At 65.6% G+C, this 56,764-nt stretch carries 56 protein-coding genes and 1 pseudogene (1 of these 57 only partly in view); 25 read left to right on the plus strand and 32 right to left on the minus strand.

Annotation, left to right across the window (positions count from 1 at the left end; translation table 11 throughout):
* Positions 1-230 precede the first annotated feature (230 nt).
* The 4 genes from BR47_RS0105870 (at position 231) to BR47_RS31930 (ending at position 6,351) form a co-directional block, all read left to right on the plus strand.
* Positions 231-1,412: a Rossmann-fold NAD(P)-binding domain-containing protein gene (locus tag BR47_RS0105870; protein ID WP_141772173.1), complete on the plus strand. Its 1,182-nt coding sequence runs from the start codon at positions 231-233 to the stop codon at positions 1,410-1,412.
* 39 nt (positions 1,413-1,451) lie between these two features.
* The gene (locus BR47_RS0105875; protein ID WP_029118891.1) at positions 1,452-2,837 is read left to right on the plus strand and encodes an O-antigen polymerase; all 1,386 of its coding nucleotides are present in this window, start codon (positions 1,452-1,454) and stop codon (positions 2,835-2,837) included.
* A 27-nt stretch (positions 2,838-2,864) separates the two neighbouring features.
* Complete coding sequence (locus BR47_RS29835) at positions 2,865-3,980, plus strand: right-handed parallel beta-helix repeat-containing protein (RefSeq protein WP_141772172.1); 1,116 nt, start codon at positions 2,865-2,867, stop codon at positions 3,978-3,980.
* A gap of 349 nt (positions 3,981-4,329) precedes the next feature.
* On the plus strand, positions 4,330-6,351 hold the full coding sequence (locus BR47_RS31930) for a right-handed parallel beta-helix repeat-containing protein (protein ID WP_051634629.1): 2,022 nt from the start codon (positions 4,330-4,332) through the stop codon (positions 6,349-6,351).
* Here BR47_RS31930 and BR47_RS0105890 read toward each other — a convergent pair.
* From BR47_RS0105890 to BR47_RS0105900, 3 genes are read right to left on the minus strand one after another with little or no spacing between them, the layout of a single operon-like run.
* The gene (locus tag BR47_RS0105890) at positions 6,341-7,435 is read right to left on the minus strand and encodes a glycosyltransferase family 4 protein (protein ID WP_036426734.1); all 1,095 of its coding nucleotides are present in this window, start codon (positions 7,433-7,435) and stop codon (positions 6,341-6,343) included. The two genes, BR47_RS31930 and BR47_RS0105890, sit on opposite strands and share 11 nt — an antisense overlap.
* 2 nt (positions 7,436-7,437) lie before the next feature.
* Positions 7,438-8,946, minus strand: coding sequence for a flippase (locus BR47_RS0105895; protein ID WP_231506665.1), 1,509 nt, complete (start codon positions 8,944-8,946; stop codon positions 7,438-7,440).
* Between the two features lie 59 nt (positions 8,947-9,005).
* Positions 9,006-10,778 carry a serine aminopeptidase domain-containing protein gene (locus tag BR47_RS0105900; protein WP_231506666.1) on the minus strand — a complete coding sequence of 591 codons (1,773 nt, stop codon included), beginning with the start codon at positions 10,776-10,778 and terminating at the stop codon, positions 9,006-9,008.
* 313 nt (positions 10,779-11,091) lie between these two features.
* Here BR47_RS0105900 and BR47_RS0105905 point away from each other — a divergent pair, with 313 nt between their 5' ends.
* Together BR47_RS0105905 and BR47_RS0105910 are read left to right on the plus strand one after the other, a co-directional pair.
* Positions 11,092-12,183 carry a glycosyltransferase family 4 protein gene (locus tag BR47_RS0105905; RefSeq protein ID WP_081831207.1) on the plus strand — a complete coding sequence of 364 codons (1,092 nt, stop codon included), beginning with the start codon at positions 11,092-11,094 and terminating at the stop codon, positions 12,181-12,183.
* Entirely contained in the window at positions 12,183-13,247 is a 1,065-nt protein-coding gene (locus BR47_RS0105910; RefSeq protein WP_177127330.1) for a glycosyltransferase family 4 protein, read from the plus strand. Before BR47_RS0105905 ends, BR47_RS0105910 begins: the two co-directional genes overlap by 1 nt.
* A gap of 4 nt (positions 13,248-13,251) precedes the next feature.
* Here BR47_RS0105910 and BR47_RS29845 read toward each other — a convergent pair whose 3' ends face one another.
* Positions 13,252-15,555: a putative bifunctional diguanylate cyclase/phosphodiesterase gene (locus tag BR47_RS29845; protein WP_177127329.1), complete on the minus strand. Its 2,304-nt coding sequence runs from the start codon at positions 15,553-15,555 to the stop codon at positions 13,252-13,254.
* Positions 15,556-15,825: 270 nt separating this feature from the next.
* Entirely contained in the window at positions 15,826-17,037 is a 1,212-nt protein-coding gene (locus BR47_RS29850) for a GGDEF domain-containing protein (protein WP_051634631.1), read from the minus strand.
* A 659-nt stretch (positions 17,038-17,696) separates the two neighbouring features.
* Here BR47_RS29850 and BR47_RS0105925 point away from each other — a divergent pair.
* The 4 genes from BR47_RS0105925 (at position 17,697) to BR47_RS0105940 (ending at position 21,333) form a co-directional block, all read left to right on the plus strand.
* Positions 17,697-19,064, plus strand: a complete 1,368-nt coding sequence (locus BR47_RS0105925) for a sugar transferase (protein WP_029118897.1) — start codon at positions 17,697-17,699, stop codon at positions 19,062-19,064.
* 203 nt (positions 19,065-19,267) lie between these two features.
* Positions 19,268-19,744: a Chromate resistance protein ChrB gene (locus BR47_RS0105930; RefSeq protein ID WP_020100413.1), complete on the plus strand. Its 477-nt coding sequence runs from the start codon at positions 19,268-19,270 to the stop codon at positions 19,742-19,744.
* Between the two features lie 42 nt (positions 19,745-19,786).
* On the plus strand, positions 19,787-20,965 hold the full coding sequence (locus BR47_RS0105935; protein ID WP_029118898.1) for an MFS transporter: 1,179 nt from the start codon (positions 19,787-19,789) through the stop codon (positions 20,963-20,965).
* 89 nt (positions 20,966-21,054) lie between these two features.
* The gene (locus BR47_RS0105940; RefSeq protein WP_029118899.1) at positions 21,055-21,333 is read left to right on the plus strand and encodes a hypothetical protein; all 279 of its coding nucleotides are present in this window, start codon (positions 21,055-21,057) and stop codon (positions 21,331-21,333) included.
* Between the two features lie 138 nt (positions 21,334-21,471).
* Here BR47_RS0105940 and BR47_RS0105945 read toward each other — a convergent pair whose 3' ends face one another.
* The 3 genes and pseudogenes from BR47_RS0105945 to BR47_RS0105955 form a co-directional block, all read right to left on the minus strand.
* Positions 21,472-22,692 (minus strand): MCE family protein, encoded by a 1,221-nt coding sequence (locus BR47_RS0105945; protein WP_029118900.1) that lies wholly within the window; start codon positions 22,690-22,692, stop codon positions 21,472-21,474.
* Between the two features lie 33 nt (positions 22,693-22,725).
* Positions 22,726-23,072, minus strand: a pseudogene (locus tag BR47_RS33685) (aminopeptidase).
* Positions 23,073-23,095: 23 nt separating this feature from the next.
* The gene (locus tag BR47_RS0105955) at positions 23,096-23,326 is read right to left on the minus strand and encodes a hypothetical protein (RefSeq protein WP_020100418.1); all 231 of its coding nucleotides are present in this window, start codon (positions 23,324-23,326) and stop codon (positions 23,096-23,098) included.
* 151 nt (positions 23,327-23,477) lie between these two features.
* On the opposite strand from BR47_RS0105955, the gene BR47_RS0105960 reads away from it, so the two are divergent.
* Positions 23,478-24,398 (plus strand): MBL fold metallo-hydrolase, encoded by a 921-nt coding sequence (locus BR47_RS0105960; RefSeq protein ID WP_029118901.1) that lies wholly within the window; start codon positions 23,478-23,480, stop codon positions 24,396-24,398.
* A gap of 37 nt (positions 24,399-24,435) precedes the next feature.
* On the opposite strand, the gene BR47_RS0105965 is transcribed toward BR47_RS0105960, so the two are convergent.
* The 6 genes from BR47_RS0105965 to BR47_RS0105990 form a co-directional block, all read right to left on the minus strand.
* Positions 24,436-25,002, minus strand: coding sequence for a hypothetical protein (locus tag BR47_RS0105965; protein ID WP_020100420.1), 567 nt, complete (start codon positions 25,000-25,002; stop codon positions 24,436-24,438).
* Entirely contained in the window at positions 24,999-25,559 is a 561-nt protein-coding gene (locus BR47_RS29860) for a DUF6286 domain-containing protein (RefSeq protein WP_020100421.1), read from the minus strand. Before BR47_RS29860 ends, BR47_RS0105965 begins: the two co-directional genes overlap by 4 nt.
* The gene (locus BR47_RS0105975; protein WP_020100422.1) at positions 25,559-25,957 is read right to left on the minus strand and encodes an Asp23/Gls24 family envelope stress response protein; all 399 of its coding nucleotides are present in this window, start codon (positions 25,955-25,957) and stop codon (positions 25,559-25,561) included. The genes BR47_RS29860 and BR47_RS0105975 overlap by 1 nt, the downstream gene beginning before the upstream one ends.
* Positions 25,950-26,129 carry a hypothetical protein gene (locus BR47_RS0105980; RefSeq protein WP_020100423.1) on the minus strand — a complete coding sequence of 60 codons (180 nt, stop codon included), beginning with the start codon at positions 26,127-26,129 and terminating at the stop codon, positions 25,950-25,952. The genes BR47_RS0105975 and BR47_RS0105980 overlap by 8 nt, the downstream gene beginning before the upstream one ends.
* 100 nt (positions 26,130-26,229) lie before the next feature.
* Positions 26,230-26,559, minus strand: coding sequence for a hypothetical protein (locus BR47_RS0105985; protein WP_020100424.1), 330 nt, complete (start codon positions 26,557-26,559; stop codon positions 26,230-26,232).
* Positions 26,549-27,013 carry an Asp23/Gls24 family envelope stress response protein gene (locus BR47_RS0105990; RefSeq protein ID WP_020100425.1) on the minus strand — a complete coding sequence of 155 codons (465 nt, stop codon included), beginning with the start codon at positions 27,011-27,013 and terminating at the stop codon, positions 26,549-26,551. The genes BR47_RS0105985 and BR47_RS0105990 overlap by 11 nt, the downstream gene beginning before the upstream one ends.
* Positions 27,014-27,206: 193 nt before the next feature.
* Here BR47_RS0105990 and BR47_RS0105995 point away from each other — a divergent pair, with 193 nt between their 5' ends.
* Positions 27,207-27,779 carry an RNA polymerase sigma factor gene (locus BR47_RS0105995; protein WP_020100426.1) on the plus strand — a complete coding sequence of 191 codons (573 nt, stop codon included), beginning with the start codon at positions 27,207-27,209 and terminating at the stop codon, positions 27,777-27,779.
* Entirely contained in the window at positions 27,776-28,234 is a 459-nt protein-coding gene (locus BR47_RS0106000; RefSeq protein ID WP_138158398.1) for a hypothetical protein, read from the plus strand. Before BR47_RS0105995 ends, BR47_RS0106000 begins: the two co-directional genes overlap by 4 nt.
* Positions 28,235-28,251: 17 nt before the next feature.
* On the opposite strand, the gene whiA is transcribed toward BR47_RS0106000, so the two are convergent.
* Positions 28,252-29,199 (minus strand): DNA-binding protein WhiA, encoded by a 948-nt coding sequence (gene whiA, locus BR47_RS0106005; RefSeq protein ID WP_029104986.1) that lies wholly within the window; start codon positions 29,197-29,199, stop codon positions 28,252-28,254.
* A 53-nt stretch (positions 29,200-29,252) separates the two neighbouring features.
* Complete coding sequence (locus BR47_RS31935) at positions 29,253-29,720, minus strand: hypothetical protein (RefSeq protein ID WP_020100429.1); 468 nt, start codon at positions 29,718-29,720, stop codon at positions 29,253-29,255.
* 550 nt (positions 29,721-30,270) lie between these two features.
* Between BR47_RS31935 and BR47_RS29870 the strand changes: the two genes are divergently transcribed.
* Positions 30,271-30,762, plus strand: a complete 492-nt coding sequence (locus BR47_RS29870; protein WP_020100430.1) for a helix-turn-helix domain-containing protein — start codon at positions 30,271-30,273, stop codon at positions 30,760-30,762.
* Here BR47_RS29870 and BR47_RS0106020 read toward each other — a convergent pair.
* The gene (locus tag BR47_RS0106020) at positions 30,710-31,165 is read right to left on the minus strand and encodes a winged helix-turn-helix transcriptional regulator (protein ID WP_029118902.1); all 456 of its coding nucleotides are present in this window, start codon (positions 31,163-31,165) and stop codon (positions 30,710-30,712) included. The two genes, BR47_RS29870 and BR47_RS0106020, sit on opposite strands and share 53 nt — an antisense overlap.
* A 105-nt stretch (positions 31,166-31,270) precedes the next feature.
* Here BR47_RS0106020 and BR47_RS0106025 point away from each other — a divergent pair, with 105 nt between their 5' ends.
* Positions 31,271-32,464, plus strand: a complete 1,194-nt coding sequence (locus BR47_RS0106025; RefSeq protein WP_029118903.1) for an MFS transporter — start codon at positions 31,271-31,273, stop codon at positions 32,462-32,464.
* Here BR47_RS0106025 and BR47_RS0106030 read toward each other — a convergent pair.
* Complete coding sequence (locus BR47_RS0106030) at positions 32,457-33,788, minus strand: aminotransferase-like domain-containing protein (RefSeq protein ID WP_029118904.1); 1,332 nt, start codon at positions 33,786-33,788, stop codon at positions 32,457-32,459. The two genes, BR47_RS0106025 and BR47_RS0106030, sit on opposite strands and share 8 nt — an antisense overlap.
* A 189-nt stretch (positions 33,789-33,977) precedes the next feature.
* On the opposite strand from BR47_RS0106030, the gene BR47_RS0106035 reads away from it, so the two are divergent.
* Positions 33,978-34,379: a PaaI family thioesterase gene (locus BR47_RS0106035; RefSeq protein WP_029104988.1), complete on the plus strand. Its 402-nt coding sequence runs from the start codon at positions 33,978-33,980 to the stop codon at positions 34,377-34,379.
* A gap of 18 nt (positions 34,380-34,397) precedes the next feature.
* Here BR47_RS0106035 and BR47_RS0106040 read toward each other — a convergent pair whose 3' ends face one another.
* A complete protein-coding gene (locus tag BR47_RS0106040; protein ID WP_029104989.1) occupies positions 34,398-34,994 on the minus strand; it encodes a TetR/AcrR family transcriptional regulator in 597 nt (198 codons plus the stop codon).
* A gap of 221 nt (positions 34,995-35,215) precedes the next feature.
* On the opposite strand from BR47_RS0106040, the gene BR47_RS0106045 reads away from it, so the two are divergent.
* Together BR47_RS0106045 and BR47_RS29875 are read left to right on the plus strand one after the other, a co-directional pair.
* Entirely contained in the window at positions 35,216-35,647 is a 432-nt protein-coding gene (locus BR47_RS0106045; protein ID WP_225433674.1) for an MmpS family transport accessory protein, read from the plus strand.
* On the plus strand, positions 35,644-38,523 hold the full coding sequence (locus tag BR47_RS29875) for an MMPL/RND family transporter (RefSeq protein WP_020100437.1): 2,880 nt from the start codon (positions 35,644-35,646) through the stop codon (positions 38,521-38,523). The genes BR47_RS0106045 and BR47_RS29875 overlap by 4 nt, the downstream gene beginning before the upstream one ends.
* On the opposite strand, the gene BR47_RS0106055 is transcribed toward BR47_RS29875, so the two are convergent.
* Complete coding sequence (locus BR47_RS0106055) at positions 38,510-40,111, minus strand: FAD-binding protein (protein WP_029118905.1); 1,602 nt, start codon at positions 40,109-40,111, stop codon at positions 38,510-38,512. The two genes, BR47_RS29875 and BR47_RS0106055, sit on opposite strands and share 14 nt — an antisense overlap.
* 123 nt (positions 40,112-40,234) lie before the next feature.
* Between BR47_RS0106055 and BR47_RS0106060 the strand changes: the two genes are divergently transcribed.
* Together BR47_RS0106060 and BR47_RS29880 are read left to right on the plus strand one after the other, a co-directional pair.
* On the plus strand, positions 40,235-40,834 hold the full coding sequence (locus BR47_RS0106060) for a TetR/AcrR family transcriptional regulator (protein WP_036426736.1): 600 nt from the start codon (positions 40,235-40,237) through the stop codon (positions 40,832-40,834).
* Positions 40,835-41,068: 234 nt separating this feature from the next.
* Positions 41,069-41,509, plus strand: coding sequence for a hypothetical protein (locus BR47_RS29880; protein ID WP_231506667.1), 441 nt, complete (start codon positions 41,069-41,071; stop codon positions 41,507-41,509).
* Here the strand turns inward: BR47_RS29880 and BR47_RS0106070 are convergent, their stop codons facing one another.
* Positions 41,510-42,544, minus strand: coding sequence for a zinc-dependent alcohol dehydrogenase (locus tag BR47_RS0106070; RefSeq protein ID WP_036426855.1), 1,035 nt, complete (start codon positions 42,542-42,544; stop codon positions 41,510-41,512).
* A 59-nt stretch (positions 42,545-42,603) separates the two neighbouring features.
* On the opposite strand from BR47_RS0106070, the gene BR47_RS0106075 reads away from it, so the two are divergent.
* Entirely contained in the window at positions 42,604-43,194 is a 591-nt protein-coding gene (locus BR47_RS0106075; protein ID WP_029118908.1) for a TetR/AcrR family transcriptional regulator, read from the plus strand.
* 10 nt (positions 43,195-43,204) lie between these two features.
* On the opposite strand, the gene BR47_RS0106080 is transcribed toward BR47_RS0106075, so the two are convergent.
* The 3 genes from BR47_RS0106080 to BR47_RS0106090 are packed head-to-tail and all read right to left on the minus strand — an operon-like array spanning position 43,205 to position 44,593.
* Positions 43,205-43,501, minus strand: coding sequence for a DUF1330 domain-containing protein (locus tag BR47_RS0106080; RefSeq protein ID WP_029118909.1), 297 nt, complete (start codon positions 43,499-43,501; stop codon positions 43,205-43,207).
* 26 nt (positions 43,502-43,527) lie between these two features.
* The gene (locus BR47_RS0106085) at positions 43,528-44,091 is read right to left on the minus strand and encodes a hypothetical protein (protein ID WP_020100444.1); all 564 of its coding nucleotides are present in this window, start codon (positions 44,089-44,091) and stop codon (positions 43,528-43,530) included.
* A 10-nt stretch (positions 44,092-44,101) separates the two neighbouring features.
* A complete protein-coding gene (locus BR47_RS0106090) occupies positions 44,102-44,593 on the minus strand; it encodes a universal stress protein (protein ID WP_029118910.1) in 492 nt (163 codons plus the stop codon).
* A gap of 233 nt (positions 44,594-44,826) precedes the next feature.
* Between BR47_RS0106090 and BR47_RS29885 the strand changes: the two genes are divergently transcribed.
* Complete coding sequence (locus BR47_RS29885; protein WP_051634633.1) at positions 44,827-45,480, plus strand: VC0807 family protein; 654 nt, start codon at positions 44,827-44,829, stop codon at positions 45,478-45,480.
* Here BR47_RS29885 and BR47_RS0106105 read toward each other — a convergent pair.
* From BR47_RS0106105 to BR47_RS0106130, 6 genes are all read right to left on the minus strand, one after another.
* Positions 45,458-46,306 carry a sugar phosphate isomerase/epimerase family protein gene (locus BR47_RS0106105; RefSeq protein ID WP_029118911.1) on the minus strand — a complete coding sequence of 283 codons (849 nt, stop codon included), beginning with the start codon at positions 46,304-46,306 and terminating at the stop codon, positions 45,458-45,460. The genes BR47_RS29885 and BR47_RS0106105 overlap by 23 nt on opposite strands.
* Positions 46,303-47,301, minus strand: coding sequence for a Gfo/Idh/MocA family protein (locus tag BR47_RS0106110; RefSeq protein ID WP_020100449.1), 999 nt, complete (start codon positions 47,299-47,301; stop codon positions 46,303-46,305). The genes BR47_RS0106105 and BR47_RS0106110 overlap by 4 nt, the downstream gene beginning before the upstream one ends.
* On the minus strand, positions 47,298-48,800 hold the full coding sequence (locus BR47_RS0106115) for a PucR family transcriptional regulator (RefSeq protein ID WP_020100450.1): 1,503 nt from the start codon (positions 48,798-48,800) through the stop codon (positions 47,298-47,300). The genes BR47_RS0106110 and BR47_RS0106115 overlap by 4 nt, the downstream gene beginning before the upstream one ends.
* A gap of 53 nt (positions 48,801-48,853) precedes the next feature.
* Entirely contained in the window at positions 48,854-50,218 is a 1,365-nt protein-coding gene (locus tag BR47_RS0106120) for a purine-cytosine permease family protein (RefSeq protein WP_231506668.1), read from the minus strand.
* Positions 50,219-50,329: 111 nt separating this feature from the next.
* Positions 50,330-50,722, minus strand: coding sequence for a hypothetical protein (locus BR47_RS0106125; RefSeq protein ID WP_020100452.1), 393 nt, complete (start codon positions 50,720-50,722; stop codon positions 50,330-50,332).
* 9 nt (positions 50,723-50,731) lie between these two features.
* On the minus strand, positions 50,732-52,357 hold the full coding sequence (locus tag BR47_RS0106130) for a GMC family oxidoreductase (protein WP_029118913.1): 1,626 nt from the start codon (positions 52,355-52,357) through the stop codon (positions 50,732-50,734).
* A gap of 201 nt (positions 52,358-52,558) precedes the next feature.
* On the opposite strand from BR47_RS0106130, the gene BR47_RS0106135 reads away from it, so the two are divergent.
* The 3 genes from BR47_RS0106135 to BR47_RS0106145 are packed head-to-tail and all read left to right on the plus strand — an operon-like array spanning position 52,559 to position 55,105.
* On the plus strand, positions 52,559-53,476 hold the full coding sequence (locus BR47_RS0106135; RefSeq protein ID WP_029118914.1) for an NAD-dependent epimerase/dehydratase family protein: 918 nt from the start codon (positions 52,559-52,561) through the stop codon (positions 53,474-53,476).
* Between the two features lie 31 nt (positions 53,477-53,507).
* The gene (locus BR47_RS0106140; RefSeq protein ID WP_036426737.1) at positions 53,508-54,299 is read left to right on the plus strand and encodes an SDR family NAD(P)-dependent oxidoreductase; all 792 of its coding nucleotides are present in this window, start codon (positions 53,508-53,510) and stop codon (positions 54,297-54,299) included.
* A 17-nt stretch (positions 54,300-54,316) separates the two neighbouring features.
* A complete protein-coding gene (locus BR47_RS0106145; protein WP_029118916.1) occupies positions 54,317-55,105 on the plus strand; it encodes a creatininase in 789 nt (262 codons plus the stop codon).
* 54 nt (positions 55,106-55,159) lie between these two features.
* On the opposite strand, the gene lpdA is transcribed toward BR47_RS0106145, so the two are convergent.
* Together lpdA and lipA are read right to left on the minus strand one after the other, a co-directional pair.
* Entirely contained in the window at positions 55,160-56,527 is a 1,368-nt protein-coding gene (gene lpdA, locus BR47_RS0106150; protein ID WP_029118917.1) for a dihydrolipoyl dehydrogenase, read from the minus strand.
* A protein-coding gene (lipA, locus tag BR47_RS0106155; RefSeq protein ID WP_029118918.1) for a lipoyl synthase crosses the window boundary here: on the minus strand, positions 56,524-56,764 show its end. The gene runs 701 nt beyond the window's last position; only the last 241 of its 942 coding nucleotides appear in the window; the start codon falls outside the window, past its right edge; the stop codon is at positions 56,524-56,526. Before lipA ends, lpdA begins: the two co-directional genes overlap by 4 nt.

Raw genomic sequence — 56,764 nt, forward strand, 5'->3', positions numbered from 1 at the left:
TCTAGCAACGCCATGTGATGGAGTCGTCGACTATCAATTCCGTCGGAGCAATTGACGTTAAATGCCATGTAGAAGGCTATTTATGGCGATCATTGGATCATCTCGCCGACCAGCTAGACCAAGGCATCACTCGCGCCTCAGCGATGATTGCTAACATCTCTGTAAATTTGCCATCTGGCCCAGCCTTCATTACTGTCTAGGCCACACGAACAGGTTTGGAGGGAGCCGACGTGGGACAGCGACGTAGGTCTGCGATTTCGAAGTGGGTTACGCCGCTGTGGCCGATCACACTGGTGGGCATCGCGCTCGGCGCACTGATCGGTGCACTCGCCTTGGCCCCGAGCAAAGATGTGACCGCCAGCACCACGATTCGGGTCGACGAGCCGATCGAGGCGAACCAGATCATGCTCGGCACGCAGCCGCTGCTGAACACGATGCCCGACTACATGTCGGGTGAGTTGGCGTACCTGTCATCTCCCAGCTATCTCGACTCCGTCGCCAAGAAACTCGGGGAAAGCAAGAAGCCCACGCTCTCTGCATCGCAGGCGGGCAAGTCGAACCTCGTCACGCTCTCGGCCACCGCCGCCAATTCGGACGAAGCTCGGCGGACGGTCGATGCCGCCGTCACCGTCTTCACCGGTCACGTGTTCGATCAGAACCAGCAGCGGTACCAGTCCAGCCTCGACGCCGTCAACGCTGTCATCCCCAAACTCGAGGAGGCGCAGCGGATCAGTGAACCGGCAGCGACTCGCCCGACCGACGAGCTCGTCCAGCTGTATTTCCGGCGCACGTCACTTCAGGTCGAGCTGCTTCGCACGCCGGGTGTGCAGACAGTAGAGCCGACCCGCATCGCCGAAGCGACCGGACTGCTCAGCTCGCCGGCGTTGGGACCCATCGGGGGCGGGCTCCTCGGTGGCATCGTGGCAATGGCCGGGGCCATGGTGTGGCGCACGCATACGGGCATCGTCACGTCGGTCACCCAGTTGGACGGCGAGGACCAGCTCGCGCTCAGGCCGGTACTTCGGCTCGCGCGCCGGCAGGTCGACGAGCCGGCAGCGCGAACGATCTATGCGCAACTCCCCCGCCCATGCACCGGCACCATCCTCGTGGTCGGGGCGTCCGCTGATTCGGGCTCCGCGACAGTGGCGAGGCACATCGCCTTCGCCGCAGCCGAGCACGGCGAGGCCGTCAGTGAGGATCTCGCCGATGGCGACAGCACCCGCCGCGCCGAGACGACAATCCTCGACGCGGGCACCTGGAGTTCACCCGTCGCGGTCGAGGCAGCCGACACGGCCGACCAGATCGTCGTCGCCGTTCGGATCGGGTTCGACACCGCTCACGACGTCGATGTCGCCGCCCGTTCCGTAGCGCACCGCGACATTCCCGTCTCTGTCGTGGCGACGCGCGCGTGACAGCCCGGGTCAGCCGGCAAGCACGGCGGTGATCGCCGCATGCTGATGGCAACGAAACCCCGCGCCGCAACCGGGTCGACCACAGGTGGCGAACTCCGGCTGGGATGGCTGTCGCCGGCTGTGGTGTCTCTCGCCGTCGGCTCGAGCGCGATCCTGCTCACCGCATCGGTCGACGATCAGCAGTTCCGAACGTATTGGCAGGAACCAAAAGTCGTGACGGACAGCATGCTATGGCTGTTCGAGTGCGGCGTGCTCGCCTTCGCTTTCGGCGCGATGATCGCCATCGCAGCCATGCCCGCCCGAGACAATCTGGCCGCGGTATGGCCGGCGCTGTCCGAGCGGCGCCGCGCCGCCCTCGAACGCGCGAGCACGGTACTGACGACCCTCACCATCGTCGGATACGTCGGGTTCGCGGTTCTGATCGTCAAGAGTGGACTCGGGCCCGCCGAGCTGTTCGGCGGCTCCGACCACCCGTGGGATGCTCCGGCAAAAACGGCCATCGGCAACATTCCCGGTGTAACCGCCCTCACCCAGATCGGCATCGCCGCAGTCGTCGTTTCCGCAATCCTGCTGGCGCACAAGTACACCCGCGCGGAGCTCATCAAGCTGCTCGTCGTTCTCGCGCTGTCCGTGCCGCGCTCGTACATCTACTCGGAGCGCCTTGCGATCCTCGAGCTCGTCGTCCCCGTGGTGGTCGTCGGCGCGGGCTGGCTGTCCACCCGGGACCGGAAGCGGCGCACCATCGCTCGTGCCATCCCCGTCGCCGGTATCGCTCTGGTGATCGTCACGTTCGCGTTCTTCGAGTACTTCCGGTCGTGGATGTTCTACCGGATGCACGGAGAAGATTCGTTCCCCACGTTTGTGCTGAATCGGCTGGCGGGCTATTACGCGACAGCCATCAACAACGGCGCGGTCATCGTCGATCACATGAGTTGGCCGGGCCGGATCCCCTACGACACGCTCGAGTCGTTCTGGTCGGTGCAAGGCATCTATCAACTGCGGCTCTACGAGCGCCTCGGTGGTCATGATCGGCCCTACCCCAAGACATTTGATCCGGATTCGCCCTACTACCGGGTGCTCGAGCAGTACGCAAACCCTGAGTTCAACAACCCCAGCGGGTACGAAGCTCCATTCGTCGATTACGGCCAGATCGGCGGCCTCGTGTTCTTCTTCGGTCTCGGCGTGGTCGCCGGACTGCTGTATCGCCACTTCTGCCGGGGAAGCCTGGGCGGCCTCCTGGTGTATCCGATGTTCTTCACCGGGCTCGTCGAGTGGCCGCGGTACATGTACTGGGTCCAGGGTCGCGTCACCTACGCCTGGGTCGGTCTCGCCGCGGTGATCATCGGAGTGCTCATCACCGAACGCAGGGCTCGCCGGCGCGCGACGATCTGGCCGAAGCAGCCCACGCCACTGAATCAGCAGTAGTCGCAGTCGTCTGAGAGGGGACGCTCCGTGCGAGGTCGGACAACGTTTGCGGTACTGGCAGCCGTGGTGATGATGGTCGCCGCCTGCAATCCGCTGTCGGCCGCGGACGGCGGTGACGTCCGGGACGACACCGCCGCACTGCAGGCGCAATTCGACGCGCTCCAACCCGGCGCGACGCTGACCCTGGAACCTCGGGCCTATCATCACCGGGGCATCCTCACCGTTCGGACACCCAACGTCACGATCAACGGCAACGGCGCCACGCTGACTGCGACCAATGATGAGACGTCCGCTGTCGACATCCTCGGCGACGGCATCACCATCACCGACGTGACGCTTGCCGCCCCGTCCGACGGTAAGCGCTGGATGGGCGAACAACAGCACAAACTCGTCGTCAAAGGGCAGCGCGCGACCGTCAGCAACGTCAGGGTGCAGGGTTCGGCCGGTGCCGGCATCTACTTCAGCGGTGCAACGCATTTCGTTGCCCGGGACATCACGATCACCGGTACGCGCGCCGACGGCTTGCACATGACGGGCGGCTCGGCCTTCGGTCAGGTCGAGAACATCAAGACCGATCAAACCGGCGATGACGGTGTCGCAGTCGTGTCGTATGACCACGACCCGGCGCCGTGCCACGACATCACCGAAAGGAACATCACCGTCGGGAGTACCCGCTGGGGACGCGGCATCACCGTGGTCGGCGGAAACAACGTTGACATCAGCCATTTTTCAGTCGCACACACCAGTTCCGCCGGCATATACGTCGCCAACGAGGGCAATCCATTCTTCACGCGATCCGTCGAGCGGGTTGCGATTTCCGACGGCACTGTGACCGCTGCCAATTGGGACAAGGACATCGAGCAGGGCGCCATTCTCGTGTATTCGGGCAATCAGGGACGATTCGTGCACGACGTCACCATGTCGAATGTGACGGTCACCGCCACGAGTACCACCGTGAACCGCAACGTGGCAATTGTCGATGAGACGAACGGCGGCGACCGCGCGATGCACGGCATCAACCTGTCGAACATCAATCTGACTGCGACGACCGTCGCGCCGTTCTATACCAATGTGCCGGTGGGCAGCTACACCGTGGCCAACTGGACCAACGACGGCAAGCGCATCGACGTCACTTCGATCTAGAACCTGCCGCCTGGTCGCCGGAGCCATGTGCAGCAAACGTCATTTGCAATGCGCTACAGGCGGGGCGACGGTAACATCTGTTACTCTGCCGCGCGTCGAAATTGAACACAAAACTGACGTTGTGGCAAAATGATTCAAAAGGTATTGAACATCAATATGCTGCAGATATGATGCATTCTGCGTCAATAAACTCAAATTGTGGCGAAGTTTGAATGCTTTTTGCTTCCCGTCGACATCTGGGATGAATTTCCGAAATGCCACACATTGCGCCCAATGCTCGTCATCATCGTTGCGACAAATGACGGCCGCGTAGCTCCGCGGCCCGATAAAGCGTCGAGAGGTCGGGCAAATGGACATCACCATGTGCGTTGGGCGGGTCGGCGCATTGGCGGTCGCGTTGGGCATCGGTACCGCCATCGCCGGCATGGGCACCGCGGCAGCAGCACCCGAGGTCACGTCGACCGCGCCACACCAGAGCGACCAGAAAACCGGAAGCGACCAACCTCATCGAGCCAAAACGTCTCGCGCCCAAGGGAAGACGGACGAGCCGCGGAAAGCGCGCTCCGCGCAGGCGGTCGCCGCGGTCGCGGCCCCCAAGGTGCCACCGCAGAATCCTGCCGCGGTACAGCCGAACCCCGGTACCCCGCGCGCGGTGGTGACACCACCCAAGAAGGTGCCATCGCAACTCTCCTCGGCTGCACCGAACGTAGGGGCCGCCAACGCGAAATCAGTACAGGTGGAAGTGATTTCGACAGGCGTCAGCACTCCGGCAGCACAGTTGCCCACGACGGCAAGCGTCACCACGCCAGCCGGTCCGTCGTCCAACGGCGCGGCACCTTCGGCACCCATCGGTGCGCCGATCGCCTGGACCATCGCCGCGTGGACGCGACGCGCGCCCAGTCCGGCGCAGGCCACCGCACCCGCCGCCCAAACCACCACGAGTGCCCCAACCCAGACGACCGACATCGCGGCTCAGCCCACGCCGGCCACCGCAACCACCACGAGCACAACGTCGCTGACCACCCTCCTCAAACCGGTGACCGCGATCAGAACGAGTCGCAGTTCACTCGCTGCGGGCACGCCGACCGTCGGTACGCCAGATGCCACCACGGGCGCCGTGTCTGGATCGCTCAACGTGAAGAACCAGGGCACAGGCACGGTCACGTACACCGTGTCAGCACAACCGAACTACGGCACCGTCACGGTGAATACGGACGGCACCTTCACCTACACGCCGACCAAGTTGGCCCGGGACCTCTCCGCGGTCTCGGCCAACGCAAACACCTCGAGCTTCACCGTCCTCGCCAGTAGCGGTTCGTCCAAAGTATCCGAGACGGTGACGGTGCCGGTTCTGGCGACGCCGATCACGGGCGACAGCACCGCGGTACTGCAGAACGTATTCAGCAATCTCAAGCCGGGCTCGACGCTCACCCTGGCCCCAAAGACGTTCTACCACTCCGGAATTCTGCAGATCACCGTGTCCGGCCTGACCATCAACGGCAATGGCGCGACGCTCCAGGCCACGAACGACGCAACGTCGGCGGTCGAAATTCTCGCCGACCACGTCACCATGAGCAATCTGACTCTCGGCGCCAACTTGACCGGCCCTCGCTACTACGCCGATGAACAGCACAAGCTGCTGATCAAAGGCAACTACGCCACGGTCAGCAACGTCACCATCAACGGTGCTGCCGGAGCCGGGATATACGTCCTGGGTGCCGGCTGGTTCAACCTGACCGGCATCACGGTGAACAACTCACGCGCGGACGGGATTTCGATGACCGGTGGCGCTCACGACGGCGTCGTCAACAACCCGGTGACGAACAGCACCGGTGACGACGGGGTGTCTGTAGTGTCCTACATCGCCGACGGAACCATCTGCTCCAACATCACGATCAACAACCCGATCGTCAACGGCACGACCTGGGGCCGCGGTGTGACCGTGGTGGGCGGACAGAACATCACGTACAACAACATCAAGGTCTCCAACACCAACGGCGCCGGCGTGTACATCGCCTCCGAGCCCAGCTACAACACGATGGGTGTGTCCAACATAATCGTCAACGGCGGCACCGTGACTGGCGCCAACTACAACTCGGGCGTCGTGCACGGGGCCATCCTCGTCTACGCCGGCAACACGGGCCAGCCTGCCACCGGCGTGACCATCGAGAACCTCTCGGTGACCGGAACACCACTCACGGCGCAGCGTGAGATCGGCCTGATCCAGGAGACCGGATCGAGCATGAGCGGCATCGTCTTCAAGAACATCAGCTTCGACAAGACCACCCTGCCGATCTTCTACACCAACACGCCAAGCGGAAGCTACAGCGCAAGCGGCATCACGATGGGTGGTACGACGATCATCGCGTGAGTTCGCGCCGCGAGTCCGGCAACAGCGCATCCAGCATCGCCGGAAACGCCCGCCGCGCATCGTGGACGGCACACACCCGTTCGTATGCCAGCTCGACCATTTCGGCTACGCCGGAAGGATTTTCGAGCACCTGGGTGATCGCCGCGCTCAGCGCATCGGCATCCCCGACGGGAACCAGTACGCCGGCGCCGTCGCGCAGCAGCCAACTGCTGCCGCCGTGATCGGTCGCGATCACGGGTACGCCGACACTCATCGCCTCGAGCGCCACGATCGGGCCGGCTTCGGGTGAGGTGCTGGCGTTGACCAAGATGTCCCAGTTCAGCACGGTCGGCACCGGATCGACGTGGCCGAGGAAGCGCACCCGGCCTTCCAGTTCGGCGTCCGAAAACCGTTGCAGCTCAGCGAGATAGTCTGCGTCGGCATGGAACGCGCTGCCCGCCACCTCACACCGCACTTCGGGTACGTGGGTGAGCGCCTGGAGCAGCACCTGATGGCCCTTCCACGGCGTGATCACTCCCATGATGCCGATCACCGGGTGCGAACGCGTCCCCCGCTGTGCGCGCACACCCGGTATGTCGACACCCAACGGGGACACTGATACGTCAAGCCCGAGCTGTTGCACGGGCGCGGCCGTCGGCGGTGACACCGCCACTGCGCGGCGAATGGCCGGCCTGCCGATCTTCACCATGGCCCGCTGCTTGGCTTCGTCGATGGTGTCGTGGACGAGCCACGACACCCCTTGCCGAAGCCGCGCGAAGCGGGCGGCCGGCAGCGCCAGCAGGGAGTTCACAATGACCACATCGTGTGCGTCGACGTTGCGGCGGATCACCGCTGCGGCACGGATCCACCGGCGCGCCAAGGTCCCCAGTGCCAACACCCGTGCGACCCCCGAGGCGCCGCCCAGGTCGAGTTCGTCGATCTCGACGTGCGCGACGTCCTCGGGCAGCCGGTCTGCCAGGACGCCCACCGGGCTGACCACGCGAACCTGATCGCCGCGCTCGCGGGCGGCTTCAATCAGCCGCAGCAGAACGACTTCCGCACCCGACACCCGCCCAGCACGATTGACGAAGACGATCGACGCCATGGTCACGCCGCTCGCGCCGGCCGCAGTCGCGCGAGCAACTGGCGGTCGAGGAGCCGCAGCGCGAACGCGCCACCGACGAACAGAATGACCGAGCACGCGGCCACGACGACCCACGGCACATAGCCCTGCATGACCTCGGTGACCGCGCATACGCCGACCGTCAGCGCGACGACCAGAAGCAACTTGGAGACCGGCAACAGCCGGTCGATCGGAATGGTCCGGGCCGCGAGCGCCCACATAGCGATGAACATGACGATCTCGGTGATGACCGTGGCGCCGGCCGAACCGTTGTACGAAAACCGCGGAATCAGATAGACGTTCAGCACGACGTTGAGCACCAACGCACCGCACGCCACCCACGGATAGGCCCGTTGTCGCGACGCCGACACCAAAGCAACGAGGATGAGGTGCGACAGCGCCGCGAACACGGCCCCGATCAACAGCATGCGGACGGCGTCTGCGCAGACGCCGAACCGCTGGCCGTACAGCAGCGACACGATCTCGTCGCCCGATGCCCACATGCCGGCGACCGCAAGACAGGTCATCAGTCCGATCAGCACCGCGGAAGAACGCACCCGGCTGCGGAATTCGTCGGTCATCAGCGGCCACGCCGCAACCAACAGAGTTGCTACCGGCGTCACGATGGCCAGGACCGCATACGACAGCACATCGGCGAACTTGTAGGCCACGCTGTACAGGCCGACCGAGTCGAACTGATCCAGCTTGCCGAGCATCAGGATGTCGACCTTGGACAGCAACGTCATCATGGCCAACCCGATGCTCAGTGGAATGGCTTCCACCAGCATCTCGCGCCACAGCTTGAGGCGCGGCTGTTTGGTGATCCGCGGTCCGACGCCGCCGCGGCGGACGCCGATCAATTTCCATGTGCCCGAGAAGATTTCATTTGCGATGGCCGGCAGGATGAAGATCATCAAGCCGGGGTGGGTCGTCGCGATGAGGACGGTCAGGATCAATTGGAACAGCTGGGCGAACGCTTCCGCCGCGGCGACGGTCACCATCTTCAGCCGGCTCTGGTAGAGGACGGACAGCGCATGGCTGGGTGTGGCGATGACGACGACGAGGCCGGCCAGGGCGGTCGCCCGGATGACCTCGCCCGAATAACCCATGGCGACGACGTAACCGACCGCGATCCCATATCCGAGGAGCCCCAACGCCGCTCGCAGACCGACAAACGAGCTCGCGAAGACGTCGGCGTCTTCGTCATCTGCTTCGAGCAGTCTGCCGAGCACCACCCGGCCCACGCCGAGATCGGTGACGATCGACATCATCCCGAGAAGTCCGAACACGAACGAGAACACGCCCCAGTCCGTCGGCGACAGCAACCGGGCGATCAGGACCGTCCCCGACCATCCCATGAGGGCGATCGCAAGGCGGCTCAACAGCAACGCGATGGTGTTTCTCCCGGCGGCCGCATCCTGTTCGTCCCGCCGACGCTTGTCCGCGTCAGCGTTGACGGACGCGTCAGGTCCGCTACTGCCCGTGGCAGTCACTTGGCCGCCAGATTCCACACGCTCAACCGCGTCACGCCGCCTACTTCTCATTCCGATGGTCACCCTCGCTCACAGCAAGGCGCGGGAGGATCTGCGTTGTGAGGCAACGCGGTACGTCGGGCGTCGCCATCAACAGATTCTGGCAGCAGTTCAGCAAACTCGCGCTGCGCGACAGCCAGAATCCGTGCACTCGCGACATTCTGGATGTCGCGCTGCAGCAGGGGGTGATCGCCGGTCGGTGCACGCGTGATGGTCGGTGCCCAGCCACGACGCTCAAGCCGTGCCATGCCGTGCTGCCCACGTTGTTTGTCGAACCACGCCTGGTCCTCCGGCGACATCACCATGTCGACGACGATGCCGTGACGTCCCAAGGCGGTCAGCAGGACTTCGGGCACTTCAGTCAAGCCGACCCGGCCCATCAGCAGCCACAGCCGGTACGGCAGCCAGCGCCTGACCAGTCTCTTGAGACGGGCTTCGAGCGTGCGGGGCTCGGGTGCAGGTTCGACGCCGGGATTCGGCGGCGTCATGCCGATCAACTTCTCGGGTCCGATGGCCTTGTGACGGATGCTGAAGAGGATGGCGTTGACCAGCACCACCGCGCGGGCGCCGTACCTGATGGCCCCGATCGCCGAATTCCACGCGCCGGAGCAGATCCCCGTCATCATGAGGCGTTCGGCAGGGATCCCGGTCGCCACCATCGCGTCATGCACATCGGTGTTGGATTCCGGCGAATAGATTGTTGCGAATTCTGCTGTGGCCCAACCGGTGTCACCAGTACCACGACGGTCGTAGCGCACCGCAGCGAGGCCGTGCGCGGCAAGCTCGCGTGCGGTGTCGGTCCACACCCGCCCTGAGCCGACGCGATGTTCACACGCCGTGTTGTGGATGAGCAATGTCGGGGTGTCCGGTGCCGTATCCGCCAGGGCGGTCCTGATGGCGAACAACCGGTTGGGCCCCAACTCGTCCAACGTCTCGACGACCGCGCGGCCGTCGGGCAGCTGGGCCACCTGTGCGCGGCGCGCGATGGCCGGCGCCACCGGTTCTCGGCCGGTGTCCATCGCCTGATGAAGCCACTCCGCGATGAGCGTCAGCGTTGCCACCGGGATCTGCACCACGAATGTCACCGGCTCGACGTACTCAGGCTGGCCGGCGACAGTCGCCAGCTCGCAGTTGCCGTTCGCCAGCAGCGCCTTGATCTTCGGCTCGTCCGCCCGCTCGGGCCTGGCGACGATGAGCGTCGGGACGGTTGCGCTGAGCGATTCCGGCATCTGGATGCCTTTGAGTTGTCGTGCGCACTCGGGCGAGAAGGTCGTGCCAAGGATGGACTCACGGTCGACGTCGACCAGGTCCGCACCGACCGTCATCTTGTACAGCGTCCGTTGCTCGCGGAGATACCGTCGCCCGTCGAGAACGGGGTCCCACAGGACAAGCGCGGCAAGCCCGTCGAGATCGGATGCGACGGTAGCCGCGAGCATGGCACCCATCCGTAGCCCGATCACGCCGATCCGCGTCACCCCGGCAGTTCGCAGATACCGCACCGCGGTGCCGATACTGTCCTGATAGTCGCTCAGAGCTGAGTCGGCCCCGAGCTCCCCGGCGGAGTCGCCCGTCGCGTGATAGTCGAACCGCAGCACCATGAAGCCGCGCTCACACAACTCTTGAGCCAGCAGTTTGAGTCCTCGGTAGGTGTCGACGTGCTCCTTGCCCAATGGCGGGCAGATCACGATGCCGCCGCGCGCGCGTCGCCCTGCCGGAACGTGGACGACTCCGTACAGGGGTGCCGTTTCGGGGCCGAACCATGTCGGCTGCGTATGGGCAGCTTCCTCGTCCACGAACCAGAGCCCCCTCTGTGATCCAAGTGCCATATGGTCGCGCTCCACGATACACAGTCACGGAGCCTTCCGATATTCGCTAGAAGTGCACTATCAAACATTTAAGCCGACCAAAATGAACTCCGCTGGACATGCGACAGGCCCTTCGAATTGTCGAGACCGGCCGGTATAGCCGCTGCAATATGGGATTTCTCACCGCAAACGATCGCGCCATGCCCCGATTCCGGCTAGACCGTCACACAGAGAACGGTTACGGTATGCGAGATAGAGCAACGGCATTTGCGTTTGCTAAATTCACGTCCGGAGGCACGAAGTGGCAGACCCCAACTCCTCGTTGGGCATCGTGGCCAGCCGACGTCCGTCGATCATTCACGTCGCGGAATCATTCGCCAGCGGTACCGCGTCAGCGATTGGGGACTTTGTCCGCAACTACCCCGAGGCCCAGCATCACCTCGTCTACTCGTTTCGCGACGAGGCGCGGCTGGACATCGACGAGTTGACGTACTTCGCAACGAAGACGCAGCTGCCCCCCGGCACCATCGCGCGGGTCAGGTTCCTTCGCCGGTTGCTTCGCGCTACACCAGGCCACGTGATCGTGCACGCGCACTCGAGCATGGCCGGCGCGTACGTGCGCTCCGCGGTGCGCCGGACGAGCAAGCGCCCGCTGGTATACACGCCGCACTGCTACTCGTTCGAACGGCTGGACGTGTCCTGGGCGGTGCGGCAGGGATTTCGCATACTCGAATGGTTGTTGTCGTTCAACACTTCCGCCTACGCGGCGTGCTCTCCGCGCGAGGCCGAGCTGTCAAGATGGCCGCTGAGCTCGCCGCGCGTGGTGACGGTACCGAACGTACAACCCCCCGGGTTGCCCCGAGCCGACCGTCCCGCAAGCGAGCCGACATTGCGGATCGTCGGCAACGGACGCCTAGGGCCACAAAAAGATCCGCGGTTCTTCGCCGAGGCGTTCCGTGCCGCAGCCGAGGTGCACGGCGGGCTGGAGGCCGTGTGGATCGGTGGTGGCACCGACGAGGACATCGACCTTCTCCGCGCGCACGGAGTCGAAGTCACCGGCTGGCTACCGCGTAGTGCGGCCCTCGATGTGATGGCCGGGTGCGATCTGTACCTGCACACGGCGTCGTGGGAGGGATTTCCGATCTCCATCATGGAGGCCGCGGGCATGGGGTTGCCGGTGGTCGCACGTCGGCGTGCGTACTTGCACGGTGTCGACCTACCGGTAATGCTCGACCGTCCCGAGGATCTGATCACCGCCATCACGGCGCTGCGCCGGGTCGGAGGGCTGGCGGCGCTGCGGCAGCAGACCGCGATGGCATTGGCCGGTAATTGCGAGACCGAACAGCGGACTGCACTTCGCGCCCTGTATGAGCCGCTGAGGGGAGATCATTGATGCGGAAAGTGCACGTGAACGGAAAGTGGCTGGCGCAGAATCTGACCGGCACGCAGCGCTACGCCACTGAAATCGTCCGCGCAGTCATCGACAATGACGTCACCGACCTGGTCGTCCATGTGCCGGCCAACGCCGAGATCCCCGACTGGCTGCGCAGCCCGCGGGTCGAGATTCGGCAGTCGCGCAGCACCGGCGTGGTTTTCGAGCAGATATACCTACCCGCCGCAACGTTCGGGAACCTGCTGCTCAATTTCGCCGGGCCGGCGCCGGTGGTGAAGCGCCGACAAGTTGTCACCATGCACGACGCCACGCCCTTCCGGTTCCCGCAGACGTTCCGCCGGGCTTTCGTGGCCTTCTACCGCATCTCGTACTCGTTCCTCGGGCGCTGGGCACGCCATCTGATCACCGTGTCCCACTTCAGCGCCAGGGAACTCGACGACGTGCTCGGCATCCGCGCGCAGAAGTTCGTGGTCGCCGGTTGTGCCGCAGATGCCTTGACGACGGTGGAACCCCAGCGACCCGACTTGGCCCCGGACGAACCGTTCTATCTCATGGTTGGCACGCTTGCGGTCCACAAGAACCTGCCGGCACCGGTGCGTGCCGTCTCTGATTCCGGACGCACCGTCGTCGTGGTCGGCGCGTCCGGTAACGACCAGGTGTTCAGTCAAGCGGCAGCACTTTCCCCGAAAGCCATTGTCGCCGGGCGTCTTTCCGATGCCGAGCTCGCATGGTTGTACCGCAACGCGCGTGGTCTGATCTTCCCGTCACGGTATGAGGGTTTCGGCCTGCCGCCGCTGGAAGCCCAGACTCTCGGTTGTCCGGTGATCACGTCGAACGCGGCATCGCTGCCCGAGATCGCGGGTGACGCCGCCCTCTACTTCGACCCCGATGACATGCCCGGCCTGCTCGCCCAACTGGATCGGCTGGAGTCCGAGGTGGAACTGGCGAACACTTTGCGCGAGCGCGGCGTTCGCAACGCGCGCCGCTACTCGTGGGAAGTCTCCGCCCAGCAGATACTCGACACCGTGGGCATCGTGCCGCCGGCCGGCAGGGACCAGAACTGACGCGCTAGGTACTCGCGCCGACCGGTCGCGGAATACTCGGCGGGAAGTCCGGCCGCTCACGAAGCCACGCGGGCACGCGGTCGGCGGCGATGGGCGTGCTGTAGAGATAGCCCTGCACCACGTCGCACTTGAATTGCTTGAGCCGAGCCGCAGTTTCGCCGTCCTCTACGCCCTCGGCGACCACGCGAGCCCCCAGATGATGAGCCAGAGAAATGATGGAGCGGACGATTTCGGCGGCACGATCATCCTTGAGGACAGACGCGACGAACTGCCGGTCGAGCTTGACCTCGTCAACCGGAAGGTCGCGCAGGTAACTCAGGGTTGAATAGCCGCTGCCGAAATCATCGATTGCGACCCGTACTCCGGTGTGGCGCAATCCGTTCAGGACGTATTGAACTCGTCCCAGCTTGCTCAGCATGAAGTCCTCGGTGATCTCCAGCGTCAAGTCGGCCGCGGAGATCCGGCGTTCTTCCAGCGCCCTGGCAATCCGCCGGGGCAGGGCGATGTCGGTGAGGCAATTGGCGAATACATTGACTGCCACGGGCACAGCCAATCCCTCACCGCGCCACCGGGCGACGTCATCGAGTGCCCGCTCGATCACCAGATCGTTCACCAACGTGGTGAGGCCGTGCGAACGAACCAGAGGCAAGAAGCGGTCGGGGGCCAGCAAGCCGAGTTCGGCGTGGGGCCAGCGCAATAGGGCTTCCACGCCCATCATGTCGCCCGAGATCAGGTCGAACTTCGGTTGGTAGTAAAGGCAGAGAGCCTCACTGTCGATCGCCTGGCGTAGCTGGCCCAGCAGCCGGACCGTCTCGGTCGGCCGCGCACCCAACGCCGCGATACGCGACGTCGTCACAGTGTCGTCGACGTCGCTGTCTATGCCGTGGATGTACGCACTGCGCAGGTGCGAGTTCTTGGCGATCTGGACGGCCGCCGCCGCGCGCGCGAGGAGTTCGTCGGCTGTGAGGTCGGCTTCTCCGTCGGTCGCCACCGCGAGTCCGACGCTCGGCCGGATCAGCAGATCGTGCCCGTCGATGATGAACGGGTCTGCGAATGCCTGGACCAGGCGGTCTGCCACGGCCCGGCCGTGCTCGACGCCGCCGTCCATGAGCACCGCGAACTGCCCGCTGTCCATCCTCGCGACGGCATCATCGCGGCCGACGCTCGATCGGATGCGGCCGGCGGCCAGGTTCAGCAGCTCGTCTCCCGCGCCACGGCCATAGGCCGCAGTCACCAACGCCAACTCGTCCAAATCGAGACGCACCACCGAAACGCCTTCGGTGTCGCGGTCAGCGCGGGACAGCGTGCAAGACAGCCGGTCGCGCAACGAGATCGCATTGTCGAGGCCGGTCACCCGGTCTTGCTCCAAGAGCTCTCTCGCGGCGGCCCGTAGCCGCTGGTTCTCGTTGAACGTGACGACCTGTCGGACCACGGTCGTCACGACGAGCACGAGGGCGGTGATCGCCATCGGGATGCAGCAGGCCGCCGCCACGTGCAGCAATTCGATGCAGCAAGTCGCGGTCGCGATGACCAGTGGCACCACCGGAATGGCTGCGGACCAACGCGGCGCGACCGCCGTGTCGACATCAGTGGCGGACAGCACTTTTCGCTGTTGGCGACTTGTCAACGCGGCAAACGCCAGGCAGATCAGCGCCGCACTCCAGCCGAGATCGATCAGGCGGTGCGCCGTACCACTGCCCCACATGTCGACGAACAGTATGGCGATGTTGGAAACCGCACCCAGAATGTTGCCGATCGTCAGCAGCAGAAGCACCGGGCGATGCCGGCGATCAACGGCGCTCAACACCGCAATCGCGACCGCGACCAAAACCAGGTCCGCGATCGGGAAGGCCATGGCAAACCACGAATGCCAGCGGTGCTCAGCGCCCATGGCGAAGCCGTCTTCGAGCGCCACGACCCAAGCCAAGGCAAATGCCGCAAGGCCGATGATCGCGCCGTCGAGAAGCAACCGGGCTCTGGTCCACGGCGAGGCGCCGGATGCCAGCAGGACGAGACTGACGCATGCCCCGACCGGATAGAGCAACCCGACCATGTCGACCGCGGCCGGCACCACCTCCGGGGTGGCACCCAGCCGAAGTTCGGACGGCGTCCATATCGTCTGGGCGACTACCCAACCGCACAAGCCGACAGTCAGGCTGGTCCACGCCGCACGGTGTCGACCGTGCGATCCCACCGCAGCAGAGATCGCGCACACCACGGCAAACAGCGCAAGCGCGACCATCACGGCGTCGACGACGACCGCGCCGGCGACGCCGCTGTTCGCGCTCGCAATCAGAACCTGCCGCACCACAGGTGCCTCCAGTCCGGTGTGTTCGTGCAATCGTAGCGACAAAGACATGGTTAGCGTGAACAACCCGCCGAACCTTGTCGAGTCGGAACCGACTGACGTTTCCGCCGGGAGAAACCGGCCGCTATCACGCTGTTTCTCTGCATACCGGCAAACCTGCGCTCGCTCTACAGCCCTGGTATGCCACGTATCGGGATATCCTACCCCAGATTCAGCAAAGTTTCGGAAACGACAATTTATCGTGGAACCGCGCGAATAAATGGCCTCCGGTCAGCGCCGCCGCAACGGAGAGGGATCATCGCACGGCGTCGAATTGCCGTCGCAACGGCAGACGATGTCGTTGCCGACAGCGAACGTCATGCGCACTGCCGCATTGCCTCCGCCGCGCTTGGCCGAGAACATCGCATGGTCAGCGCACTCGATGGTGGCGTCCAATACGGACTGGGCATCCTCGTCCCCCTTGGAGAAGTCCGGCAAGGCAACGGAGGCGACACCGATGCTGGCAGTGACCGGCGCCATGTCGGCGGGTGCGGCGATGGCCGCGCGTATGCGCTCACTGATGCCCAGTACCTGCTGCGGTGACGTGACATCGACGACCACAAACTCTTCTCCGCCCACCCTGGCGACGAGTGCAGTGCTGCGTACGACGCCGCGTATCCGTTCCGCACTGCGCATCAGGACGGCATCGCCGACGGCGTGCCCGTACGTGTCGTTGACGTTCTTGAACCTGTCCAGATCGATGACCAGCACGATTACGCAGGCGCCGGCAATCGATCGGTGCGCCCGGTCGGCGAGGAAGCTCTCGATACGCAGATTCAAACCCCGGCGGTTGAGTAGCCCGGTCAGCTGATCGGTCACCGAGTCGTGCGCGTCGTTCCGCAGCACCCAGATCCCGAATTGCACGACAGCGGGCAGCACCACGAAAGATGCGATGGCCGCTAACGTTTTCGCGAGCGCCAGATAAGGGTCTCCATCTGGCCCCCACGCGATATCGGCCGCGAACAGCGCCGTCACCATGAGCACCCACACCGTGTGGAGCGCCAGGACCTTGGGACCTTCGAAGAACTTCGTATAGACGGAGATGAGAAGGAGCGCGTTCAAGCCGAAGAACCCGGCCAACCGGTTGGAGTCGAGCAGTGCGACGACGCTGATACCGATGTCCGCATAGACGATGAAGGCAATCGACATCGCGCGCGACGGCCAGGGCCCGAACCACCACAACAACGCCCAGACCAGCGCGGACACCGCAAACACCGACGAGACGCCACGAGACAAGGCGGTGGACGGCCCCGCGGGCGAGAACTGAATGACGATCGAGATTGCGGCGAGCAGGGCCGCGCATCCTCCGACAAGCAGTTGTATGCCACCGAGTAGGCCGCGCTGAGCGAAGTACCCGATTTGCGCGTCGTAGTCGACCGGTTCGGACCACCACGCACGGGCCAGCCGCGCAACAGCCAATAGCTCGCGCAGCCGTGTCAGCACATCGAACCCCGTTTCAGGTGCACCTGATGAATGCGATCTCCCCAAATCGCGACAGCAAAGCGAACGCTAGCAGCCCGATTTGGCAATGTCCATGGTGATTCATTTCCGCTAGTCAAACCGGCTCGATCGCCAATATGGCAAATTTTCATAGCTCATCCACAGCCGCCTGGTCACGTCAAGCGGCCATCGCGGCCCGCCGGCAAGTGTCGCGACCTCACCGCCTCACGCATTGAAGTGTGATGGCCGTAACAGGTGTTCGTTAGGTGTCCTACTTGCCCGCTCCAATCCTTCGGTATAAATTTGCTGAAAATCGCATTCGTTAACAAGTAGTGCATCGCGCAAGACCACCGTCGGTCCGCGTGTCGATCCCGAACTGGCAGGTGAATCCTGCAAGCACCACGGGGTCGAATCCACCGAGTGAGTCCCGCCCAGCAGAGAGCGCCCCGGTAGCCATGTCGACACCCGCCGTAGATATATCCCAGCTCACGAACGATATCGGCCCTGCTCGCGTGCGTTCCGGCGCCGCAGCAGGGGCCCCGCTTCAGCTACCGCCAGCTACCGCAACCAACCACCGAGGACGCTCCATCCGTGAGCAGCGTCACCAGAAACTTGCGCGAATACTCATTTTCAGCGACGCCCTAGTTATTTGCTCTTCCGTCATGTTTGGGCAAATTTTCCGGTTCGCCACCACCACTGGCCACCCCGTGTACGTGTCCCTCGACGGCGGTCCGCACGTGCGGTATCTGGCGGTGTCGGCTGTCATCGCGGTGGCGTGGATGGGCTTCTTGTCACTGGGCAGCCGGTCGGCCAAGGTCGTCGGCCGGGGTTTCGATGAGTACGTCACCCTCGCCGCGGCCACGTTGCAGCTGTTCGGCCTCATCGCCATCGCCTCGACGCTGTTCCACTTCGACATCTCGCGCGGCTACCTCGCCATCGCCCTGCCCACGGGCCTGGTCGGCCTGATCACCACCCGCTGGATCTGGCGCCGCGTCGTCGCCCGGAAGCGTCTTTCGGGCGACGACCAGAGCCGTCTCCTGGTTGTCGGTGCCACCAGTGCTGCGACGGACATCGCCACCGAGTTCGCCAAAGACCCGTGGGCGGGGTACCACGTCGCCGGGTTCTGCACCCCGATGGGACCGACGCACGCCAAGGAAGTCATCACCATCGCCGGCCGCGACATCCCGATCGTCGGCACCGACGAGGCCATCCTCGCCGCCGTTCAGCGCACGGGGGTGGATACCGTCGCACTGGCTGCGACCCATCACCTGAGTCCCACCGACATCCGACGGCTCATGTGGGAACTGGAAGAACACGGAGTCGATCTGATGGTCGCCCCTGGCCTCATCGACATCGCCGACCAACGCCTCACCAGCCGCCCCGTCGCCGGCATGGCGGTCTTCGAGATCGCCAAACCCCAATACAGCCGCTCGAATTCACTGATCAAACGAACTTTTGATGTCTTCTTTGCCGCGGCAGCGCTGGCGGCCATTGCGCCCGTGATGATCGTGACGGCACTGGCGGTCAAGCTCACCAGCGCCGGGCCGATCTTCTACCAGTCCGAACGCATCGGCCTGGACGGAAAACCGTTCCGCATGACCAAGTTTCGCAGCATGTACCGCGACGCCGACACCCGCCAAGCCGACATGATCGCCGCCAACGGTGGCAACGCCCTGTTCTTCAAGATGAAGGACGACCCACGCGTCACCCCCATCGGCAAGATCATCCGCAAGTACTCCATCGACGAACTCCCCCAGTTCTTCAACGTCCTCACCGGACACATGAGCGTCGTCGGACCCCGCCCACAAGTCCGCCGCGAAGTCGACACCTACGACGACCTCGTCAGCCGCCGCCTGGCCGTCAAACCCGGCCTCACCGGCCTCTGGCAGATCAGCGGACGCTCCGACCTCAAACCTGACGACGCCATCCGCCTCGACCTGACCTACGTCGAGAACTGGTCGCTGCTCCAGGACCTCCTCATCGTCGGCAAGACCGTCCGTACCGTCCTCGCCGGTGACGGCGCCTACTGAGACCGAGGTGCGGCCGGACATGAACATGGGTCCGCCATGATCCGGCGCGCGGCACGCTTTGCGCAGGTGAACGACCGAAATCGCCTGTTGGGCACCGCCAAAAGAAACATCCGTTACATTCTTGTTTGTGATTGCGAGCGTGACGCTTCGTGCGGTGGCTGATTTTGGTGGTGCGGATACCTGCAGTGCCCTCTCGGCATCGGGTGGCGACGTGGCGCGAGCTGCGGCGGGGTGGCGCATTACAGATCGGGCAGGGTGTGTGGGCGATGCCCGACGTTCCGGTCTTCGCCGACGGTGTCGCACGAGTGGTCCAGTTGGCGCATCGCGGCGGCGGCGAAGTGTTGACGCTCAGCGCGGCCGGTCGTGACAGATCGGAATCGGCGCGACTGCAAGACATGTTCACCGCTGAACGAGCCAACGAATGGACTGGCTTCCTTTCTGGATGCGCAGAGTTCGACGCCCAGATCGACACGGCAATCGCCAACGGTGAACTCACCATCACAGCGCTGGTCGACCAGCAAGAGCGGCTGGAGCGGCTGCGTCGGTCGCACCGAGACATCAAGGCGCGCGACGTCTTTGGCGCGCCAGTCGCCGCAGAGGCCCACCTACGGCTTGAACGGTGCGCGGGCCACTTGGCCGACTACGCCGCACGGGTGTATCGAGCACTGCACCAGATGTAATTACTCCGCAGCGCAGGCGATCAAGTCACCGCGGAAGCCGCGATGAGTACATCGCCCGGAGAACCGGATGGTGTACCCCGCTCGGGCCTGCTGGCGGTCTATGGCGCCGGATTCGCAATTGCGTTGAGCGCCACCAGCATCGCGGCAAATTTGGCGAGCTATCTGCGGATCAGCCATGGGACATTGCTCACGTTGGGGCTCCTGCTCGCGCTCTATCCTGCGGCCGAACTGCTGCTCAAACCGATCATCCGTGCACTCTCCGCCATTATGGGGCCACGGGGAGTGCTGCTGACCGGGTTGGTCACCTCGGTAGTGGCATCGGGGGCGTTCGTCATTGCGGAGGACGCGTTCGGCGTGGGACTGGCGCGACTCGGCCAAGGGGCAGCCGCCGCGGCTGTCGGACTTGGTGCCGATGCGGTGCTGACCCGGTTGTCCCCCGCCGGCACGAGCCACTCCTTCGGTGGGTACCGCACCTGGAAAGCGGCGGGTTACGCGCTGGGCCCCCTGCTCGGCGGCATTTTGGTTGGCGCTGGCGGGCATTCGGCACTGTTCCTGCTGCTCGCCGTCCTTGCCGCCGTGCTGACGGCATGGGCAGCGATGGCCGTGCCGACGATTGATGCCGCGGCCCCGACGAGTGAGTCGACGACGGATCTCGTCCGGGCTCTGTTCAAGACAGCAGGTGTGTGGCCGGCTCTGGCCCTCGCTGCGGGCGCGGCGGCGGTGTCCGTCAGCCTCGGGTTCTTGCCTGTCCTGGCCACCCAACAGGGCCTCGGGCCGTTGGCCTCCGGTGCACTCGTCTCCAGTCTGGTTGCGGTCGCCGCATTGGTACAGCGACCCGTGCGCCGTATCCGCGATGCCGGACGATTGACCGACCACACCGGGATCGGCATCGGACTGCTGTTGGTGGCACTAGGTTTCGCCTCGGCGTCACTGGCCCCGACTGTCGCCGGCCTGGTGGGTGCCGGCGTGCTGGTCGGTGCCGGCGCGGGCGTGATTGCACCACTCGGGTTCACCTACCTGGCCCGGACAAATCCTCCCGAGCGGCTCGGCCAGGTGGTCGGCATCGCCGAGATCAGCCGCCTGCTGGGCGCTTTCGCGGCACCACTTCTCGTCGGCGCCATCTCTGCTGCATCGACTCTGACGGTGGCGCTCCTGGCCGTGACGGTCTGCCTCGCCGCCGCAGCCAACTTCCTCGTACTTGCCGGCCGCGGGTCCAGCTGATCAGGCTCAGCCGGATCTGATGTCAGGGCATCGGGATCGGGGGCGGTGACGGAATAGGCGGCGGCGACGGTATCGCCGGTGGCGCAGGAATGGCCGGTGGCGCCGGGACCATCGGCGGTGCGGGCATGGCCGGTGGCGCCGGGACCATCGGCCGACCGGTCTCCGTCGCAGGCATCTGCGGCGCGGGCGTTTCTGTGACCGGCCCCGACGAACTCACGGTCGGCGCAACCGACGTCGGAAATATTGTGGTCGTGGATGTTTCGGTGGTCGACGTCGTCGTGGTGACCGATGTCGTCGACTTGTCGTTCGAGGCTTTGTCGCCACACGCGGCAAGGCCGGTCACCGCCAGCGCCACTGCGCCGACGTAGACGGTCAGGCGAGCTCGGGACAGCGGTTTCGGGTTGGTAGGCATGGCGCAATCCCTTTCGTCCGGCAGCATCGTGGCAGCAGATACCCCTGATTCTGCACACCAAACTCTGCTCCACGGTTGTTTACCTGATGTGCCGTCACGGGTTGATCGTGCGCTCCCCCAGCTGACGCCCCCACACGTAGTCGACCACCAGTGGTGAGTTCAGGCCGATGTGGTTGTAGGGCGCGATGGAGGCGCCGACATCCATGACCAGATACGGCATCGGAAGGATGTCTTTGGTCACCTGCCAGCATCCAGGCCGGCCCATCGGGCCGCCCGACGCATTGATGCGCGGCAGATTGTCCGGATACACGTATGGATTCCCGCCGCCGACCAGGGTGCCGGGTCCTTCCAGCGAGTAGCCGTTGCCGCCGATGGCCTTGGCCAAAGCCGGTGCTGCTCGCACCACGCCCCTGAACGTGCAGTCGAATTCGGGGCTGTACTCGGCCAACAGCCGAGCCGTCGGCATGAGGTCCTGGGCACCGCGCACGAGGTACGGACCACCGCGCTCGAAGCTGTCCGCGGCGGTATCGCCGTACCCGACCGCGGCCATCAGGGCACGGTCCAGGTCCGCACTCTGGTCGTGGATGGTCCGCGCGGATGTGACGGCGCTGTTCAGTCCGTCCCACAGGTCCGGGGACGCGTGCGTGTAGGCATCGGCGAGATCGGCGACGGCCATCATGTCGTGTCGGAGTGCCGGCATGCGCGCGACCAAGTCGGCCAGGATGTCGTTGCCCTCGGCCAGGGACTGCCCGAATTTGTCACCGAGCCCGTCGAGCGCCTGTGCGGCCGCCGTCAGCGTCATGTTCACCTTGACGGGGTCGATCCGCTCGGAGATCGCCATGATGGTCTCGAACAAGGTGTTGAATTCGGTGGTGACGGCGATGGCGTCGATCTGATCGCCCGCCCGAAGCCGTTGCGGTGACGGAACATTCGGGGAGGCAAAGGCGACGTACTTGTTGCCGAACGCCGTGGTGGCCGATAGCCTCACCTCGGCATTGCGCGGCAACGCGTTCAAGTACCGCGGCTCCACATCGAGCACCAACCGGGCTTGGGCTCTCCTGTCGTCGCCCGGCACCACGTCCACGGCCCGCAGGCGGCCGATCGGCACCCCGTTGTAGGTGACTTTCGAGCCCGGATCCAGTGCGAGTCCCGCTCGGCTCGCGAGCACATACAGTTCGGTCGAGGTGCGGAAGTAGCCGCGGAACTGGAACCAGATCAGCGTCGAGAACACTGCGGCGACGAAGGCGAAGACCATGCCGGCGGTCTTGTAGGGCGGCGTCCGGTTCTTGTTGAGCGGCGCACGGGTGTCACCCATGGGCCCGATGTTAGGGCGGCGAGGCCCCCTGGATCAGGAGAACGGCGCGCTTGCGTCAGTTCGGCGCCGGACCACGGCGGCCGACGCCGCGACGACGATCCCGACGATCGCGACTGGGATGGCCCAGGTCCGGCGACCGGACAGCGCAGATTCACACAGCGCCACGTAATCGGTATGCGGGACAATCTCATTGAGGATCGGTACGCCCGCGATGCTCGACGCCTCGCCGCGCGGGCTTGGTCGAGATCCTGGAACAGTGCGCTGCCGCAACCGATTTCCTTGCCGTCACTGGACGAGGCAGAAACCGGCACCAAGAGCCCTATCGCGCCGGCCAACAGCAAGATGGCACCCGCGAGCAAAAGCATTCGTCGAACAGACATCGTTGCTCCTAATCTCAGTTGGCTCAAGACTTCTTGGAGGGGATGACGATCACGACGATGAGCGTCAGGATCGAGAAGAACAACCCCAGAATCCCCCAACCGAGGGCGCTGCGGCCCTTCGTGCCGGCGATCACCGCGCAGATGATCGCGGCAATGACGCTGCCGATGGCGACGAAGATTCCCTTGATACCCCGCAGGATGAATCCGGCTGCTTCGGGCTGGCTCTGTACGGCCAATACCAGTTCGTGGACCATCTCGATTCCTCACACTGAGTGACGCGCCGACGGCATCAGCTGATTTCCCCTATTCCCGCTGATCGGTTGTTCCAAACGTCACCATCGGCCTGACGTCCCGCGTTTGGATGTAGCCGGAATAGATACGGGGTCAACAGCGTTGGCCACCCCCGTGCACACATTTTGCGTCGGGAACGCGACCGTCACGCAGCTCACGGAGTTGGATGTCTGGCCAATCGCGCCCCGGCTCTGGTACCCCGCGATCAGCGACGCACAGCTCGATACCGCGCAGCAACTGTTCGCACCGTCGGCCCTCACCGACGACGCCGGCACGATGCTGTTCGCGATCCACAACTACGTCATCGAGATCGACGGCAGCGTGATCGTCATCGACACCTGCTCCGGCAACCACAAGAACCGACCGTACTTCGCGGATCTTCATATGCTCGACACCGACTATCTGAACCGCCTTGCGCGGGCAGGGTTCGAACCGGCCGATGTCGACATCGTCATCAATACCCACCTGCACCTGGACCACTGCGGATGGAACACCCGTCTGATCGACGGCGTATGGGCGCCGACCTTCCCGAATGCCACCTACTGGTTTCACGATGCCGAGCTCGAATACCTTCGAGCACAGTGGAAGTCGGCGCCGGTGGGGCAATGGCGAAGCGACGCGGGCTGGGTCTACCAGGACAGCGTGCTGCCCATACTGGAGAGCGGCGCACACCGCGGCGTCAGCCCGGGTGACGTCATCCATTCGAGCGGGGCCACACAGATCCGCGCGGTCGACGCGGCAGGGCACACGCCCGGACATCTAGCGGTCGAGATCGCCAGTCCCGGAGGCGGTCTACTCATCGTGGGCGACGCACTGCACCACCCCGTGCAGGCGCTGTATCCCGAGCTCGTGTTCTTCGCCGACCACGACCCACAGCAGGCGATCGGCACGCGCCGCGCCATCCTCGAGCGCAGCGCGAACGAAGGGCTGGGCCTGGTTACGGCCCACTTCCCCGCGCACGGCCCCCTGTTTGTCGGCCGGGACGGTGATGGCTTCCGTTGGCAAAACTATGTCGACGCTGTCCAAGTTTGCTGAGACGGACAGACACGGGTGAGTTCGCCGGCCGGCGGACTCACCCGGGGCGTTTGGTTTTGGCGATCTGTAGGACCGCGCGTGCCGCCACGGTATCGCCGGTGCCTCCGGTGACGCGGGCGATGTCGGCAAGCGTGGTGTCGATAGCGGACACGACATCGGCCAGGCCGGCCGGGTGCGCCGTGGTGACGGTCAATTCGACGGTCGCGGTGCCGCGGTCGGCAATCGTCTTGCCCTTGGCGGACTGCACATTCGATTCCTGCGCCAACGCGGCGGCGGCCGCCGTGGCGACGCCATCGAGGTTCACGGTGATGAATCCCGGGTCACTCGTGCCGGGAACGCGCAGGACCTGCGCCTTGCGGACCGGCACATGGGCGATGAGCCAGACCAGCCCCAGTATCACCAGCAGCGCGCCCGCTCCCGCCAGTTCCCACGGCCACCACGTCGAAGAGGTCGCCCGCGCGACCGGCCCCGTACTGATCTGTTCCGGAGCCGCATGCACCACGTGCGTCGGCCACAGTGCCGCCGCGGCACCCAGGGATGCCACGACGATCCCGGCGACCAGTGTCGCCGCGCGATCCACGAGGTCGGTCGGCAGCAGGCTCATGCAGCCCCGCTCGTGCCGATGCGCACGACGATTTTCGGTGTGGGGATGAGAATTTCGGTCGCGCTGCCCACGGCGGCGGCGACCGCACCCTTCGCCGCGGTGTCGGACTCGATGCCGGTGATTCCGACATACATGGTGACCTTGCGGCGAGTGGCCGCGGAGTTCAGCACCTCCACGCCGGGTACACACGACGCCGCGTGGGTTGCCAGCCGGGCCACGTCGCGCGGGCGCATCCACACCGACCCCGCCGCGTCGACGGCGACGACGGTCTTGCGTCGGGGCCGCAGCGCGACGAACACCAGCCAGAGGCCGAGCAGCAGTGCGCCGACACCGGCGGGCACCATCCACCACTGACTCCGCAGGCCGTTGAGTGCTGCGATGGCCGTGCCGATCCACGGCGTCCCGCCGACCCAGCCCAACACGACACCTGCCTCACGCAGGGACACGACGCCGGCGAACATGACGACCAGTGCCAGCGCCACCGCAACATATCGGGCGGTGGCCGCGGCGGCCGGGGACCGGCCGGGTGCGGGAAGTGCGACGTTGTCGGCAGTCATCAACGGGTCCTCTTCGTGTCCTTGGTGACGGTGCTCAGCTGCTCTACGGTGACGTCGACGCGGTCCACCTGCAGTCCGCCCATGCTCGACAAGGTCTGCGCGACATTGCGCTGTACCGCACGCCCGACGTCCACCGCCGGCGCCGGCCACGCCACGGTCACTTTGAGATGGGCCGTGACGCGGTCGCCGGTGACCGTCAGCTGCGCTTGCGGCAGAGACCGGCCCGGGATCTTGGCGCGTCCTTCCGGGAACGGCAGCACGTCGGGAGTGTCGAGTGCGGCGCGGACGGCAAGCCGCTGCGCGACCTTCTCGCGGACGGTCAGGCTGCCGCGGGTGGCCCCGTCGTCCTCGGAGTCAGCCTGCGCCGCAACGTTTTCGACGACCTCTGGCTCAGTCACGGTCGCGCCTCTGCAACAGGGAGGCGAGATCGAGTTCGCCGTCGCGGTGTGCGCCGATCAGATAGCCCGCCACGCCGAGAAGCAACGCGATGAGAAATCCACCGAGCCCGCCGGCGGCCGCAGCGATGCCGAGTAGCAGACCGGCGACCAGACCCAGCGTCGATGAGGTCATGATGTGAACCTTCCGCGTTACGAAGTAGTACTGGCACTTAGGAATTCGTGGCCCGTGGTGAGGCGGCGCGCCCCTCGTCGCGCCGCCGCACCACGGCGGTCTACAGCAACCCCCGACCAGGCGTTGGTGTCACCGGCACGAGATCTTCGATCGTGACGTCGACAGGTAGTTCGATCAACTCGGCGACGGCCCGCTGGATCGCGGTTGCGGTCGGCCGCACCGGCACGCCGAGGACCAGACTGACGTGGACGTCGACCCGGTCGGCCCCAATCCGGACGCCGGATACCCGACGTCCCGGCAGGTAGGTCGCCACCTCGCCGAACATGCCCGCGTGCAAACCGGCCACGCCCGCCACGGCGATCACCGCCGCAGCGATGCGTTCGGCCGGGTCCTCGACAACCGCATCCCCCGTCGGGGCATCACTGGACACGGGCGGGCGCGGCGTCGGCGTCGTCGCCGCTGTCACCGTCCAGGTGCACGTCGTGGACGGTGATGTTGACCTCGGTCACCTCGAGGCCCGTCATGCGTTCGACCGCGGCGATGACGTTGCGGCGGATACCTGCAGCGAGGTCGGCGATCGCCACGCCGTACTCGGCGACGATGTCGATGTCGACCGCCGCCTGCTTCTCGCCGATCTCGACCGATACGCCCTGGCTCTGGTTGACGCTCGCGCCGGGGATCCGTTCGCGGATCGCGCCGACCACCCGCGACGCCCCGCCGCCCAGGTCGTACACGCCGCTGACCTCGCGGGTCGCGATCCCGGCGATCTTGGAGACCACCACGTCCGCAATGGTCGTCTTGCCCTGCGTGCTCACCAACGGTGAACCCTGGTACGGGCTGACTTCTTTGCCGGACGGCTCCGTGTCGGCCTGTGCGCTGGTCATCACCGCTCCCCTTTCGACGTCGTTATTGGGTAGTCGTTACTCAGAACTCGAACCGAACGTCCCATTTGAGTGATTCAGGACACATCGCAAATCTACTCAGCCGAACTTGTCTCACACAGCCCGTTGGGCATTCAATTCTGGTACGAATGCCTATATTTCACGAGCGGTGAAGCGTAGTTGAGAGCGGAGTGTGGTGACAGCGCCAACCGGTGGCGACCTACGCGACGCTGACGACGAGGCCTTGCGCGCCTCGGCGGTGGTCGGCGATCGCGAAGCGTTCGACACCATCGTCAACCGCTACGGACCAGTGCTCTACCGCTACGCGCGGCGAATGCTCGCTTCCGAGGCCGACGTCCCGGATGTCGTGCAGGACACCTTCGTTGCCGCGTGGCAGCAGATCGGCTCGTTCCGCGGAAGCTCGTCACTGCGGACGTGGCTGTTCGCGATCTGCTACCGAAAGATCGCCGACACGCACCGGCTCAAACGTGCACGACCGGTTGAGGATTGGGTACTGGAACCGCTGGCAGGACCCGACACGTCCGCGGACCCTTTCACCGCGGCATCCAATGCCGCCTTCCTGGATGCCCTCGAGCTGGCACTCGGCGAACTGCCGGTCCGCCAGCGTGCGGTCTGGATGATGCGGGAGGTCGAGCAAATGACGTTCCCTGAGATCGGCGAGGTGCTACAGCTCAGTCCCGACGCCGTGCGCGGTCACCACCTGCGGGCTGTGAAGACTTTGCGAGTTCTGTTGAGGAGGTGGCAGTGACTGAGCCTGATCCCTTCCTGCACAGCGCGGCTTCATACCTGAGAACTGTGCCCGAACCCGGCTGGGACGCCATCAGCGACAGAGTGCGCGCGGCGGTGCATGCTGCGCCGCGCGTCGGTTGGCCCGTCCGCGCGTCACGCGATACCGGTGACGGCGTCGTGTACATCACCGATCACGCGCTGCGCAGCCTGCTGGCCCGCGAGTTGCGTCGCAGCTTCGTGTGCCAGCCGACCCGAATCGCCTTCACCCTGGACGGTGCCGTGCTGCGCGCCATCGACATCGACGTCACCGGCAGCTACGGAACCCAACTTCGCGACCTCGGCGACGACATCCGGCGCTTGGTGCTGGACACCATCCGAACGATCCTCGACGACCTCGACCAGGACGGCAGCGGTCCGTCCGGACCTATCGACGTGACCATCACCGACGTCGTCGAGGGTGACCCGCTGGGGTGACCGCGGCGCCGTTCAGGTCAGCCCGCGGCGAGGTCCGTACTGGTGTCGGCGATGCCGGCGCGCTGGGCTTCGCGGTCAGCCATTCCCAACACCCGCCGTAGCCGGCCGGCGGCTGCATGCTTCGTCAACGGAGGCTCAGCGAGGCGACCGAGATCCTCCAACGACAGGTCAGGATGCTGGATTCGCAACCGAGCGATCTCGACGAAATGGTCAGGTGCCTTGTCGCCGAGGATTTCCAGCGCTCGTTGCGCCCGCACGGCCGTCGTCATCGCCGACTGCTGCGCACGGCGCTGGTTGGAGTCCACCAGTGCCGCACCTGCGGTGGCGGTGCCGGTACGGTCGCGGTACGACTGCCAGACGACATGAGTCTGTTGGGCGCCAATGAGATTCAGCAATGCGGAGATGGTGTCCGCGTCGCGCACCGTGACCCGATCAGCGCCCCGCAGCTGTCGTGCCTTCACCTGCACGCCGAGCCGTCGGGCAGCCCCTGTCAGCGCCAGGGCAGCCTCCATCCCCGGGCATTCCACCTCCAGCCCACGGGCGCGGCCGGCCAGCGCCAACGATCCGCGGGCGAGAAAGGCGCCGCGCCACACGGCTTCGGCTTCGGCCCGGCTACCGCCGACGATCTGCGCGGGCATCCCCCGGACCGGCCGTCCCCAGCGGTCGATGAGCCCGGTCCATCGGGCCACGTCTTCCGCCTGGTGGGCGATATGCACCAGGTAGCGACGCCGCGAAGCGACGCTCGGCAGCACGCGTACTTCCGCCGAAGACCCACACAGGTCTTTGAGGTCCCGGCACACGCGGTTGGCAACGGATTCGCGGTCCACGTCAGCGTCGATCACGACGCGCCCGTTGGCCACGCGGAGTCCGCCCGCGAACTGGAGCAGTGCGGTCACCTCGGCTTTGCGCGCACTCGGCAGGTGCACGACGGTGCTGGCCAACTCGTCTTTCACTCTCGGTGTCAACACCGCAAATCCCCCACAACACATTCGTTCCGTATTCGCCACCGCACCGGAAATCACGAAGGTGCCGACGATCCATTCGGTCGCCGGGACACTTCTACGCCGGGCGCACAGGCGACAAGCCGGCGCAGGTAGTTCCGCTGATCAAAGGTCAGTCGCTGCAGGTAGTTTGCCAACGCCGACGCTTCGGTGCCGTCGTCGGGCATGTTCCGGGGGAACACCACCCACACCGAGTCCTCGCCGGTCAGACCGATCTCGGCGAGGAACCCGCCACCGGCGAGCGGTTCCCCCAGCGCGCGCAGGCGCCAGCCTTGCGCCTGGAGTGCATTGGCCCACCAATACGCCACCCGCACGGGACGCGGTGGCTGACAGATCATGCCCGGGATGTGCGCGGAGTTGCGCGCCACCGGGCGCGGCTGGTTCGCCAGCGGTGAACCGCGCAGCAGCGCCAGAACCTCTGCGGTCTCTCCGGTCCATTCTGTGCAGTCGTGCTGTGGGCACCCCTGCTTTCCAACAGAATTCATTCAAGTCTCCATATCGTGCACGGCGTCTCCGTGACGTCGTGAAGCAGCAGGGTGTGCGGCTCATGGCACGGCCCCGGCCAACGCGGTCAATCCCGCGGCGGCACCAGACCAGCAACCACCGAACGTGACACCCTCACAATCGCCACTACGGCGATGTGAGCAGCGCCAAGGTCGACACGACACTCCGCGACACCCGCGGCAGAACACGAAACACTGCATCCCCCTTGAGAAGACCGGCCCCAAGCCCCCCGGCTTTACTGGCACTCAACTGATGTCACGAGAATTCCACGAACCTACCGGCGCGTCAACTCTTCGCAAACATTAGCTGACATTGCATTCACAGAAATGTGAGCTAATGTTCGTGCGACGGGCTCGCGCCCGAACAACGCCCTGTGGCATCTGGCCCAGGAACCGCACCCCCGGGCGGTCAGCATCAGGTCACGCCGGCACCACGACCAGGCCGGCATCAACTGAGTCACCGTAAGTCACTGCACTGCAGCTTGATTCGAGGGGGAACTCGATGGCCAGCAAGAATCGTCGCCAATATTCAGTGGACACAGCAACTTTCGCGGCACGTCTCAATCGATTGTTCGACACCATCTGGGCTCCCGGCCGGGGGCCGTATCGCAACTTCGAGGTCACCGAAGCGCTCGACCGACGCGGGCACCGGCTGTCGGCCCCCTACCTGTCGCAACTGCGCTCGGGTATCCGGAGGTACCCGTCCCCGCGCACCGCGGTGATGTTGGCAGAGTTCTTCGGCGTCGAGGTCGAGTACTTCGACCCCGATACCAGTTATGCGCGTGCGCTCGACGCCGAACTGGACTGGCTCGATGTTGTCCACGACAAGAGTGTCCGCGAACTCACCACGGCACTCCTGACGCTGACGCCCAGCCAGCGTGACGACCTGCTCGAGCAGGCCGGCGCATATCAATTCGACTGTATGGCAACCATTGCCGAGCAGATGGAGGTGCTGCCGCCGACCGTCGTCGTCACGGGGCGACCCAACCGTCGGGCCGCACGGGCCGGGTGTGCTCGGGCTTGATCTCGTCGCCCCCGGGCGATTGATACCGCAATCTCGGCAATGCCGCACCGGTACGCGAGTCGACGTACGCCGTGCGCGGCTCATCGTCGGTGAACGCGTTGTCCGCACCCCATTCCCGCAGCGCGACCATGAGGTGAAAGAGCTTCTCCCCCTTGGGCGTGAGTACATATTCTCGATAGGACGAGCCACCCGCGTCGGGACGCGACTCCATCACCCCGGCTTCGACCAGGTGCTGCAGACGTCCCGACAGGATGTTCTTCGCGACGCCGAGGCTGCGCTGGAACTGCGAGAACCGCGATAACCCTTCGAAGGCATCGCGAAGGATCATCAACGTCCACTTGTCGCCGACGATGTCGACGGTGCGCGATACCGGACAGGTCGATCGAGCCAGTCGACTGCTCATGACACCCCTCAGATTCATGTGGTTGCAATTTGCAACCACATTGCCTATGGTCTGGTTGCAATCTAGTACCACTTTCTCGGATGCTCCAGAGGGACGGCCCATCGAATGTCGTGCACGACCGAAACCGATACCCGGCAGATCCAGACCATCGGCACCGGGATGGCCCTGCTACTGGCCTTCGTCAGTGGCGCCGCGGTGGCCAATGTCTATTACGCTCAACCGCTTCTGGACGACCTCGGCTTGCAGCTGCACATGTCCGCGGCTCAGTTGGGCTGGGTCACAACGGCGACGCAGGGTGGCTACCTGCTCGGGCTGATCCTGGTGGTGCCGCTGGGCGATCGCTTCGACCGGCGCCGCATCATCCTCGTGCAACTCGCGGTGACCGCGCTGGGACTTCTCGGGGCTGCTGTCGCGCCGTCGGCGTGGACGTTCCTCGCGTTCTGCGCTCTCTTCGGCGCGGCCTCGACGGTTGTCCAGGTGATCACCGCGTTCGCCGCGGCGACCAGCCCGCCCGACCGGCGCGGGCGCACCGTCGGCATCGTCACGACGGGTGTGGTACTCGGAATCCTGTTGGCCCGCACCGTTTCCGGAGCCATCGCCGGCTTGTGGGGCTGGCGCGCGGTGTTCGTCGTGGCGGCACTTGTCATGGTGGCGGTCAGCGGTTGGCTGGCCGCGACGCTCCCTCGCGACACCGTTGAGAAAGTCGCAGCGCCCTACCGTCGGGCGATCACCTCCGTCGTCGCCCTCACCCGGAGCGACAGAGCATTTCGGGTGCGAAGTCTCATCGGCGGACTGATGTTCGCCAGCTTCGGCGCCGCATGGGGATCGATGGCACTTCCGCTCGCCGCGCAGCCGTGGCACCTGACCGCGACACAGATCGGACTGTTCGGCATCGTCGGCGCCGCCGGGGCACTCGGTGCATCGGGTGCGGGCCGGTGGGCCGACGCGGGTCACGCCCAGCTCGCCACCGGCGGCATGCTCGTCGTGTTCCTCGCCTCGTGGCTTGCCATCGCCCAGACCCCGAGCTCGCTGCTCCTACTCGGAATCGGTTTGATTGCACTCGATTTCGCGGGCGAGGCACTGCACGTCATCAACCAGCACATCATCGTGGAGTCCGATCCGACAGCGACCACCAGCCTCATCGGCGGCTACATGGTCTATTACTCGATCGGTACGGGTCTCGGCGCCATCGCCGCCACCGTCGCGTACGCACACACCGGATGGAGCGGCACGAGCGTGGTGGGTGCCGTCTTCGCACTGGCCGCCCTTGGCGTGTGGATCGGCGACCGGCTCAGGTGATGGCCAGCGCGCTGCGGCAGCGGTCGAGCAGGCCGGCGAGCTCCTGGATTTTCGGGTTCGCAAGCGCGACCCGGATGGCGTTGGGTGCGGTACCTCCTCCGATCGCGAACGCGTCGCCGGTCGAGACGAGGATGCCGGTCTGAGCCAGGCGGTGTGCGGCCTGATCGCTGCGGATCTCCGCGGGCAGCTGAAGCCAGCCCGAGTACGACGCCGGATGAGCCTGATAGTCGAAGCCTTCGAAGGCGCGTCGCGCGATGGCCTGCCGTTCCCGCGCGTCTTCACGCCGGGCCTTCTCGAGCCGCGACACGGTACCGTCGCGAATCCAGCGGGTGACGAGAGCCGTTGCGAGAGAACTGGTTCCCCAGCTCGTGGCTCGCAGCGCCCGGACCAGCCGGCTGCGGTCCGCGGCCGGTGCCACCAGATACCCGGCGCGCAGGCCCGTAGCGAGATTCTTCGAGAAGCTCCCCACGTAGAAGGTCCGCTCCGGCGCCAGCGTCTGGATGGGTGCGGGCGCGGCAGGCGCCAGGAACGCATAGGTGGCATCCTCGATGATGGCGAAGTCGTACCGGCGGGCCAATGCGGCGATGTGTTGTCGCGCAGCCGAATCCAGGACGAATCCGAGTGGGTTGTGCACGGTCGGCAACACGTACAGAACGGCGATCTTGCGCCGCCGAGCGAGCCGGTCGAGCGACTCGAGGTCCGTGCCGTCCGGCCCGCACCGCACTGCCGCCAGATCCAGACGGCGGCTGTCGGCGAGCAGCTTGAGCCCCGGGTAGGTGACCGCATCGGCGGCCAGCGTCGAACCCGGGTCTGCCACCGCGGTGACGACGACGTCGAGTGCGTGTTGCGCACCGGCGGTCAAGAGCACATTGCCCGGCGGGACATCGAGTCCGCGATCGAGCAGATGGGTGGCCACGGCGGCAGCATCGACAGTACGGCCACCCGGCGGCTGCTGGAGCAGCAGCGCCCCCAGGTCACCTTCGGCCGCCAGGTCGCGGAGCGCATGACGGAGCTGCTCCGACTGCTCGGTCGCGAGAGGCTGGTTGAAGGACAGGTCTGCGACGCGCGCGCCGGCCGGCAACCGCAGCGGCTCCAGGCCCGCGAAGCCACTGAGATCCCTTACGTACGTACCTCTTCCGGGCTCCCCCACCACAAGGCCCGCCGCCGTGAGTTCGCGGTACACCTTGGTGGCGGTGGGCAGCGCGATCCCGCGCTCCAGTGCCAACTCACGATGGGTCGGCAGTCGCGTTCCCGCCGGCAGGTCACGGGCACGGATGGCGGCAGCGATCTCATCGGCGACGATCTTGTAGCGCTCCGTCCGCACCGCGGTCCCTATCCCTATGACAATCCGTTGATTGCATCAGTTTAAGGATCGTAGGTTCGGGTGTCAGCCACTCCCGGCTGCCACCCCGAGGAGAAACCGATGCCCGATACCGAAGCCGACCAGCTGCCCGTGCTGGAGTTCCTGCAGCGGCGCCTGGCGGGCACCTCACAGCCGGACGACCGTACTCATATGAGATATCCAACGGCGATCTCACAGCTGCTCGACTTCGAGATCACCGAAATCGGTTCCGGCACTGCGTCTGTGACCGTCAAGGTCGACGCGGACCGGCACGGCAATCAACAGGGGACGGTGCACGGTGGGTTCCTCGTCGAGCTCGCCGACGCGGCGATCGGGACGGCGCACTCCACGCTCATGCGACCGGCTGAGTCGTTCACGAGCATCGACCTACGCGCGGTGTTTTTGCGTCCGGTGTGGAGTGACACGCTGACCGCCCGCGCCGTCCCAACGCACTCGGGCAAGACGATCACGCACTACCACTGCGATATCGTGCGCCAGAGTGACGGCAAGACCGTCGCCACCGCCACGAGCACCGTCATGACGCTGGTCGGCGACCGGGCGTCCGGACGCTGACCACGACGGCCTGCCGGCCTACTTCGGCCGGTGGCGGGTGAGGCTGGGCAGCAGCACGTCGTCGACCATGATGCGCACCGTCTCTTCGGTGGGTGGCCGATCGGAGACGAGCGCCCGGAACACCAGGTATCCGGGCAACACGTCGAAGATCTCCTCGTCGATGGCTGCGGCGTCGATCTCGCCGCGTTCGACGGCGTCGGCCAGGACACCGTCGATCACCAACTTGCGCTGTAGGACAAACTTCTCCTGCATGACCGACTGGAGGCCGGGGCTGTGTGACATCTCGTTGAGCACAGCCCGCATGGTCCGGGTATGTACCTGAGCCTGCTCGCAGACGGACCGGCCGATCTCGAGGAGATCTCCACGGAGCGAGCCGGTGTGGGGCGGCACCGCCGAGTTCCGGGTGCCTTCGATGAAGGCGGCCAACACCAGGTCGGCCTTCGACGGCCAGCGTCGGTACATCGTCGCCTTGCTGGCCTTGGCCCTGGTCGCCACCGCTTCGACGCTCAGCCGGTCATACCCGTGCTCCTGCAACAACTCCAGCGTGATCGCCAGCAGTTCGGCTTCGCGCTCACTCCACGGGCAGCTCGAGGCATCGCACATGTCGCCCGACATCGCCACACCTCTTCCAGATCGCACACAGATGGAATACCAGAGTTACACCACGGTGTTGCACCTCGTTAAGGCATTGAGCGCAGGGTTTTGCTCATATGTCAACCCGGTTGCGATCGCGCGTACGGTACCGTACCGTTCTCCGTTACGGGACGATTTGACGAGATCGCTGCGGCTCTTCGTCATCGGGGGCGTCGAAAGGCTGTGGCTTGAGCAAGTTTTCGGTGAGCAAGTTGGCACGCCGGCAGTGGATCGCCATCGTGGCGATTGTCGTAGTCGCCTTGGTCGCATTCAGTGTCGACCGATTGCGGGGCATCTTCGGCTCCGACAACGAGATATCGCGACCCGGATCAGAAGCCCTGGAGAACACGGGCTACAACCCGAAAAAGGTGCTGTTCGAGGTATTCGGCACGCCCGGATCCGTGGCCACCATCAACTTTCTGGACATCAATGCGCAGCCGCAGCGCGTCGAGAACGTCACCCTGCCGTGGTCGCAGGAGCTGACGACCGACGACCCGACCATGTACGCCGACCTGCGCGCCCAGGGTGACGGCAGCACCATCGGGTGCCGCATCACCGTCAACGGCATCGTCAAGGACGAAAGGTCCACGAACCACGTGAACGGATACATCTCGTGCCTGGACAAGACCGCATGAGCGAGCACCGGACCGATCCCGCCGTCGAGGGCTCCCTGCCCGCCCGCCTCATCCGCAAGCTGTCCCTACCGATCCTGCTGATCTGGATCGTCATCGCCGCCGGCTCCAACACCATCGCGCCGCAGCTCGAGGTTGTCGGCTGGGAACGCTCGGTCGGGCAGAACGCAGCCGATGCGCCGGGCATTCTCGCGATGCGACACATTGGCGAGGTCTTCCACGAATTCGATTCCGACAGTGCGGCAATGCTCGTCATCGAGGGCGACCAGCCGCTCGGGCCCGAGGCACACAACTACTACGACGGCTTGGTGAAGCGGCTCCAGGCCGACAAAGAGCACGTCGAGCACGTGCAGGACTTCTGGGGTGACCCGCTCACCGCCGGCGGCTCCCAGAGCAAGGACGGCAAGGCCGCCCTGACCCAGCTGTATCTGCGCGGCAATCAGGGCGAGGCGATGTCGAACATCTCCGTGGACGCCGTGCGCAAGATCGTCGCCGATGATCCGCCGCCGCCCGGTATCCGGGCCTACATCACCGGCGCTTCGCCATTGGTGACCGACAACTTCGAGGTCGGCAGCGCGGGCACCAACGAGGTCACCGGTGTCACGTTCCTGGTCATCGGCATCATGTTGCTCTTTGTCTACCGATCACTGGTGACGATGCTGATCGTCCTGCTGACGGTCGCCGTCGAGCTCATGGCGGCCCGCGGTGTCGTGGCCGTTCTCGCCCATGCCGGCGTCATCGGTCTGTCCACTTACGCGACGAACCTGTTGACCCTGCTGGCCATCGCGGCGGGCACCGACTACGCCATCTTCGTCGTCGGCCGCTACCAGGAGGCGCGCGGCAAGGGCATGGACCGAATATCGGCCTACCACGACATGTGGCACGGCACGGTCCACGTCATGGTGGGCTCCGGCCTGACGATCGCCGGCGCCGTCGCGTGCATGAGCTTCGCCCGGCTCCCCTACTTCCAGACCCTCGGAATCCCCGCGGCCATCGGGGTTCTCGTGACATTGGCGGCCGCGCTGACGCTGGGCCCCGCGGTCTTGTTGATCGCCACCCGCTTCGGACTGATGGAGCCCAAGGTCGCCCAGCGGGCGCGCGGCTGGCGCAAGATCGGTACCGCCATCGTGCGCTGGCCCGGACCGATCCTCGTGGTCACCGGCGCGATCGCGCTCATCGGGGTGTTCGCCCTGCCCGGCTTCGAAGTCAGCTACGACAACCGCCCGTACATCCCCGCCAGCGCACCCGGCGTCGTCGGTATGGAAGCCGCCGAAAGGCATTTCACCGAGGCCCGCATCAACCCCGAGCTCGTGATGATCGAAGCCGACCACGACATGCGGAATCCGGCGGACATGCTGATCCTCGAGCGCGCGGCCAAGGCCGTGCTGCACACACCGGGAATCGCTCTGGTGCAATCGATCACGCGCCCGCTGGGCACGCCGATCACGCACAGCTCCATCCCGTTCCAGATCAGCGCATCCAGCGCGAGCCAGATCATGAACCTGGGCTACCAGAAGGACCGGGCCAACGATCTGCTGAAGCAGGCGGGCGAGATCGACAATACGATCGGCGTGCTCAAGCAGCAGCTCTCGCTGCAGAAGCAGAGCGCGGCAGCGACCCATGAGCAGGTCGAGGCGTTCCACGACACCGTCGTCACGGTCAACGATCTGCGCAACAAGCTCGCCGATTTCGATGACCAGTTCCGACCGTTGCGGAACTACTTCTACTGGGAACCGCACTGCTTCGACATCCCCATGTGCGCGGCGCTGCGGTCGGTGTTCGACTCGCTGGACGGTATCGCCGATCTTTCCGACAAGTTCGGCAACATCACGGCCAGCCTCGACAAGTTGGACGCTCTGCAACCGCAACTGGTCGCGCTGATCCCGCCGCAGATCGCCATCCAGGAACGCAATCGTGAACTGACGCTGTCGAATTACGCGACCACGGGTGGCACCAACTCCCAGAGCGACGAGGCCCTGAAGAACGCGACGGCCATGGGCAAGGCGTTCGACGACGCCAAGAACGACGACACGTTCTACCTGCCGCCCGAGGCCTTCGACAACGCCGACTTCAAGCGCGGGCTCAAGCTGTTCCTGTCACCCGACGGCAAAGCGGCGCGCATGATCGTGACGCACCAGGGCAACCCCGCCAACCCCGAGGCCATCCCGCACATCAACGCGATCAAGGACGCGGTGTTCGATGCCCTCAAGGCGACACCCATGTCGGACGCCAAGATTTACATCGCAGGTATCGGCTCCACCAACAAGGACATTCAAGAGGGCACCAAGTACGACCTGTTGATCTCCGCACTGGCGGCAGTCGCGCTCATCCTGCTGATCATGGTGATCGTGACCCGCAGCATCGTCGCCGCGGCCGTCATCGTCGGTACCGTCGTGCTGTCGCTGGGCGCATCGATCGGTTTGTCGGTTCTGGTGTGGCAGTACATCTTCGGCATCCATCTGTACTGGGTCGTGGTGCCGCTCGCGATCATCCTGCTGTTGGCGGTCGGCGCCGACTACAACCTGCTGCTGGTGTCCCGGTTCAAAGAGGAGATGCATGCCGGCCTCAACACCGGCATCATCCGGTCGATGGGTGGCACCGGCAGCGTCGTCACGGCAGCCGGTCTGGTGTTCTCGGCGACGATGGCCGCGTTCATCTTCAGTCCACTGGTGATCCTCGGGCAGATCGGCACGACCATCGGCCTGGGTCTGCTGTTCGACACGTTGGTGGTGCGCTCGTTCATGACACCGTCGATCGCGGCACTACTGGGCAAGTGGTTCTGGTGGCCGCAGATCGTGCGCCAGCGCCCGGTTCCCGCCCAGTGGCCATCGCCGGCCCAGAAGTCCGACGACGACGACCTGTCGCTCAGCGAGCGCTGATGGAAGGGAGCTGGACGACGTGCGCGCCGGCACGTCGTCCGGAGAACACGCAGTCGGCGAGCGACAGTCCGCTCACGTAGGAGTTGGCGCAGATGCCGAGCGCGGTGCGTCCTGCTGCGAAGAGGCCGTCGATCGCTTGTCCCTCAGGGGTTTTCACGGCGCCGGTGTCTTCGTCGACGATGAGGCCGCCGAGGGTGAACATCGGGCACGGGTTGATCAGGCTGCGCTTGATCGAGATCGCGATCAGCGAGTAGGGCCCCTGTTCGATGGGGTGGACGTATTCGGCCGGCTTGCCCATCGGATCCGGGCGCCCCGCTGCCGCCGCCTCGTTGTGCTCGGCGACGGTCCGGCGCAGTCCCGCCGCGTCGACGCCCGCCTTGGCGGCGACGGCCTCGATGGTGTCGGCCTCCACGCGATCGGCCCGCAGCATCGCCTCCATCTGCAGGCGCTGGAACCAGATCGCCTGCTGCGGTAGCTGTTTGCGCGCCTGTTCGAGCAACGTGCGGTCGGCCAGGACCCAGCCCCGGCCGTTGTGGCCCTGCACCATCGCGTTGCCGATGGCTGCGCCGTACCGGGTTTCGTCGATGAAGCGCTGTCCGTGTTCGTCGACGACAAGCCCGCCGAGCATCGCACTGGGCGGCGTGATGAACCGCCACGCGGATACGTTGTCCAGGCGGTCCACGGCCGCGCCGACGTCGACAGCCAACTGCATGCCGCTACCGTCGTCCGCACTGGTGCCGAGCTGCAGGCCATCGCGATAGCCCGGAGCGTGCTGCTCGATCAGTTCGCGATTCGCGATATAGCCACCGGCACAAAGGATCACGCCTTTGCGGGCAAGGATATCGACCGTCTGGGCGTACCGGCGCTCGAGGGCGGCCAGACGCCGCTCCATCACCGCGCGCAGCGGCGGGTAGTAGATGCCCGGCTTCACGGCGAGCGCGCCGTACATCGCGTAGCGCCGCTGCACCCACGCCGGGGCGTGCGCCAAGGTGTTCGTCCGGACCCCTACGACCCGACCGGCAGCGTCGGTCAGCAGTGTGTCGGCGCGCGTGTGGAACATCGTGCGCACGCCCGCCCGGCGCGCTGACGCCGCCAGTGGGTGATAGATCTTCTTGCCCGAAGCACCCGGCCCCTTGGCCCGGTGACCGCGCTGCACCGGTGGGGTGAGCGCACGGAAGTGTCCGGAGTTCTCGCTCCCCGAGTAGTACAGGTAGTACTTGTTGTTGGGGTACGACGTCTTGTACGGGCACACCGATGCTTCGAACGGCACGCCGTGTGCGGTGAGCCAGTCGATCATCGCGGGGCTGCCGTCGACGAACCGCCGCAGTGTTTCCGGCCGCACCGAGTCGCCGACCTCGGCGTGCAGGTAGGTGTACATCGCGTCGGCACTGTCGTCGATGCCGGCCTGGCGCTGGACCCACGTGCCACCGCCGGCGTAGATGATCCCGCCGGACACCTGCGTGGCACCGCCCCCGTTGAAACGGTCGATGGCAAGAACGTCCGCGCCCTGAGCGCGCGCTTCGAGCGCCGCCGACACGCCCGCGGCTCCGTAGCCGACCACAACGACGTCTGCGGTGACGCTGCTCATGTTGATCACTCCCGACCTTGCACCTAGAACTGGTGGTTTAGACTTTGAGTACAACATATCAGTTTGGATGTCGGTTCCACGGTCCCAGAATTCCGCCGGCGTGCTGCTCGTACACTTCGATTCGTGGTTGAGCAGACGGGACGGGCCGTGCCCGCGGCGGTGGCGAGCAAGCTCTATGCCGCGGCCGACCTGATCGCCGCCAAAGGCCTGGAAAACACGAAGATCGAAGAGATCGCCGCCGCATCCGGCGTGCCGAAGGCCACGCTGTACTACTACTTCACCGGCAAGGACGACATCCTCGGTTTTCTGCTGCGGGATTCACTGGGCGACCTGGCTCGTGACGTTGCCGCTGCCGCCGACTCCGCCGGTAGCGGGCGGGAACGACTCAAAGCCGTCATCACCGCGCAGGTTGCGCACACGATGAATCGGCCGGGAACCAGCATGGCGCTGGTCGGCGACCTGGGCCGCGCCATCCGCCTCCCCGACCTGGCCTCCGCCGTCCAGGACGCGTTCTACGAACCCATCGCGCGTGTGCTCGAGGCCGGTGCCGCCGACGGCACCCTGAAACGTGTCGCGGAGCCACACACCGATGCGGTCAGCATCTTCGGCGCGGTCATGATGACAGCGCTGTTGCACAACGCCGTCGGCTCGGGAAAGACGCAGCGCGACGTCGCCGGTGCCGTCATCGACTTCGTCCTGAACGGCGTCGCGCCGGCGAGCTAGGCACGCCGCCAGCGCCGGCATCGTGCCGTGGGTGGCGATCGATACCTACCCCGGGAGTAGGAAGCACCAGGCCGATCTCCGACCGCAGCACGATCCGGGCCGCCCCCTGACCTTCATAGGCTGTTGAACACGCAGTGCGTCAATCTATTTCACGCACGGACAAGAAGGTTCACAGTGACCACCGCAGCAACTACCCGGGCCGCAATCGCGCGAGCCGTGGTCATCTCAGCGGCAATGAGTGCAACCTTGACGACGGTGGCCACGTCGGCATCCGCATCGCCTGCCCATCGGATGCTCCTGCTCGCCAACATGCACACGTGCGACTTTCAACTGGTGACTACGCAATTGGGTCGCGCGAGCGCAAGACCCTTCGCCGAGATCACCTCGGATGGGCACATCGCGGTCGCGCACATCGACGTGACGAACGGCGCCGACGACGCGCGCTACGTCGTGCGGGTGATCCCCGCACCACACGCGGCGCTGGGCTGCCTGGCCGGTGATCCCAGCATCACCACCGGTACACTCGTCACCGATGCCTACGGCAGCGGCAGCGTCACACTGCAGGCGCCCATCCCGGCCGGCACCACCGGCTTGTGGCTGGCAGTGGACCTGCCGTCGGCTCACTCGCAAGTTCCGGCGGAGTTCTACAGCAGCAACTACATCGCGCCGGTCTGATCAGTACGAACCATCGCGCGTGACAACAACTTTCATCGTGGGCTCCGCCAGTGCGTCGATGGCGTCGTCCCACGCGGCATGGGTGGTGGTGACGAGCGTGGGGTCGAACTCGCCGGCTGCGACGAGTTTCAGCACCTCGGGAATCGCCGGGCGGACGTGTGCACGTCCGGCGTGCAGGGTGCAGCAGCGCGAGTACATCGCGAACATCGGGATCTGCGGATCCTGAAGGTACACAGAGGTACTCGTGCACACCCCATCGGCAGCGGTGCTGTTCAGCGCACAACGAAGTCCGGCTTCGGTGCTACTGGAGTCCACCGTGATCGCGAAACTGCCGACCTTTCGGGCCGGTACACCGTCCACCACCGCCGCACTGTATTTCTCCGCGATGGACAGCCGCTGCGGGTCGGTGTCGACATAGGTCACCGATCCGGCCCCCGCCGCCACTGCGAGCCCAACCGCATACAGCCCGATCGAGTGCGGCCCGCCCGCGCCGCCGACCACCAGGACTTCCGCGCTTGGCTCAGCGGCTAGTTGAGGCCCGACGGCCCGCCAGGCGTCCGGGATGTTGTCGCTGGCACTGGCGACGACGGCGGGGTCGACGCCGTGCGGCACGGGGACCAGCATGGCGTCGGCGTGCGGAACCCGGACCCGATCAGCGAGCAGACCGCCCCACTGCAGCCCGCCCATCTGCCCCAGCCCGAACGTCGACATCCTGGGATGGCTCGCACAGTTGCCGGTGCGCCCGCGTCGGCACGGTTCGCAAGTGCCGCATGAGATTTGGAACGGTACGACGACCAGATCCCCGATCGCCACGCTGTGTACGTCGGCGCCGATTTCGATGACCTCAGCGACACCTTCATGCCCCAACGGATACGGACCCGGCAAGGGATAGCTGCCCCGGAGGACGAGCGTGTCGAGGTCGCATGTCGCGACCGCCACCGGCCGAACGATGGCCTCCCCGGGGCCGGTGAGTACCGGGGCGGCGACATCATCCCACCGCAACGAGCCGGTACCGAGCAAGGTCAGAGACTGCATCAATGACATAGGACGAGTGTCTTATTATGACGTTTGTCTTGTCAAGCTATTCTTTCTCGATGCCCCGCATCTCCGATTCGCGCGATCGCATCGTCCGCTCGGCCGCAACGCTGTTCCGGCGTCAGGGTTTTGCCGCCACGGGATGGCGTCAGGTCATTGCCGAAAGCAGCGCACCATGGGGATCGCAGGCCCACCACTTCCCCGGCGGCAAAGAGCAATTGGCCGTCGATGCGTTGACCGGCGCGGCGGCGGAGTACGAGCAGATGCTGCGGTACGCGATGTCACAGCACGGGCCGGCCGACGCCGTCCGCATGTGGACCAAAGTCGGTGCGCGCGAACTCGAACGCAGCGGCTGGGCGGACGGCTGCCCGATCGCCACGGTGGCCCTCGAAACCTCCGCCCAGTCCGAGACGATCGGCGCGGTGTGCGATCGAGCTTTCACCAGCTGGCGGAAGGTGATCGCCGAAGCCCTGACCGCGGCAGGGCTGTCAGGTGACGAGGCCGCCGACGTGGCCCTGACCGTGTTGGCCGGAATAGAAGGCGGGCTCCTACTCGCCCGCGCGGGCCGCGACGGCAGCGCGCTGATCACGGTCGGTCAGCAGTTGGCCGGACTCATCGAGTCGCGGATCGCCGCCGTAGCCGGGGCCTAGGGTATTCCGCCTAGGACGCACCGATTCCCTTGACGAGCAGGACGACGGCATCCGACCCGGCCCGGCGGTCGACCGAGATTTCCTGATACTCAGGTGAATTCGCCCATTCACGGAACGACGACTCGTCGGGGAACGACATCAGGACCACCTTCTCGCGATCCCAGTCGCCTTCGATGACCGCGGGCGCCTCGTCGGCGGCGAGGATGGTTCCCGCGTACTTCGCGAAGACGCCCATGAACCGGCTGTGATACCTGTCGTAGGCGGGCCGATCCGTAAACCGAAGCTGCGCAATGGCATACACCGTCATGCAGGCACGGTACCCCGTCGGCGCCGTCAGACTCCGGTCCAGGCGCTGGCAATCCGCTTGCCGATGTCGACGACTTTCGCCTGCTGCGCCTCGGGCGCTTCGATCCGGCGGCCCACCTGCTTGGCGATGACGCGCTTGATCTCCGAGTCGACATCGGCCACGATCCGCAGGAGCTCGCCCCGCAGCGTCTGGGACGTCACGTTGACGGTGATGTCTTTGCGATGCGGCTTCGGGATATCGATGATCAGCAGCAGCGGTTCCGCGGCGCGTGCGGTTGCAATCAGCGCGATCTCGCCCGTCACCTCGAACCGGGAGCGGTCCACGCGCAGGTCGATGAGCAGATCGATGTCCAGCGGAATGCGAACGTCGAACGCGATCATGTCGCCGTCTCTACGTGTCACCTGTGGTTGCTCGATGCTGACCCGCGCCGTCACCCGCGCGATCCCGGCCGGCCCCGCGGGAAACGGCCCGAGCTCGAAGGTGTCGCCGGCCATCGTGCCGAAGCCCTCGGCCACGCGGTCAGCGGTGACCGCGATCTCGAAGAACTTTCGGCCGAACTCCTCGTACGTGGCGTAGTCGTGCGTCGACATGGGCACCGGGTCAGTCGACGGTGTGCACGATCAAGATGTCGATCTTGGCCTTACGCGCAACGTCGGCAGGCACCGAGCCCAACAGGCGTCCCGCTGTCGTGTTCAGTCCGACATCGCCGACGACGATCAGGTCGGCGTCGACGTCTCGTGCCAGCGTGGTCAGCGCTTCGACGGGTGCACCGATCACCGACCGCTCCACGACGTCCTGTGCGCCCGCGCCACGCGCGAGTTCGCCGGCGTCGCGGAGAATCTCGTACACGTGCGCGTCACCGTGCACCCGGTATCCGGCGTCACGCCCGAGGACATCCTCGGCCCGCCGATCACTGGCCTTTTCCGGTGCGGCCGCTCGCGCCCAGCTCCCCTTCTCGACTTCGTGGAAATGGGCCGTCGCAATCACCAGTTTGGCGCCCTGCTGAGCGGCGAACGTGGCGGCGTGCTCGACTGCCTTCATCGACGAGTCTGAGCCGTCAGTCCCGACGAGAACGGTCCGATAGCTGCCCATGGCTGTCTCCTTACGGGAGTGAGGTCGAGACGACACTAGCGCGGATACGCCGGTTGACGTGGGCTTTTGACGTTCATCGCCGGTGGGCGACGCCAGCAGCTCCCCCGTTCGGTGGACAGCGATTTCGTCCCCCTCGTCAACCGTTCGCCCGACAGACCCGCGGCGGCCCGAGCGAGACGCTGTAGGCATCGCTGAACCGCGAGGCCACCGACTCGTCCGGGAAGGACATCACCATGACCGCCATGTCGATCGACACCATCGGACCGGAGCCGGTCGACCGCCCGGACGTCGCCCGATCCGCTGCCAAACGCCGCGTGATCATCCGGACCGTCCTCGAGATCGGCACCCCGTTGGTCGCCTTCTACGGCCTTCGTGCCACCGGGCATTCCGAGTACTTCGCATTGTTGGCCGCGACGATCGTCGCCGGTATCCCGGTGGCAAACGGGCTTGTGAAAGCTCGTCAGCTCGATCCGTATTCCGGATACCTCATGTTGATGTTCGGCCTGACCCTGGCGGTCGCACTGGTCACCACCGATCCCCGGCTGGTGCTGGCCGGGCAGACGCTCGTCGGCGGCGTGGCGGCCGCGGTGTTCCTGGCGAGCTGCGTGCTCGGAAAGCCCATGACGCACTTCGTCGCAGCCCGATTCATGCCGGCGGCCACGACGCACACCCCGACCGCCGCACTGCACGCGTTGCACATCCGGCTGAGTGCCGTGGTCGGCGTCGGCCTGCTGATTCAGGTCGCCGTCCTGCTGGGCATCATCTTCACGTTCCCGTTCGACGTCGCCAACGGCTTGGTCAACGTCGTCGGGTCCGTCGTCGTTCTGGTCATCGGCGCGGTGGTGGCCCTCATGGTCCGTCGCTTCAAGCAGTCCTTGGCCGGCTGAGCCGGCGCTGCCGCAACAGACCCTGCGCCGCTTCGACGCAGGGTCTGAGCCGTTCTGCGGGGCCGACGCCGGCCAACGCCAGTGCGCGTTGTGGTACTTCCAGTCCGATGACGACGTCGTCGGGAAGTGCCGCAAGGATTTCCGCCAGCGGCAGCTCACCCTCCCCCGGCACCATCCGTTCGAACATGGCTTCTTCGGCATAGTTGTCGGTCTGTGGCGCCAGGGTGGTGTCGCAGAGTTGCGCGTAACCGATCCGGTCTGGAGTGAGCGCGGAGATGTCCCCGGCGCCCGAACCCGACCGCACCAGGTGCATGGTGTCGACGAGGAGCCGGACGTCGGGCCGCGAAACCTGTTGGAGCACAGCAATTGCAGTGGACAGATCACCGATCGTCAGGCCTGGCACGGGTTCGATGACGGTCTCGATCTGCCGCTGGGCGGCGAGTTCTGCAAGGGTGCCCACCTGATCGCAGGTGCGGTCGAGGTCCGGATCGAGGCTGACCACGTTGATGCGCGGCACCCCCAGCTCGGCCATCAGGTCGAGATCCCGCGCGAATGACCGCATGTCGGCGCCGGGCAGCACGAGGAATCCGTCCCCCAGCGAGATGCTGACGCCGCGGTGATCCATGGCGGCCAGCAGGTCTGCCCGCAGCCGACTGTCGTCCAGGAGCGAGAACGGTGGATAGCCCAGTGGCAGCACGGCGAGGGTCCGGAGGAAGACCGTGATGTACCGGCACCCGAGATCCGCGGCCAGATCCACGAATTCGAGGGGCGGCAGGCCGAATGCACTCAGTGCCTCGATGCCGAGCCGATCCCCAGGCGGTGTCATGCCGGCTCCCGCACCGGAAGTCCGGCGGCCCGGTAGACGGCATCGATGACGGTCATGTTCTCGACCGCATCCTGTGGCGTGGTCTTGACCGGTTCGCCGCGCAATACCGCACCGGCGAAGGCGTCCAGCTGATAGCTGTAGGACGCGCGCCGTGGAAATCGTTCCACGCGTTTGCCGTTCGCGGTGCGGACCGCGAGGCGGTGGTACAGCTGGGGCAGCACGGGATTGAGGACCCGCAGCTCGCCGTGCTCTCCGATGACCCGCGCGCTCATCGCGAGCAGGCTCGTCGACCACATACTGCAGCGCATGCGGCCGGTGTGCCCTGCGGGGTAACGCAATTCGGCCGTCATGGCGCGGTCGACCTGCCCGTCCCGGAGTTTCGCCTGCGCCGATACCACCTCGGGAGTACCGCCGCCGAAGATGCGCGCCATGTGGATGGCGTAGCAGCCGCCGTCCATCGTCGCGCCACCAGCGAGCGCGTAGTTGTACCGGATGTCGGAGAACTTGGGCAGCGGAAAGCACATCGCCGTCTCGACGTGCTGCAGCTTCCCCAATTCACCTGAGCCGATGATCTCCTCCACTCGCAGCGCCAGCGGGTGGTAGCGGTAGTGGAACGCCTCCATCACCACGGGGTCTGTCGCCGCCGCCCGCTGTGCGATGTCCTGGGCCTCAGTTGCGTTGGCGGTGAACGGTTTTTCGCAGAGCACATGTTTACCGGCGTCGAGGGCGGCCCGGATCCACCTGCCGTGCAGGCCATTCGGTAGCGGGATGTACACCGCGTCCACCTCGGGATCCGCGATCAGCGCGTCGTAACTCCCATATGCGGTACCGATGCCGTGACGCGCGGCGAACTGGTCGGCCCGCGCGGTGTCACGTGCGGCCACCGCCGCCACGACGACATCGCTGCGGCCCCTCGCCGGTTTGATGAGCGCCAGCGGCGCGATCCGGGCCGCACCGAGAACGCCGATCCGCACCGGCGGGGCCGTCGCCGTCACCTGCTGCCGCCCAACAGGTCTCGTGACTGCAGTGCCAGCCACAGCTGCGCGATATCGGCGGTATCGGTCAGATGGGCACCGGTGAGTTCTTCAACTTTGTGGATGCGGTAGAGCACCGTCTGGCGGTGCACGTTCATCGCTTCGGCAGTGCGCTGCCACGACCGTTGGTTGGCCAAGAACGCCTCCAGAGTTTCGACGAGCCCCGTCCGGTGCTGCGCATCGTGTTCGATGAGCGGACCCAACCACCGCTCCACCATGGCCTGGGCATCGTCCACCCCACCCACGCCCAACCACGAGGTGGCGCTGCCGTACCGAACCAGTCGCGCGTCGGTCCGTTGCGCGGTGCCCAGCGCCCAGGTCGCTTCGCGCGCCGATTCCGCGGAACGAGCCACCGATTGCAGCGCCCGGCTGGCACCGACCCTGGCGTTCGGACCGAGCGATGCGACGATGGCGTCGACGGCTTCGTCGGTACCGGGGACGACGGCGTGGGCGACGCCCGAACGAAATGCCGTCACGTGCGGAATCCGGCGGCGCCACAACGCCACATGGAGATCCCGTAGCCGTCGTTCATCGGCACCGGTTGCCGAGACGAACACCGAGTGCGTCGGATCGAGTCCCAGGGACAGCAATTGGCGACGCCCGCCCCGGCGGTCGATACTGCCGTCCATGAGCTGGGCCGTGAGCTCGGCGCCGGAGCGGCGGGTGTGTTCGAGCGCCAGGTGCGTCTGAGACAGCTCGAGGGCCACGACTGTCGCCGCATGCTGGATGAGCACGCCGTCGAGGGCCACGCCGCCCTCGCGGATGACCGCCAGGACCGCGTTGTCGTGCGTGGGCACCTCGCCGACCAGGACCTCGACGCCGCTGGGCGTCAGCACCGACCGGGCACCGGCGACCAGGGTGCCCTGTGACGCCGTCCGGACCGTGGCTTTCACATCGTCGGGCGGGTGCGGGCCATCGGGGTGATACGCCTCGGCGGTCACGCGATCGCAGACGAAGACCGGGCACCGCAGCTCCTTGGTGAGGGCATCGGCGGTACGCGACCGGGCCACATCGCCACCGGTGGTCCGGCGCAGTGCGTCGTAGATACGTGCCGTCCGCATGAGGCGCTGAGACTGTTCGAGGAGCGTGGCCTCGGCGATGGCCCGCGAAATCGCCACGAAGGGCATGGGATAGCGGATCCAGAGCACCGGCAGCCCGAGGCGTTCACTGGCCTGCGTGAATCGTTGGGTGAGCTTCGGGCAGTACATCTGCTCGCCGATGGCCAGCCCGCTGGCGCCGATCCGGTGCAGTTCGTCGAGCAGTTGTTCCTGGCCGTCGGCGTCGGCGGGAAACGACATGCCGTTGGTCATCAACAACTCACCGCTGCTGACCCATTGCCACGGTTCGGGCAGATCCGACGTGTGCGTCCAGGTGACCTGACGGTCCAGACCTGCCTTGCCCGAATGCAGCCGAAGCTGAAGGTGCGGCATGTCCAGCAGTTCGCGAACGGTGATGCTCACCGGCTAACCGTATCTCGCGACACGATCACCGAACGCGATTGCGGACGACTGGCTTATGGCGTGACCTCCGCGGCGACCGCCACCGGAAGGGCGTCGGCGCGCTTCTGCCACAGTTTGATCAGGCCGAGATAGATGAAGAAACTCGCCACCGTGCCAACGACCCACGCGGTATCAATGCCACCGATCCTGTTGGCGACCGGGCCCGTGTAGATAGCCGTTGACATGAACGGGATTTGGATCACGAAGCCGAGGAAGTAGCTGAGGACAGCCGGTACGTTGAAGGCGCCGTAGCCGCTCTTCGGGTCACTGAACGACGCCGGGTCGTAGTCGCCGTGCTTCACCATGTAGTAGTCGATCAGGTTGACGACGCTCCACGGGATCAGCAGGTACATCAGGATGCTGATGAAGTTGGAGTACTCGGCCAAGAAGTTGTCGGTCAAGCTGATGGCAGCGACGAAGACCGCGATCCCGATCACCGCCGCGACGACATTGCGGGCCGACGACTTGGGCGACCATGTCAATTTGAAGGCCTGGATACAGGTCAGCGTGCACAACGATGATCCGTACATGTTGATGACGCCGGCGTCGATGGCGCCGAAGAAGAACACCAGCATCACGAAGACGAAAACTGGACCAGGCATGATGCTCGACAGATTCGCCAGCTGGGCATCAGCGCCCAATCCGGCAACCAGGAGCGCACCGACGATCATCGCGCCTACGGCGCCGAAAAAAGTGCCGGCGTAGGTGTACCAGAACGCAGCACGCGACGAGGTCGACTTCGGTAGGTAGCGCGAGTAGTCGGAGACATACGGCGCATACGACAGCTGCCAGATCCCGGCAACCGAGGCCATGCTCAGGAAGCCGATCCAATTGAAGGAGCCGCCGGCACCGCTGCCGGGGTGGTGGTGCAGTGCGGCGCTGGACGTATAGACCAAAGTGAGCACCAGGGCCACGGCCGAGACCAATACCATCACCCGGTTCAGCCGGAGGATGAGCTGGTAGCCGATCACCACGGTGGCCACGGTGAGCAGGGTGCTGATGGCAACTGCGGCAGTGGTATTCAGCGACGTGAAGACCGCGCACAGGGTCTGCTGTGCCAACACCATCAGGGCGACGATCCAGCCGATATAGGCGAATATCACCACCACGATGACGAGCAGTGATCCGTACATGCCGAATTGCGCGCGCGCCTGGATCATCTGCGGTACGCCGAGGCCCGAACCCTGTACCGAATGCAGGGCCATGAACACCGCGCCGATGGCACTGCCGACGATGACGGCGATGATCGTGGATTTGACGTCCAGCTTGTAGATCGTCGGGCCGAGAAGGCCGGTCACCACCGCGAGCGGGATGATCTGGACGGTGAACCAGAACGAGAAGAGGTGTCGGACCTGTCCGGTGCGCTGGGATTCCGGCACCGGTTGAATTGTCAGAGTTTCGACCCTCGAGCCACTGTCATGCGGCATGGGACACGTCCTTATACGTTGGGGTGATGATGATTTCAGGATGTTCGGTGAAGAACGGCAGGATCAGCGGATGACGAAGCCGCGGTCGACGACGGTCTCGAGCATCTCGATGTACGTGTCCGTGTCGTCGCGGGCGACGCGTGGTGCCGCGTCGTACGGCATCGCGGATTTGACTGCGGGACTGAGGAAATAGGCCCCTGCGGCGAGAACGGTGAGTGCCTCGAACTGCTCGGGCTGCCCGATCGCAAGATCGTCGAGCGCGGTTTCGGGGTCTTTTCCGGCGCTGGAGTCCAGTGCGGCGGTGAGATCGTCGACGAGGTCGTGCCGGTAGCGCAGCACCTGATCGAGCAGGACGCCGGAGACCTCTGCCGTGGTGGCCGACGGCATGGTGTCGCTTGCGGGGATGAGCGCTTCAGCCAAGGTGGCGAACACCTGGCGCTGTTCGGAAGTGAGCATGGTTCTTCCTCAGAATGCCGTCGGGATGCTGGAGCGGGTTTCGGCCAGATGCCGCATGGAGCGCAGGGCGACGGCCATGATCGTGGCGGTGGGATTCATGCCGGTGGAGGTGACCATGGTGCTGCCGTCGATGATGAACAGGTTCGGGATGTCGTGGGTGCGGCCCCATTCGTCGACGACGGACTTGGCCGGGTCGGTGCCCATCTTGGTGGTGCCCAGCAGGTGCCAGGCGCTGTGCCGCACGACCGGAACCGGGTGCACCTCAACGGCTCCCGCGGCCTCATGCGCCTCGATGGCGCGTGCGACGTTGAAGTCGAGCATCCGCTGACAGTTCTCGCCGATCTCGTAGTGGATCTTGGCGGCGGGGATGCCGTCGGAGTCCGTGACGTCGGGATCCAGTGTGACCGTGTTGGATTCGTCGGGCAGGTCCTCGGTGGTGATGCCCCATTCGGTGTAGCGGCCGAACGTGCGCGCCAGGCGCGGATGGAAGTTGGCGCCAAAGCTGTCACGCCAGTTGCTGCCCGGCTCCCACAACGTCTGGGCCAGCGGGCCGCCGGTGGGCATCAGGTTCCACTTGGCGCCGCGCACGAAGCCGCGGCTGGTGTCGGTCTCGTAGAACTGCAGCGACTGCAGCGCTTGGCCGGCAGGGCCGAGCCACGTCTCCAGGTCTTCGTCGTAGGCGCCGTAGACCGACGCGTAGGGATGGGTCATCAGCCGCTTGCCGACGAGGCCAGAAGAGTTGGCCAGGCCGTCGGTTGCGGAGTTCAGCAGGAGGCGCGGCGTGCCGATTCCGTTGGCCGCCAACACCGTTACCCGCGCGCCCTGGTGCCGCAGGGTGCCCTTGCGGTCGATGTATTCGGCGCCGGTGACCAGGCCCTTCTTGTTCGTCGTCAGGCGGCTCACGCGGGCACCGGTGACCAACTGCACGCCGAGTTTGATCGCGTCGCGCCAGTGGGTGATGTCGGTGCTGGCCTTGGCGCCGACCGGACACCCGGATTCGCAGGCGCCGTAGCGCTGGCAGCCTTCCTGGTTCTTGTACTTGCGGGAGGCGATGGCGTTGGGCGCGGGCCACCAGTGCCAGCCCAGCTTGTCCATGCCTTTGGCGGCGACGAGGCCGTACTTGCCGATGGGCAACGGCGGCAGCGGGAACGTGTGCGAATCGGGATAGGCCGGATCGCCTTCCAGACCGGAGGCGCCGATGTGGTGGGTGACCTCGTCGAGGAACGGGCGCAGATCGTCGTACGTGAACGGCCAGTCCTCGGCGACCCCGTCGAGGGTCTTGACCCGGAAGTCCGACGGCATGGGCCGTACCCAGTGCCCGGAGAACATGATGGTGCTGCCACCAACGCCGTTGAACATCAACGGTTCCACCGGGCTCTCGCTGCTGTCGATCGGGTAGTCGGCTTGGTTCTGCCGGACATTGGGGCTGGCGTTCCACTGCTTGAGCCGGGTCAGTTCCCACTCGGGCTTGCCGGCGGTGAAATCGTCGGGCAGGTTCCAGCCGCCCTGTTCCAGGCAGACGACCTTCAGGCCCTGCTGGGCCAGTTCGAGGGCCGCCACGCCACCGGACGCGCCGGCCCCGATGATCAGGACGTCGGGCTCGTCGTCGATGTGTTGTGTGTTCACCAGTCGCACTCCAAGTCGGTCACTTCTGTTGGTCAATGATGCGTGGATCACACCCGCGCAGTGAGCGCGAATCCGCACAAGCCCATGAAGTCGCCTTGTGCAATCGCACAAGGTCAGACAACGAGCCTCGACAGTTCATCCGTTGCCGCCGGTAGAGCAGCGACGGCAATGTGATCAGCACGGCGAACGCCAAGGAAAAGGAAGACAACGATGACCACACTCGTCACCGGCGGCCGCGGCTTTGTGGGCCGCCATCTGGTGGACCAACTACTGGCCGACGGTGAGCGGGTCATCATGTACAACCGCGACTACTCCGTAGACCCCCGAGCCGGAGTAGTCGCGGTTCTTGGCGAGCTGTTCGACATCCCCCGTCTCACCGAGACGCTGCGCGCGTACGAGGTGGATCGCATCATCCATACCGCGGGACAGAGCCACCCCGCGCTGTCGATCGAGCTGCCGGTGACCACGTTCGCCGCGAACGCCGATGGGACACTTGCGGTTTACGAAGCGGCGCGGATGACGGGCGTGCGCCGGATCGTCTTCTTCTCCTCGGAATGCGCCCTGGGCAACATCACCGAGCCAGGCCCCGTCACCGAGGACATCAAGCCTGCGCCGACCACCGTGTACGGCGTGACCAAGGTGACCGGCGAGATGCTGGGCAGCGCCTACAACTCGCTGTACGGCATGGAGATCGTCTCGCTGCGCATCACCGAGGTGTACGGCCCCGGGCTCTGGATGCCCAGCCTGCTCGGCGACATGATCCGGGCCGGGCTGCGCGGCGAGACGTTCACCCTCGAGTCCGGCGGTGACCATGGTTTCCAGTTCGTGCATGTCGAAGACGTCGCCACCGCAGCCCGGCTGGCCTCCACCACCGACACGCTGACCCAGCAGGCCTACTTCGTCTCGGGCGGCGACCGTATGACGGTGTTCGAGACCGCCGCGCTGCTCCAGAAATACCTACCGGAGGCCCGCTTCGAGATCGGCCCGGGCTACCTGCCCGACTGGGACCGTCAAGTGCAGTTCGATCTGTCCCGCTCCACCCGCGACCTCGGTTACGAGCCGGCATGGGAGCTCGAGAAAGGCCTGCAATCACAGATCGACTGGATCCGGTCCACTGAGCAACTCTGACGAATCGAAGGGACAACGCTTCATGGGAGACATGGCGAACCGTATTGCCCTGGTGACGGGAGCCTCCTCGGGGATCGGGTTGGCCACCGCCGCGACGCTGGCCCGGGAAGGCGCCGACGTGGCAGTGCTGGCCCGCCCGGAGGACGACCTGTCCGAGGCGGTGCGGCAGGTGACGGCGTATGGCCGGCGGGCGCTTCCGGTGAGTGTCGACGTGCGTGATTCCGCCGCGGTGCGGGCTGCCTTCGCCCGGGCCGAGGCCGAGCTCGGGCCCATCGATGCCGTCCTGAACAATGCCGGAATCTCCCGTGTCGCACCGCTTGTCGACACCACCGACCAGGATTTCGACGACCTCATGGCGATCAATGTCGCCGGATCGTTCTACGTGCTGCGCGAGGCCGCACGGGTCATGCAGCCCCGCGGCGCCGGCGCCATCGTCAACACCGGCTCGGAACTTGCTCTCATGGGACAGCCCGGCTTCGTCGCCTATACCGCCACCAAGGGCGCCATCGTCGCGATGACCCGCAGCGCCGCAGCAGAATTGGTGTCCTGGGGCATCCGCGTGAACTCGGTGTGCCCCGGCACCACGCGCACTCCCCTGTTGATGGTCGAATTCGAGGACAGCGCCGATCCCGAGGCCGAGATCGCCGAAATCGCCTCCAGCGTCGCCGCCGGACGGTTCGGCGAGCCGCAGGAGATCGCCGAAGCCGTGGTGTTCCTGCTGTCCGACCGGGCCAGCTACGCCGTGGGCACGCATCTCGTCGTCGACGGTGGACGATCCACCTGCATCCCCGCCGGCAACATCGGCGTCTCCCAGAACGTCTGACCCACAAGGAGTTCCACATGACCGAGCAGAAGCCGTCCCGGCTGTACCGGGAGATGACGTGGCCGGAAATCGCCGCGGCCGCCGCCGCCGACATTCCGGTGGCCATTCCGATCGGCTCGACCGAACAGCACGGCCACCATCTCCCGGTCTGCACCGACTGGCTGATCCCCGAGAAGCTGCTGGAAGCCGCCAGCGAGCGGACCGATCTCATCGTCGGGCAGTTCGTGCCGTTCGGCTACCGGAGCCGGCCGGGAAGCGGTGGCGGACAGCATATTCCGGGCACGCTGTCGCTGCGGGCCACCACGTACATCGCACTGCTCGAGGACATCCTCAGTGAGCTGAAGCGCGCCGGCTTCCGCAACATCGTCCTCTACAACTGGCACTACGAGAACAGCGGCTTCATCTACGAACCGGCATTCCTGATCTCCGAGCGGCACCCCGAGTTGAAGATCCTCGTCATGGAGGACGCCAACCCGGACTTCACCGCCGACCGCCAGCACGCCATCTGGCCCGACGGCTTCCCGGGCCTGGCGCTCGAACATGCCGCCGTCATCGAAACGTCGCTGCTGCTGCATCACGCACCGCACCTGGTGCGCCCCGAGCACATCAAGGCCGACGCCCCCGAACGCGTCGTGAGCTACGACGTGCTGCCGATCGACACCCGCATGTCGACCGCCACCGGCACGCTGTCCTCGCCCGAGGCCGCCAGCGCCGAGAAAGGCAAGCTGCTGACCGAGTGGATGGTCGACCGGCTGGTCGCGATTCTCGATGAGGAGTTCGGGGACCGCCGGGACGGTTTGGCCTAAACCCGCAACGCCGAGGATTGCAGCCACATGGTGACCGCAATCCTCGGCGCTACGTCAGCCATGCAGGTGCAGCGGCGCTCCGGACACGGCCATCAGCGCCTCGCCCAACGCCTCGTTCTGCGTCGGGTGGGCATGGACGAACCGGGCAGCCTCGGCGGCCTTGACGCCCAGGTTGTAGAGCAGCTGCGCCTCGCCGATCAGCTCGGAGACCCCGGCGCCTATCATGTGCACGCCGACCACAGTGCCGGCGGGATCCACGACGAGCTTGACCGCGCCGGACGCTTTGAGGATCTGGCTGCGGCCGTTGCCGGCAAGGTCGTACGTCACGGTCTCCACGCCGTCGCCGTACTGCTCGCGGGCGGCGCCTTCGGTGAGGCCGACGGAAGCGATCTCTGGATCGCAGTAGGTGACCCGGGGGATGCCGAGTTCCGCAACGGCCTCGGGATCGCGTCCGGCGATCTGCTCGGCGACAAACAGGCCCTGCTGAAATGCCCGGTGCGCCAATTGAAGTCCGGCCACGATATCGCCGATCGCGTAGACGGTCGGCACGCTGGTGCGTAGCTTGTCGTCGGTCACCACGAAACCGCGGTCGAGTTCGACGCCCACCTCTTCCAGCCCCAGGTCCGCGGTGCGCGGACCCCGGCCGACCGCGACCAGCAGCACGTCGGCCGACAGCACGTCGCCGGACTCCAGCGTCACGTGGACCGCATCGTCGTCGGAGGTGACGCCGGTGACGAGAGCCCCGGTCTTGGCGGTGATCTTGCGGCGGCGGAACAACCGCTCCAGGTAGGCCGAGATCGCGGTGTCCTCGTTGGGCACGAGCCGGGGCAGGGCTTCGACGATGGTCACCTTGGCGCCCAATGAGGTCCACAGGCTGGCGAATTCGACGCCGATCACGCCGCCGCCGAGAATGATGGCCGAGGACGGGATGCGGTCCAGTTCGAGTGCCTGATCGCTGGTGAGCACGCGGTCCGAGGTCTGGATCATCCCGGGGACCTTGGGTGCGGACCCGGTGGCCAGGATGATGACGCCACCGCTGATGGTGGTGCCGTCGACCTCGACGGTGGTCGGCCCGGTCAGCCGGCCGCGGCCACTGATGACGGTGATGCCCAGGGCCGCAATCAGACCCGTCAGGCCCTTGTGCAGGCGCGACACCACGGTGTTCTTGAAGCCGTGCAACTTGGTGACGTCCACCCCGTCGAACGACGCGGTGATGCCGAATTGCGCTGCGGTGCGCGCGGAGTCGGCTACTTCCGCGGCGTGCAGCAGCGCCTTGGTCGGGATGCAGCCGCGGTGCAGGCATGTCCCACCGACCGCGGCCTCGTCGATCAGCACGACCGACCGTCCCAGCTGCGCGCACCGGATCGCGGCGGCGTACCCGCCCGGCCCACCGCCCAGGATGACGACGTCTGCTTCGGTCACTGCGTGCTCCTCTGTTCTTGGATGACGGTGCGGGCCTGCGCGTAGAGCGCACCCGCCCGGTAGGAGGACCGCACCAGCGGTCCGGACATGACACCGAGAAAGCCGATCTCGCGAGCGGCGGTGTCGAGGTCGTCGAATTCGGCTGGGGTGACCCAGCGTTCGACCGGATGATGCCGTGGGGTGGGCCGCAGGTACTGGGTGATGGTGACCAATTCGCAGCCGGCCTCGCGCAGGTCC

This window comes from Mycobacterium sp. UNC410CL29Cvi84 (genome assembly GCF_000686745.1).
In the GTDB taxonomy this organism is placed as follows: Bacteria; Actinomycetota; Actinomycetes; order Mycobacteriales; family Mycobacteriaceae; genus Mycobacterium; species Mycobacterium mucogenicum_B.

Excerpts from the sequence above, each read along its gene's own strand:
- BR47_RS0105875 (WP_029118891.1), top strand. The coding sequence starts at position 1,452 with ATGCTGATGGCAACGAAACCCCGCGCCGCAACCGGGTCGACCACAGGT.
- BR47_RS0106020 (WP_029118902.1), bottom strand. The coding sequence starts at position 31,165 with ATGAGCAGTCGACTGGCTCGATCGACCTGTCCGGTATCGCGCACCGTC.
- BR47_RS31930 (WP_051634629.1), top strand. The coding sequence starts at position 4,330 with ATGGACATCACCATGTGCGTTGGGCGGGTCGGCGCATTGGCGGTCGCG.
- BR47_RS29885 (WP_051634633.1), top strand. The coding sequence starts at position 44,827 with ATGACCGCCATGTCGATCGACACCATCGGACCGGAGCCGGTCGACCGC.
- BR47_RS31935 (WP_020100429.1), bottom strand. The coding sequence starts at position 29,720 with ATGAATTCTGTTGGAAAGCAGGGGTGCCCACAGCACGACTGCACAGAA.
- BR47_RS0106145 (WP_029118916.1), top strand. The coding sequence starts at position 54,317 with ATGACCGAGCAGAAGCCGTCCCGGCTGTACCGGGAGATGACGTGGCCG.
- BR47_RS29880 (WP_231506667.1), top strand. The coding sequence starts at position 41,069 with ATGAGTGCAACCTTGACGACGGTGGCCACGTCGGCATCCGCATCGCCT.
- BR47_RS0105955 (WP_020100418.1), bottom strand. The coding sequence starts at position 23,326 with ATGGTCCACGAACTGGTATTGGCCGTACAGAGCCAGCCCGAAGCAGCC.
- BR47_RS0105965 (WP_020100420.1), bottom strand. The coding sequence starts at position 25,002 with ATGAGCCTGCTGCCGACCGACCTCGTGGATCGCGCGGCGACACTGGTC.
- BR47_RS0105945 (WP_029118900.1), bottom strand. The coding sequence starts at position 22,692 with ATGGGTGACACCCGTGCGCCGCTCAACAAGAACCGGACGCCGCCCTAC.
- BR47_RS0106070 (WP_036426855.1), bottom strand. The coding sequence starts at position 42,544 with ATGCAGTCTCTGACCTTGCTCGGTACCGGCTCGTTGCGGTGGGATGAT.
- BR47_RS0106035 (WP_029104988.1), top strand. The coding sequence starts at position 33,978 with ATGAGATATCCAACGGCGATCTCACAGCTGCTCGACTTCGAGATCACC.
- BR47_RS29875 (WP_020100437.1), top strand. The coding sequence starts at position 35,644 with ATGAGCGAGCACCGGACCGATCCCGCCGTCGAGGGCTCCCTGCCCGCC.
- BR47_RS0105980 (WP_020100423.1), bottom strand. The coding sequence starts at position 26,129 with ATGACCTCATCGACGCTGGGTCTGGTCGCCGGTCTGCTACTCGGCATC.
- BR47_RS0106025 (WP_029118903.1), top strand. The coding sequence starts at position 31,271 with ATGTCGTGCACGACCGAAACCGATACCCGGCAGATCCAGACCATCGGC.
- BR47_RS0106085 (WP_020100444.1), bottom strand. The coding sequence starts at position 44,091 with ATGTCGACGCACGACTACGCCACGTACGAGGAGTTCGGCCGAAAGTTC.
- BR47_RS0106140 (WP_036426737.1), top strand. The coding sequence starts at position 53,508 with ATGGCGAACCGTATTGCCCTGGTGACGGGAGCCTCCTCGGGGATCGGG.
- BR47_RS0105940 (WP_029118899.1), top strand. The coding sequence starts at position 21,055 with ATGGCCGGTGGCGCCGGGACCATCGGCGGTGCGGGCATGGCCGGTGGC.
- BR47_RS0106125 (WP_020100452.1), bottom strand. The coding sequence starts at position 50,722 with ATGCTCACTTCCGAACAGCGCCAGGTGTTCGCCACCTTGGCTGAAGCG.
- BR47_RS0105890 (WP_036426734.1), bottom strand. The coding sequence starts at position 7,435 with ATGGCGTCGATCGTCTTCGTCAATCGTGCTGGGCGGGTGTCGGGTGCG.
- BR47_RS0106080 (WP_029118909.1), bottom strand. The coding sequence starts at position 43,501 with ATGACGGTGTATGCCATTGCGCAGCTTCGGTTTACGGATCGGCCCGCC.
- BR47_RS0106090 (WP_029118910.1), bottom strand. The coding sequence starts at position 44,593 with ATGGGCAGCTATCGGACCGTTCTCGTCGGGACTGACGGCTCAGACTCG.
- BR47_RS0105990 (WP_020100425.1), bottom strand. The coding sequence starts at position 27,013 with ATGACCAGCGCACAGGCCGACACGGAGCCGTCCGGCAAAGAAGTCAGC.
- BR47_RS0106135 (WP_029118914.1), top strand. The coding sequence starts at position 52,559 with ATGACCACACTCGTCACCGGCGGCCGCGGCTTTGTGGGCCGCCATCTG.
- BR47_RS0105910 (WP_177127330.1), top strand. The coding sequence starts at position 12,183 with ATGCGGAAAGTGCACGTGAACGGAAAGTGGCTGGCGCAGAATCTGACC.
- BR47_RS0106075 (WP_029118908.1), top strand. The coding sequence starts at position 42,604 with ATGCCCCGCATCTCCGATTCGCGCGATCGCATCGTCCGCTCGGCCGCA.
- BR47_RS29860 (WP_020100421.1), bottom strand. The coding sequence starts at position 25,559 with ATGACTGCCGACAACGTCGCACTTCCCGCACCCGGCCGGTCCCCGGCC.
- BR47_RS0106040 (WP_029104989.1), bottom strand. The coding sequence starts at position 34,994 with ATGTCGGGCGACATGTGCGATGCCTCGAGCTGCCCGTGGAGTGAGCGC.
- BR47_RS0106055 (WP_029118905.1), bottom strand. The coding sequence starts at position 40,111 with ATGAGCAGCGTCACCGCAGACGTCGTTGTGGTCGGCTACGGAGCCGCG.
- BR47_RS0105925 (WP_029118897.1), top strand. The coding sequence starts at position 17,697 with ATGTTTGGGCAAATTTTCCGGTTCGCCACCACCACTGGCCACCCCGTG.
- BR47_RS0105935 (WP_029118898.1), top strand. The coding sequence starts at position 19,787 with ATGAGTACATCGCCCGGAGAACCGGATGGTGTACCCCGCTCGGGCCTG.
- BR47_RS0106105 (WP_029118911.1), bottom strand. The coding sequence starts at position 46,306 with ATGACACCGCCTGGGGATCGGCTCGGCATCGAGGCACTGAGTGCATTC.